Below are 53187 nucleotides of genomic sequence, written 5' to 3'. Positions count from 1 at the left end.
TGACCGGCCGGTCCGCCGGGCAGGGCGTGCGAGCTGCGGCGATACGACCGCGACCGCTTGACATACCGGACAACCGGCACATAGTGTCCCGTCAATCGGCAGGCACAGACGAAGAGATCCCTGTCAGTGGTCTTCGTCTGTGCCTTTGTCGTATCCAGACCGCTGGCAAGGGATCACACCCCCCTGAAAGGCGGCTGGGCATGAGCGACGCCCCCGTGCAGAACACCTCGGTCACGCGGATCCGCAACGCCGGAGACGCGGCCGACGTCATCAACACCCTGACGAGGCTGGCCGGCCGGGCCAACTGGATCTGGTTCCTCGCCCTGGCGGGCCTGTTCCTGGACGCCTACTCCAACGCGGCCCTGGGCGCCGGCCTGTCCCCCATGGTCAAGCAGCTCGGCCTGTCGCCGGGCCAGGTGGGCGTGCTCACCGCCATGGCGCCGGCCATCGCCATCATCTCCAACCCGTTCGGCGGCTGGCTGGCCGCCCGGATCGGCCGGGTCAAGCCGCTGCTGCTGACCAAGGTGGTGTTCGCGCTCGGCGCGCTGCTGACCGCGGCCGGCTCCGACTTCCAGACCGTCTTCGCCGGCCGCGGCCTGGTCGGCATCGCGTACGGCATCGACTTCGCGGTGGCCATGGCGCTGCTGGCCGAGTACACGCCGTCCGCGCTCAAGGGCAGGCTCAACTTCTGGCAAGGCGTCTGGTACACCGCCACCACCACGAACCTGCTGCTCACGCTGGTGTTCTACCGTTTCGACGTGGGCGCGGACATCTGGCGCTGGTCGGTGGGCTCCTCGGCCGTCTTCGCCGTCGTGCTGCTGGTCCTGCAACTCGCCTTCCTGGTGGAGAGCCCGACGTGGCTGGCCGCCAAGGGCCGGCTGCGCGACTCCGCCGCGGCCCTGCGCCGCATGTACGGCTTCGCCGTCCAGGAGGACGCCGGGCGGGACGGCGTCGCGGCCGAGCAGGGACGGCAGGTGGGGTTCGGGGACGCGGGCGTGCTGTTCCGCAGGCCATACCTGCCGCGCACGGTGTTGTCCACGGTCATCTCGCTCACCCAGGCCATGCAGTACTTCGCGGTCGGCTGGTACCTGCCGGTGATCAGCCTGGAGCTGTTCGGCAAGGAGTTCGAGAAGGCCACGATCGGGTCGATGGCGTTCAACGCGGTCGGCATCGTCGGCGGCTGCCTGGCGGCCTACACGGGCCGCCGCCTCGGCCTGCGGGTCAGCTCGATGGCCGGGTACGCGGTGGTGTTCGTGGCGCTGCTGGTGATGGGCGCGACGTTCAAGGAGCTGCCGGTCGCGCTGGCCGCGCTGCTGCCCGTGCTGTTCATCTTCTTCCACTCCGCCGGGCCCGGCCCGAACGGCAAGTCGATCGCCGCGCTGTCCTACCGCAGCGACATCCGCACCCTGGGCACCGGCGTGACCGGCATGCTCGGCAGCCTCGGCTCGGTCGCCGGCCTGTACCTGTTCCCGCAGTTGCAGGCGGGCATCGGGGTCGGCGCCAGCCTCATGGTGCTGTCGGTGGTGCCGCTGGTGGGCCTGGTCACCTGCCTGCTGATCAAGTGGGACCCCACCCGCGTGGCGGTCAACCTGGAGGAGGAGGAGATCGCGCTGCGGAAGAGGGACGAGCGCCGATGACCGGCCCTACCCGGCGGGGGATCCTCAGCGTCGACGAGGGCACCACGGGCACGCGCGCCGCGGTCGTCCTGGACGACGGCTCGGCGGCCCCGCCCGCCTACCGGCCCATCTCGGTCCACTCCCCCGACCATCTGCGGGTCGAGCAGGACGCCATGGAGATCTGGGCGAAGACCGCCGAGGTCTGCGCGCAGGCCCTGGAGTGGGCGCGGGCGCACGACGTCGAGGTCACCGGCGTGTCGATCGCCACCCAGCGCGCCACCGTGCTGCTGTGGGACACCGTCACCGGCGAGCCGCTCACCCCCGCCGTGGTCTGGCAGGACCGCCGCTACGCCGCCCGGCTGCGGGAATGGGAGCCCGGCTGGGACGCCCGCCTGGTCGAGCACACCGGCCGGCCGGTCGGCTCGCGCGCGCCGCTGCTGTGGGCCGCCGACGTGCTGCGCGACGACCCGGCCGCGCGCCGGGCGCACGAGGCGGGACGGGTGGCCTTCGGTTCGGTCGACACCTGGCTGGTGTGGCGGCTGACCGGCGGCGCGCGGCACGTCATGTCCGCCACCAACGCGGTCGCCGCCGGCGCCTACGACCTGCGCACCGGCGACTGGTACGAGCCGTGGCGGGACTTCCTCGGCTGCCCCCGCGACGTGCTGCCGCAGATCCTGGACGAGGACGGCGACTACGGCCACACCGACCCGTCCGTGCTCGGCGTGCGGCTGCCGGTGTTGTCGGTGATGGGCGACCAGCACGCCGCGATGATCGCGCTCGGCGCGCACCGGCCGGGCCAGGCGATGTGCGTGCACGGCACGGGAACGTTCCTGGACGCCGTGGCCGGCGACCGGCCGCCCGCGCATCGCCGGGCGGTGCCGGGGGTGCTGACGCTGGTCGGCTGGCGTTCGCGCGGCGCGGCGGTGTTCAGCCTGGAGGGCTACGCCGCCACGACCGGCTCGGCGGTGCGCTGGTTGTGCGAGGAGATCGGGCTGTTCGACTCCCCCGCCCAGCTGACCGCGCTGGCCCGCGAGCATCCCGGGCCGAGCCGGGTGCGGTTCCTGCCCGCGCTGGCCGGGATGCGCACCCCGGTCTGGTCGCCCGAGGCCACCGGCGTCCTGACCGGGCTCAGCCTGTCCACCACCCGGGCCGAGCTGGCCCGGGGCGTCCTTGAGGGCATCGCGCACTCGGTGTGCGACCTGCTGGACGGGGTGGAGCAGGCGCTCGGCGCGCCGGTCACCGATCTGTTCTGCGGCGGCGGCCTGGCCAGCAGCGACGTGCTGATGGCGAGCCAGGCCGACCTCGTCGGGCGGCCGGTCCGCCGCGCCCGCGCCAACGAGACGGCCAGCCTGCGCGGCGCCGCCTACCTCGGGGGCGTGCGCGCGGGGCTCTGGCCCGACCTGCCCGCCGCCCTCGCCGGGCTCGGCGACGTCCCCGTCTTCGAGCCCACGTTGCCCGACGCCGCCCGCGAGGAGGCCCGCGCCGCCTGGCGTGACCTGCTCTCCCGGCACATCTCGTACCAACAGGAGGAATCCCCCTCGTGATCCGGCTTCCAGAACGCAAGCCCAGATCGGAGACCAGGAGCGCCATCCGGCGCACCCCGCTGCGGCTGGACCGTCAGGCGCAGATCGAGCGGCTGGCCGGAAGGCCGGTGGACGTGCTCGTCGTCGGCGGCGGCGTGACCGGCTGCTACGCCGCGCTGGACGCCGCCACCCGCGGCCTCAGCGTGGCGCTGGTGGAACGCGACGACTTCGCCTCGGGCACCTCCTCCAAGTCCTCCAAGATGGTCCACGGCGGCCTGCGCTACATCGAGCAGGGCAACCTGCCGCTGGTGCGCCGCTCGCTGCTGGAGCGCCAGCGCTTCCGCCGCAACGCGCCCCACCTGGTGCGGCGGCTGCCGTTCGTGCTGCCGATCCTCTCCGAGGACGGCGTCTTCGACGCCCGCATCGCCAAGGCCTTCGAGGGCCTGCTGTGGACCTACGACCTGGCGGGCGGCTGGCGCATCGGCCGGCTGCACCAGCGGCTCAGCGTGGCCGAGGTGCTGGCCAGGGCGCCGCGGCTGCGCGCCGACCGGCTCAAGGGCGGCCTGCTCTACTACGACAGCCGCACCGACGACGCCCGCCTGACCCTGACCATCGCCAGGACCGCCGCCCACTTCGGCGCCACCGTGCTGAACGGCGCCACCTGCCGCGAGCTGGTCAAGGAGGGCGGCCGGGTGCGCGGCGCCCGCGTCGAGGTGGACGGCCGCACGGTCGAGGTGCGCGCCGGGGTCGTCGTCAACGCCACCGGCGTGTGGACCGACACCCTGGACGCGCTGTCCGACCCGGGACACCGGCCGCGGGTGCGTCCGGCCAAGGGCGTGCACATCGTGGTGCCGTGGACGCGGCTGCCGGTGGACGGCACGGTCACCGTCCCGGTGCCCGGCCGGGCCCGCCGCGCCACCTGCACCCGCTGGGGCGACGTGGTCGTGGTCGGCACCACCGACACCGACTACGACGGCTCGCCCGACGAGGTGCTGTGCACCCGCGAGGAGATGCAGTACCTGCTCGACGGCGCCAACACCGCCTTCGACGCCGACCTCACCCCGGACGACGTGATCGGCTCGATCGCCGGGCTGCGCCCGCTGGTCGGCGAGAAGGAGGGCGCCACGCTCGACATGAGCCGCGACCACCGGATCATCACCGACGGCTTCGGCCTGGTCACGGTCACCGGCGGCAAGCTGACCACCAGCAGGCACATGGGCGAGCTGGCCGTGGACGAGGCGCTGAAGGTGCTCGGCCGCAAGGCCCGCTGCCGCACCGCGCGGCTGCCGCTGCTCGGCGGCGCGGGCTACGACGCCGAGGCGACCACCGCGACCGGCGGGCTCGGCGCCCACCTGGGCGAGCGGTACGGCACCGAGGCCCGGTTCGTCGCCGACCTGATCACCGAGGACCCGTCGCTGGCCGGGCCGGTCGTGGAGGGCAGCGAGTACCTGCGGGCCGAGGTGGTCTACGCGGCCCGCTGCGAGCTGGCCAGGAACGTGGACGACGTGTTGTCGCGGCGCACCCGGATGCGGGTCTTCGCCCGCGACCTGTCGGTCGAGGCGGCTCCCGAGGTGGGCCGGCTGCTCCAGCGCGAGCTCGGCCTCTCCGACGACGAGGTGGCCCGGCAGGTCGAGGACTACGTACGCGGCGTGGACCGCGAGAAGAGCGTTCTGATGGAGGGACTTTCATGATCAGCAGGCAGACCGTCACCCACCCGTTCAACCGCGGCGACTACGTCGTGGGCGCGCCCACGCCGCCGCGCTGGGCCGCCGACTGCCCGCCGGGGAAGGGCCCGGCCAGCCTGCAGGGCCAGGTCGTGCCGGTCCCCGAGAGCGTGGTGGCGGAGCTGCGCGCGCTCGGCGCCGCCGTGCACACCGACCGGGACGAGGTGGTCCTGCGCACCCGCGACTGGTGGGCGGGCACCTCCATCGGCGAGACCGACGGCCGTCCGGCCACGCCGGAGGCGGTCGTCGTCGAGGTGGACGACGAGCAGCAGGTGGCCGCCGTGGTGCGGATCTGCCACGAGCACCGCATCCCGCTGACCGTCTCGGCCGGGCGCAGCAACGTGCTGGGCGCCGCGCTGCCCGTGCACGGCGGCGTCGTGCTGGACGTGTGCCGGCTCAACCGCATCCTGTCCTTCGACGCCGAATCCATGATCGTCGAGGTGCAGGCCGGCATGTTCGGCGACCTGTTCGAGAAGGAGCTGCAGGAGACGCACGGCGCCACCACCGGCCACTGGCCGTCGGCGTTCGCCATCTCCACCGTCGGCGGCTGGGCCGCCTGCCGCGGCGCGGGCCAGCTCTCCACCCGCTACGGCAAGATCGAGGACATGGTGGTCGGGCTGGACGTGGTGCTGCCCGACGGCACCACCGCCAGCTACGGCACCTACCCGCGCGCCGCGGTGGGCCCCGACCTGCGGCAGCTGTTCATCGGCTCGGAGGGCACGCTCGGCGTCATCACCCGGCTGCGGCTGCGTACGCACCGGCTGCCCGACTACGCGGTGGGCATCGCCTACGGCTTCGACACCTTCGCCGCCGGGCTCGACGCGTGCCGGGAGATCCTGCAGCGCGGCGCCACCCCGGCCGCGCTGCGCCTGTACGACGCGCACGAGAGCGGCACCCACTTCGGCGAGCCCGGCACCAACCTGCTGCTCGTCGCCGACGAGGGCGACCCGGTGCTGGTGGACGCCGTCATGAAGATCGCCGAGGAGGTCTGCGCCGAACGCGCGTCGGTGAAACTGGACGGCGCGGCGGTCTTCGCCCGCTGGCTGGACGAGCGCATGATCGTCGGCAAGGCCGCCGACGGCTTCGTCCGGGGGCCGGGGTTCGTCTCCGACACCTGCGAGATCGCCGGGCCGTGGGCCTCGCTGCCCGCCCTGTACGACGAGGTCGTGGCCGCCATCGAGGCCGTCCCCGGCACGCTGCGCGCCTCGGCCCACCAGTCGCACGCCTACACCGACGGCGCCTGCCTGTACTTCTCGCTGCGCGGCGACGTCGAGCGCGACCAGCGGCGCGCCTGGTACCGGGCCGCCTGGGACGCCGCCGCCGAGGTGCTCGTCAGGCACGGCGCGGCGATCAGCCACCACCACGGCGTCGGCCTGCTGCGCTCGCCGTACATGCGGGACGCGCTGGGCAGCGGCTATCCCACGCTGGTGGCGGTCAAGCAGGCGCTGGACCCGCGGGGCATCATGAACCCCGGCAAGCTGGGGCTGCCCGCGTCCTTCGAAAACACGGCGCACTAAGGTGGATGCGGTGAACGCTCGACACAAGGCCCCGCTGGATCAGCGCCTGCTCGCCGCCCTGGCCGAGCATCCCGTCGCCGCGTCGCTGGTGGGGGTGGAGATGGTCGAGCGGTTCACCTCCTCCGCCACGCCGATCGGCATCCTGGCCTCGATCCCGCTCGGCGACCTGGCGGCCACGGTCCAGCGCACGGTGGCCGCCCGGAAGATCGGGTTCGTCAACATCGACTCGACCCCCGGCCTGGGGCACGATCCCGGGGCGCTGGCGTACCTGCAGGGCATCGGCGCGGTCGGGGTCGTCTCCACGCGGCAGGCGATGATCGAGCGGGCCACCGGGCTCGGGCTGCTGACCATGCAGAAGGTGTTCGTCACCGACCGGTCGAACCTGCGGCGCAGCCTGCAGTCCATCACCCGGTCGCGGCCCGACCTGGTGCAGCTCATGCCGGCCATGGTGCTGCGGCACGTCGAGCGGCAGGTGCGGGCGGTGGGCGTGCCGTGCCTGGCCGCGGGGTTCGTGCAGAGCGCGGACGACGTGGTGGAGGCGCTGCGGCACGGGGCCGTCGGCGTGTGCACCTCCGACGAGGAGCTGTGGGGGCTGCGCCGCTCGGCCCTGCGCGCCTCCTGATCCGTCTTCATCCGGAAGGACCTTGCGATGACGCCTGCCCGCGTGCGGGAGACCGCCGCCGCCACGGCGCCCGTCCGGCGCGCCGGGAGGCGGTGGCCGGTGGCGCCCGGGGTGTTCGTCGTCCTGTGGAGCAGCGCGTTCATCGCGGGCATCCCGGGGGTCAGGGCGGCGCCGCCGCTGTTGCTGATGTTCGGCAGGTTCGCCGTCGCCGGAGTGTTGCTGGGGGCGTACGCGCTGGTCAGGCGGGTGCCGTGGCCCCGGGGTCGGGACCTGGCGCACGTGGCCGTGGCCGGGCTGCTGATCCAGGCCGTGCAGTTCGGCGCCTTCTACAGCGCGCTCGGCGCGGGCCTGCCGGCCGCGGTCGTGTCCCTGGTGCAGGGGCTGAACCCGGTGGTCATCCTGCTGGTCGGACGGGTGCTGGGCGAGCGGGTCGGCGCCGGGCAGTGGGCCGGGTTCGCGCTCGGCCTGGCCGGGGTGGTCCTGGCGGTGGCCGACCGGATCAGCCTGTCCGCGTCCGGGGTGGCGCTGTGCCTGCTGGGGCTGGCCGGGCTCAGCGCGGGCACCCTCTACCAGCAGCGGTACGCCCCCCGCATGGACGCGCTGAGCGGCACCGCGGTGCAGCTGCTGGTCAGCGCCCCCGCCGCCGGGCTGGCCTGCCTGGCGCTCGGCCCGGTCCGGGTGTCGGACTGGACGGCGTTCGGGCTGTCGGTCGGCTGGATGGCGCTGGTCAACTCCATCGCGGCGTTCATCCTGCTCAACCGGATGTTGCTGCGCTCCCCGGCCAGCCGGGTGAGCACGGTGTTCTTCCTGACCCCGGCCGTGACCGCCGTGCTGGCCTGGTCGCTGGCCGGGCAGCCGCTGCCCCCGCTCGCCGTGGCCGGGCTCGTCCTGGGCGGCTGCGGGGTGCTGCTGGCCAACCTCTCGACACGAAGAAGGGCGAACTGATGCGCATTCGCGGCGCGGTCCTGGAGGAGATCGGCCGGTCCCGGCCCTACGCGCAGTCGCGGCCCCTGACGGTCTGCGACCTCGAACTCGATCCGCCGGGGCCGGGCGAGCTGCTGGTGCGGGTGGAGGTGGCCGGCGTGTGCCACTCCGACCTGTCGGTGGTGGACGGCAACCGGGTGCGTCCCACGCCCATGCTGCTCGGCCACGAGGCGGCGGGCGTGGTGGAGCGGACCGGCCCCGGCGTGGACGACCTCGCCCCCGGGCGGCGCGTGGTGATGACCTTCCTGCCCAGGTGCGGCGGCTGCGCCGGCTGCGCCACCGAGGGTGTGACGCCCTGCCTGCCGGGCAGCGCCGCCAACAACGACGGCACCCTGCTGAGCGGCGCGGTCCGCCAGCACAGGGACGGCGTCGCGGTGCTGCACCACCTCGGGGTGTCGGCGTTCGCCACGCACGTGGTGGTCGACCGGCGCTCGGTCGTCCCGGTCGATCCCGACGTGCCGGCCGAGGTCGCCGCCCTGCTCGGCTGCGCCGTGCTGACCGGCGGCGGCGCCGTGCTCAACGCCGGCCGGCCGCGCCCCGGGCAGACGGTCACGGTCGTCGGGCTGGGCGGCGTGGGCATGGCGGCGCTGCTCACCGCGCTGGCCCTCGACGACGTCCGGGTGATCGGCGTGGACGCCAACCCGGCCAAGCTCGCCACCGCCCGCGAGCTGGGCGCGCACGAGGTGTACGGCCCGGACGAGCTGCCCGGCGAGGCGGACGTCGTGGTCGAGGCGGCGGGCAGCGCGCGGGCGTTCGAGACCGCGGTGACCGTGACGGCCCCCGGCGGCCGCACCGTCAGCGTGGGCCTGCCCGCGCCCGGCGCCCGCGCCTCGATCTCGCCACTCGCGCTGGTGGCCGGCGGGCGCAGCGTCATCGGCAGCTACCTGGGCTCGGCACTGCCGGCCCGCGACATCCCGGTGTTCGCCCGGATGTGGCGCGAGGGCCGGCTGCCGGTGGAGCGGCTGGTCTCGGCCCGGATCGGCCTGACGGCCGTCAACGAGGCGATGGACCAGCTCGCCGACGGCGCCGCCCTGCGCCAGCTGATCGTCTTCGACGGCTGACCACCGGGGCCGGGGCCGGCTGATCGCCTTCGACGGCTGACCGCCGAGGCCGGGGGCTGGGGCTACCCCGACGCGACGACCAGCGTCTGCGGGGCCGCCTGCTTCATCCGGCCGCGGGCCCAGGTCATCTGGGTGGCGGTCTCGTCCTCGCAGTCGCGGACCGCCGCCAGCAGCGGCTCGTCGCGGGCGCCCTGCGCGGCCTGGCCGATCAGCGTCCAGCAGACGTCGCACTCGGCGGCCATGAGGTAGAGGTCGTGCAGGTCGCGCAGCAGGCCGAGGCCGCCGCCGCGAGAGCCGGAGAACAGCGTCGAGTGCAGCCGCTCCGGCTCGTCGGGGGCGTCCTCGGAGTAGCGTTCCACGAACGGCCGCAGCCGCCGTACGTGCTCGTCGCACTGCTCGGCGAGCCGCCGGCAGATGTGCACCACGTCCGGCTCGTCGCCGTGGGCCGCGGCGACCTCGCGGTAGGCCGACGCCAGCTCCTCCTCCGATCGGTGCAGCAGCCCCAGGTAGTGCGCCAGCAGCACGGTCATCCTCCCGCTCTGGTCACCCGGACCGCGGTGACCTTGTAGATCGGTTGCTTGGAGACGGGGTCCCAGGTCGTGTTCGTGACCTCGTTGGCCGCCCGGGGCGCCGCTCCCGGCTCCAGGTCCCAGTAGCCGTAGTGGAAGGGCACGAACACCACGCCCCGCCGGATGCCGGTGATCCGGGCCGGGGCCTCCAGCCGGCCGCGCGGTGACTCCACCCGCACCAGGTCTCCCTCGCCGATGCCCAGCCCGGCGGCGTCGGCCGCGTTGAGCTCCACCCACGGCTCGGGGGCGGCGGCGTCGAGCCGCGGGACGCGGCCGGTCTTGGTCCGGGTGTGGAACTGGTGCACGGTGCGGCCGGTGGCCCCCATCCGCCGGGGCCCCGCAGCAGCTCCTTCGACCGGGCCACGATCCGGCCCATCGCCGTCTCCCAGTCGCTCTCCACCAGCGTGCCGCCCTCGCGGACGAGCGGGCGCAGCAGCCGGTCGGGGCTGTTGTTGGCCTGCCAGCCGTACAGGTCCTTGGGGTCGAGCCGGCCGTGGTTGACCCGGTCCACGGCACGGCCGCGCACGCCGACGATACGTCCGTCCTTGACCGCGATGTCCATCGCGTCGCCGTTGGAGTGCAGGACGGACGCCGACTGGGCCCACGACTCGACGTCCTGCTCGGTCAGCCCCTCCGCCAGGCAGGCGTCCACCCGGACCGGCCAGTCCTCGGCGCTGCCGTCCTCGCGCGGCCCGTACGGCGTGCGCGAACCCCACGGGTCGGCGATGCGGTCAGACATTCCGGCGGCTCCTTCCGGGGTGGGAGATCCGGACCGCATACCCTCACCTGGCCGCCCCATGCCATCGCCGTGGCCCGGCCGTCGGAAAACGGGATGCGGCCGGCCCGCGTCCGGGGTGAGGATGGCCGCGCACAGCCGTCGGAGCCGTCCCCCGGACGAGGAGCGTGCCATGAGCGCCGCCGGAACCGCTCACCCGCAGGTCACCGTGCGCACGGGCCGGCTGCGCGGCCGGATCGAGGGCGGCGTGGCCGTCTTCCGCGGCGTGCCGTACGCGCGCCCGCCGGTGGGCGGCCTGCGGCTGGCCGCCCCGGCGCCGCCCGAGGCGTGGGACGGCGTGCGCGAGGCCGCCGCGTTCGGCCCGCCGCCGCCGCAGTCCAGGCTGCTGGGCGCCACCGGCGACGCCGGCACCGACGGGAACTGGCTGACCGCCAACGTGTGGACCCCCGACCTGGGCGCGACCCGGCTGCCGGTGATGGTGTGGATCCACGGCGGCGGCTACATGTACGGCTGGTCCGGCGACCCGCTCTTCGACGGCGGCGTGCTCGCCCGGGACGGCGTCGTCGTGGTCACCGTCAACTACCGGGTCTCCGCCGAGGGCTTCGGGCACTTCCGCGGCGCGCCCGCCAACCGCGGCCTGCTGGACCAGGTGGCCGCCCTGCACTGGGTGCGCGAGAACGCCGCGGCCTTCGGCGGCGACCCCGACCGGGTCACCGTCTTCGGCGAGTCCGCCGGAGCCGGGAGCATCGCGGCGCTGATGACGATGCCCGGCGCGGCCGGCCTGTTCCACCGGGCGATCGCGCAGAGCGTGCCGGGCCTGTTCTTCACCCCCGAGCTGGCCGCCGATCTCGCCGCCGCGGTGGCCGCCGAGCTGGGAGCGGCCCCGCACGCGGACGAGCTGGCGCGCCTGCCGCCGGAACGGCTGATCGAGGCCGGCGACGCGGTGGCGGCCGGCATGGGCGGCAGTCCGCGCTGGGGCCTGGCCGCGCACGTCCGCACGCCGTTCGCGCCGGTCGTGGACGGCGAGGTGCTGCCCGCGACGCCCTGGCGGTCGCCGGCAGGCGGGGTGGACCTGCTCGTGGGGCACAACCGCGACGAGTACCGGCTGTTCATGGCGCTCGGCGGCGAGCTCGGCCAGGTCACCGCCGAGCAGGCGGCCGCCGCGCTGCGGGCGCTGGCCCCCGACCCGGCGGCCTACCGGGCCGCCCACCCGGAGGCCGGCGACGAGCGGCTGTACGAGCTGGTCCACTCCGACTGGCTGTTCCGGATGCCGTCCGTACGGCTGGCCGAGGCCCACGGCGGGCGCGGCCGGGCCCACCTGTACGAGCTGACCTGGCCCGCCCCCGGCATGGGCGGGATGCTCGGCGCGTGCCACGGGCTGGGCCTGCCGCTGACGTTCGGCAACCTGACCGCGGGCGCGGCCGGGCTGCTGCTCGGCCAGGAGCCGCCGCCGGAGGCCGCCGAGCTGTCGGCCCGGGTGCGGGCGGCGTGGACCACCTTCGCCGCGACCGGAGACCCGGGCTGGCCGGCGTACGAGCCGCGCGAGCGGCTGACCTGGATCATCGACACCGAGCCGGGCACGGCGGCGTACCCGGAGGAGGCGTCGCGCCGGTTGTGGGCCGGGCACGCCTTCGACCCGCTCCCGCTGGCGGCGTCCGGGCCGGCGTGAGCACCGGTCACCGCGGGCCGGCCGGGGTCAGTCGCAGGACTGGGTGCTGACGGGGTTCGTGGCCGTGGCGGCCTGGCGGGCGTCGGGCGCGACCTCGCCGGCGGTCAGCGCGTAGCCGGTCTCCACCTGGCCGGCGACGGCGGCGAAGATCACGCCCAGCACGCGGCCGTCCACGGCGAGCAGCGGGCCGCCGGAGTTGCCCTGCTGGATCTTGCCCCGGACCAGGTAGACGTCCCTGGTCACCTGCGAGGCGTGGTAGATGTCGGGGCTGCCGGCCCGCTGCCGCGCGGCGACGCGGGCGGGCTCCGGCGTGAAGCCGCCGCCGTTCGGGTAGCCGGCGACCAGCGCGTCCTGGCCCTCCCTGGCCCGGGTGTCGAAGGAGAGCGGGGGCAGCCCGAGGCCGGGGACGTACAGGACCGCGACGTCCCGCCGGGGGTTGTACCAGACGACCTGCGCCGGGTGCGGCCGCTGCTGGTGGTCGACCACCTGCAGGTCCGTGTCCACCCCGGCCACGACGTGCGCGTTGGTCATGATGTGGTCGGGCGCGTACGTGAAGCCGGTGCCGGTGATGCGCTTGCCGCAGGAGGAGGCGGTCCCCTGGACCTGCAGGATGCCCGTCCTGGCCTGCCGCAGCGCCGGGCTGCGCAGCACGGCCACGTCCGGCGGCGGCACCCGGACGGGGCTCATCCCGGCGATGGTGTCGAGCACCGGCGGGAAGTCGGACCGGTCGATGAACCGCTTGAAGGGCCGCTGCCAGTTCCGCGCCGCCTCGGGCGCCGCCGCGTCGAGCGTGGACAGCAGCGCCGAGCCGCGGATCTGCTCCACCACCGGCGTCCACGGGCTGGACACCAGCAGGCTGCCCACGAGCCAGGCGACCAGCAGCACGAACGTGGCGTTGACCAGCCCGCCGCCCAGGGAGTCCAGGATCCGGGCCGGTTCGCCGCGCAGGTACGTGCGTAACCGCACCCCCAGCGTGGACGCGGCGAACTGGCCGGCCAGCGCGATCAGGAACACGATGACGACCGCGAAAGCCGTCTGCGCGATGTCGCCGGTCACGAGCGCGTTCGTCACGGCGGGGGCGACGGCGATGCCCAGCACGCATCCGGCGACGAACCCGATCGAGCTCGTCACCCCGACGACGAACCCCTGCCGGAACCCCGCCACGCCGAACCCGACCACCAGAACGACCAGGACGACGTCGAGCAGATCACCGGACACAAGCAAAGACAATCATCTTTTCCCCTACAAGGGAGGATCAAGTCCGGTACGCCGGATTTCCTTGATCGGCGAGACTGTCAGTCGGCCATGCCGATGACCTGCCGGACCGTCTCCGGACGGTCGAGCGCGGCGAGCATGGCGTGGGCGACGTCGGCGCGGGAGACGTACCGGCCGCCGGGCACGTTCTGGCCCACCGCCGTCCGGTAGGCGCCGGTCAGGGGCTTGTCGGTGAGCTGCACCGGCCGGACCACCGTCCAGTCCAGGCCGCTGTCGCGCACGGCGTCCTCCATGACGGCCAGGTCCAGGTACTGCGGGCGCAGCGCGGCCTTGACCAGCGGATACACCACGTATCGCAGGAACGGCCCGTCGCCGGGGTCGTGCCGGGGCGGGTTGGGGCGGCCCGGCGAGGGGGTGGTGCCCACCGGGGCGGCGCTCACCACGACCAGCCGGCGGGCTCCGGCGGCCTCCATGGCCGCGAGGATGGCCTTGGTGCCCCGGGACGCCACCCCGGCCGCGGCGTTGTTCGGCGGGCCGAGCGCCGACAGGACGGCATCGGCGCCCTCGACGGCGGGCCGCAGGTCGCCCGCCTCGGCCGTGGTCAGGTCGGCGACGGGCACGACCCGGACCGGCAGCCCGTCCAGCCTGGCCGGGTCGCGCACGACCGCCGTGACGTCGTGCCCCTGGGCCAGTGACTGGACGAGCAGTTGCCGGCCGACGCCGCCGCCGGCGCCGAAGACGGTGAGTTTCACGAATCACTCCGAGGGTTCTGAAGGGGTCCGGCGCGAACAGTCACCCGTAAGACGGAGCCGGCCCGGCAAAGGTGACATCCCTGCAGAGCCCCGGCCCCGGACGCGACATGCCCACCGGCTTCCGGCCGGGCCCGCTCAGAGGTCGGCCGTGACGTCGGGGACGTACCCCCCGGGGCGGCGCGGGGGGCGCCGGTAGCCGGTGGCGGGCGGTCGCGGCGGGATCTCCAGCGGCGCCCGCTCGACCCGCCGGTAGGGGATCGTGGACAGCAGGTGCGCGATCATGTTGATCCTGGCCCGCCGCTTGTCCTCGCTCTCCACCTCGTACCAGGGCGCCTCGGGGATGTCGGTGTGCACCAGCATCTCGTCCTTGGCCCGGGAGTACTCCTCCCACCTCGTGATCGACTCCAGGTCCATCGCCGACAACTTCCACCGGCGCATCGGGTCCGCCAGCCGGTCGCGGAAGCGCCGCTCCTGCTCGGCGTCGCTCACCGAGAACCAGTACTTGCGCAGCAGGATCCCGTCCTCGACCAGCAGCCTCTCGAAGATCGGACATTGGTGCAGGAAGCGCGTGTACTCCTCCTGCGTGCAGAACCCCATCACCCGCTCGACCCCGGCCCGGTTGTACCAGCTCCGGTCGAACAGCACGATCTCCCCCGCGGCCGGCAGGTGCTCGACGTACCGCTGGAAGTACCACTGCGACCGCTGCCGGTCGGTCGGGACGGGCAGCGCGGCGATCCTGGCCACCCGCGGGTTCAGGTACTCGGTGACCCGCTTGATCGTGCTGCCCTTGCCCGCGGCGTCGCGCCCCTCGAAGATCACCACGACGCGCCGCCCCTCGGCCCGCACCCACTCCTGCAACTCCACCAGCTCTTCCTGGAGGCGGAGGAGTTCCTTCTCGTACGGCTTGCGGCGCAGCCTGTCAGTCCCCATGCCTGCGGATTCTAGAAGGGGCTCCGCGCTCACCCCAGGACGTCGGAGAGCGGACGCCGGGGCGTGCCCTTCTCCTCGAAGGTGACCCCCAGCCGCATGATCATCTGCGGGTGCTCCCCCGAGAACAGCTCCAGCCGCAGGAACTCCCGCAACAGCTCCAGCTCCAGGGCCTGCGTGTGGAAGGCGGCGCTGACCCCGTGCGCCGACGCCTGCAGCAGCACCCGCTGCAGCGCCTGGCCGGTGGCCAGCCAGTCCCGCCGGTCGTCCGCCCGCGTGGTCAGCACGGCGACCACCCCGACCGCCGTCTCGTCCTGGCCGCCCGGCGCGCCCCAGCCCTGCCGCCACGCGTAGTGACGCTGGGGGAAGACCGCCTCCGTCGGCGCGCCCTCGCGCGGGTAGCTCCCGGCCGGCACACCGTCGGCCCGCGTGCTGCCCGGCGGCCTGGCCCACCGCACGACCTCCAGGCCGAACCGCTGATCCTGCTCCTGCACGCCCTGCGCCGCCCGGGTCAGCGCGGCCAGCACCTCCACCGCCTCCGCCGACCGGACGGGCGTCAACCTGACCCCCTCGCCCATCGCCGCCCTCACCAGCGACTCCACGAACGCGTCAGGGACCGGGACGTCGGCGAAACCCGCCCGATGCGTGTGACGCCGCTCGATCTCGCCCGCGAGCACCCGCGTCACCTCGTCCGGCTCGCTCTCCCGGCCCGGCCGGACCGTCGCCAGCAACCCGGGCCGATCGGGATCCGGCAGGACCCGGACGACCGGCTCGAACCCCGCGCACCGCATCGCGACGCCCATCGTGAACAGCGCCGCGCCACAACTGATCACCAGCTCCCGCCCGGTCACGTCACCGGCCTTGAGCTGCCTGCCGGTGTCGGCCTTCAACCCGATCTCCACGTCGGAGACCGAGAAGGTCCACGGCTGGGTGTTGTGCACGGAAGGGGCCCATCGAGCGGCCTCGACCGCCGCGTCCATGGCCTGTCTCGGCGAGCACGTGCTCATGGTCCACCTCCAGAAGACGACCGCGCCGAAATGTTCGGTCTTCTCTGTCCGGCCTACCCCGCCAGGATGAGACCTCCCAGGACGCCCGGCACAGGGCCGGAGGACCCGCGCCACGAGGGTCCAAGGACACTTCCGGGGCCGGCCGCCGGAGCCGGAGGGCCACGGAGTTCAGGACGTCCGGCGGTGTCGCCCCGCGGTCGCGCGCGTCAGTCTGGGACCAGGATCGTTCACGGGAAAGAGATGATGATCATGGTCCCGATCCGTTCCCTCCTCGCCGCCGCCCTGGCGGTGACCGTCACCGGCGTGCCGGCCTCACCCGCGCGGGCCGCGCGGCCGGCCGCCGTCCCCGTCCTGGTCGGCATCCGGGCCGCGCACCTGCCCGGCCTGGACCGGCTGGTCTTCGAGTTCCGCGGCCCGGTCCCGGCCCGGCACGACGTGCGCTACGTGTCCCGGCTGGTCGCCGACGGCTCCGGACGGACGGTCGGCGCGGTCGGCGACGCCCTCCTCCAGGTCCGCTTCGACCAGGCCGACGGCCACGACCGCCGGGGCCGGATCACCTACGGCCCCACCCGCCGCACCTACGCGCTGCCCGGCGTCGTCCAGGTCGTCAACACCGGGGACTTCGAGGCCACGCTCACCTTCGGCGTCGGGCTGGCCAGGCGCGTGCCCTACCAGGTCCGCACGCTCACCCGGCCGAGCCGGGTCGTCGTCGACCTCACCACGTCCTACCGGACCGTGTCCGTACGCGACCACTTCCTCGACACCACCGCCCGGAGCCCGCGCACGGCGGCCGTGACCCGCCCGGTGGCCCCGCCGGCGACCGCCTCCGGCGCGCTGCAACGGCTGTTCGCCGGCCCGACCGAGGCCGAACGGGCGCGCGGCCTGCGCTTCGTCAGCTCCAAGGCCACCGGCTTCGGCAGGCTGACCGTCGCGGACGGGATCGCCAGGGTCCACCTGACCGGCCCGGTCGACGGCGGCGGATCGGCCTTCACCATCGCCGACCAGATCAGGCCGACGCTCAAGCAGTTCCCGGCGATCCGGTGGGTCAAGATCTATGACGCGGCGGGGCGTACCGGGCATCCCGCCGGGCCGTCGGACTCGATCCCCCGTTCGCTGGCGCCCGGCTGAGGCCGGCCGGGGTGCCTCTTGGCACGTCTTCCCAGGAGAACGGCCATGTTGATCTTCTTGGTTCGTTCATGATGGCGGGGTGACCACGCCTTGTCCTCCGTGATCCGTACGCGGGGCCGCCCCGTCCGTCCTGACGGACTCGGGACGAAGGTCCTCCCGTCAAGAGCCGCCCGCCCCTGCCGTCCCCGCCGGGGCGCCCGCACAGTGCTTCAAGGAGGTGTCCGTTGAAAGCGTTGATCGACCTTCTGGCCCGGCGCGTACGCCTGTATCGTCCCGACGGCAATCCCCTGCGCCGCCGTTCCGACCGGCTGGAGGCGCTCGCGGTGCTGGTGACCGGGCTCGTGGTGCTGGCGGGCGTCTGGCCCGCCGTCCTCGTGGGCCGGCTGGCCTACGAGGGCGCGCTCCACGAGGAGAGCGCGCACGCCGTGGGGCGGCACCAGGTCAGGGCGACGCTGCTGGCCGACGCGCCGGCCGCCCGCGTCGCCCTCACCGAGATGCCGGTGGGCGAGCAGCGGGCGATGGCGAGCTGGACGACGTCCTCGGGCGCGGCGCGCAGCGGCCCGGTGCCGGTCCCCGGGGTGGCCAGGGCCGGTTCGACGGTCCCGTTGTGGATCGACGCCGCCGGCCGGCCCGTGCCGCCGCCCACCGCCCGTACCGTCCTGCGGACGAGGGGCGTGGTGACCGGTCTCCTGCTCATGTCCGTGATCGCCCTGGCCGCCGCGGGCGGGTTCGCGGCGTTCCGGTGGTGGACGGATCAGCGGCGGTACCGGGAGTGGGAGGTCCAGTGGGCGCGGGCCGGCGAGGACTGGGGACGGCGGCGCAGCCCCTGACCGCGCCACCCTCCCGTCACCACGGCTCCCGGGTCTGATTCACCGGCTCGCGGGCCCTGATTCGCGCCGCCCGTCCTTCACCGCGGCTCGCGGCCCTCGGCCTCGTCGGCGGGACGGATCACCGCGACCGGGCAGCGCGCGTGGTGCAGCACCCCTCTGCTGACCGAGCCGAGCAGCAGCGAGCCGAACGCGCCCCGGCCGCGGGAGCCGACCACCAGCAGGTCGCAGGGCGCGCCGGTGATCGCCTCAACCGGATGGGCGCTCTGCACGTCCTCCACGACCGTCACCTCGGGACACCTCTCCCGCCATCCGGCCGTCCTGGTCCGGATCACCGCGCGCTGGGCGGCCCGGACCTCGTCCACGTCGTAGGCGATCTCCGGCGCGAAGGCGTGCACGGGGATCTGCCAGGCGTGGATCAGGCGCAGCGTGGCGCCGCGCAGCCTGGCCTGCTCGAAGGCGTAGCCGATGGCCGGCTCGCAGACGTCGGAGTCGTCGATCCCGACGCCGACCTCGCCGACCCGCTCCGGCGGGTCCGCGCGCACCACCACCACGGGACACCGCACCTGACCGGCCACCTGCGTGGTCACCGATCCGAGCAGCGCGCCGGCGAACCCGCCGAGCCCCCGGTTGCCGATGACCAGCTCGTCCGCCCGCCGCGCCTGATCCTGCAGGACGGCCGCGGGCGTCCCCTCCACGATCTCGGCGTGCACCGGCACGGACGGCTGCCGCGCCCGGACCGCCGCCTCGGCCCGCTCCAGCACCCTGGACGCCGCCAGCAGCAGGTTGTTCCACTGCCCGAAGTCGGGGAACCTGCCCACGCTGTACGGCTGCCGGTCCAGGGCGTGCACGATGTGCAGCTCCGCGCCCGTACGCGCCGCGTCGTCGGCGGCCCAGCCCAACGCGGCGTCCGACGGCGCGGACCCGTCCACGCCGACCATGATCCGTCCCGGCATGCTGCCTCCCGGCCGTGGATCTTCCTCGGTCCCCGCCTGCCCAAAGTCAGGAGCGGGCGAAGAAACCCCAAGTTCGCGGGCCGGAAGCCGTCCGGAGCCGCCCCGGATCGCCTCCGCCGCCAGATTTCTCCAAGTTTTGGGGCTGGCGATCCTGTCCGCTCACCTCCCGGACGGCTGAATGAGTAGGGGAGGTATTGAGCGATGTCTGAGCTGGTCGTGGTGGGTGTCGACGGATCGCCGTCCGGGTTCGACGCCGTGGCGTGGGCTGCCGACGACGCCTTCAGGGCGGGGGCCGCGCTGCAGATCGTGTCCGTGGTGGAGACCTGGCCGTACCAGGTTCCGCAGATCGCCGCCGTCGAGTGGGAGAGCTCGATGACCGAGCGCGCGCGGGAGATCCTGGCCAAGGCCCAGGAGATCGTCGGCGAACGCCGGCCCACGGTCGAGGTGAGCACCCGGGTCATGACCGGGAAGGCGTCGGTCGCCCTCCGGGAGCAGGCGGCCGAGGCCGCCGAGCTGGTGGTGGGGCGCAGGGGGGCGGGCGGCTTCGCCGGTGCCGTGCTCGGCTCGGTCAGCATGAGCGTGGCCGGTCAGGCGCCCGGCCCGGTGGTCGTCGTCCGCGACGGGGACGCCGCCTCCCACGACGAGGTCGTCGTCGGCGTGGACGGCTCCCCCGCCTGCGAACCGGCCCTCGACTACGCCTTCCGGCAGGCCGAGCTGCGCGGCGGCAGCCTGCGGGCGGTGCACGCCTGGCCGCTGCCGTTCGCGCTGGCGCCCGACTTCTCCTGCGACATCGAGGCGCTGCGGGAGAGCCACCTGCGCGTCACCAGGGAGCAGCTCACCCCGTGGCAGGAACGGCATCCCGACGTCAGGGTGATCGCGGACGTCCAGTGCGGCCACCCCGTCAAGACGCTCGTCGCCGCGGGCGACCGGGCCGACCTGCTGGTGCTCGGCTCGCAGGGCAGGAGCGGGCTGGGCTCGTTCGTGCTCGGCTCGGTGATGCGCGGCGTCCTGCACCACGCGCGCTGCACCGTCGCGGTGGTGCGCGAGCGATCCTGAAGCGGCGGTGGGGACTCCCGGCCCGCCGTCCAGGGACCAACGCCCCTACGGCGGGGCCGCGTCGCCGGATGGGATGGAGTCAGGACCGAGAACCCCCGAGGTGAACGATGAACCTGACCGTCGAGGACGTGATGACCCGCGAGGTCGTCTCCGTGGGCGCCGCCACTTCGTTCAAGGAGATCGCCGAGGCGCTGGCCGGCCGCGGGATCGGCGCCGTGCCGGTGCTCGACGACGACCGGCACGTCATCGGCGTCGTCTCCGAGTCCGACCTGCTGTGCAAGGAGGAGTTCCGCGAGCAGTTCCCCGGCGAGGACTACCGGCCGCCGCTGCTGTCCCGGGTGCGCCACCGGCCCGGCAGCAGGAAGGCCACCGCGGTCACGGCCGCGGACCTGATGACGAGCCCGGCGGTCACGATCACCGCCGAGAGGTCGGCGGTCACCGCCGCCCGGCTGATGAACGCCCGCGACGTGCGCCGGATCCCCGTGGTCGACCACAACGGCCGCCTGGTGGGCATCCTCAGCCGCGGCGACCTGGTCAGGATGTTCCTGCGTGGCGACGAGGAGATCGCCGTCGTCGTCCGCGACGACGTCCTGCGCCGGGCGTTGTGGATGGACACCGGGAACGTGCGGGTCTCGGTGCGGCAGGGCGTGGTCACGCTGTCGGGCCGGATGGACCACCGGTCCGAGGCCGCGCACGCCGTCCGCCGGACCCGCGGCGTCAACGGCGTCGTCGGCGTGGTGGACGAGCTGTGCTGGCGGCTGGACGACGTGCCCGCCTGACTCCCGGCGCGTCACGCCGTGCCCGGCGTCACCAGCCCCGACTCGTAGGCCAGGACCACGAGCTGGGCCCGGTCGCGCACGCGCAGCTTGGCCATCGCCCGGTTGACGTGGGTCTTGGCGGTCATCGAGCTGATCGCCATGTGGGCGGCGATCTCGTCGTTGGACATCCCCCGCGCGACCAGGGCGACGGCCTGGCGCTCGCGGTTGGTCAGTTCCCGCAGCTCCGCGCCGGCGGTGGCGGCGGGCGGCCGGGTGACGTACCGGTCGATCAGCATGCGGGTGATCGACGGCGCGAGCAGCGCGTCGCCGCGGGCCGCGACGCGCACGGCGTGCAGGAAGTCCTCGGGCACGACGTCCTTGACGAGGAACCCGGCCGCGCCGGCGCGCAGCGCGTTGAAGACGTACTCGTCCAGGCCGTAGTTGGTCAGGATGACCACGCGCACGCCGGCCAGGGCCGGGTCGGCGGCGATGCGGCGGGTCGCCTCGATGCCGTCCACGACCGGCATCTGGATGTCGATGAGCGCGACGTCCGGCAGGTGCTCCCTGGCCAGGGCCAGGCCCTGCGCGCCGTCGGCGGCCTCGGCGACCACCTCGATGTCGTCCTCCAGGTCGAGCAGCGCGCGGAACCCGCCGCGCAGCAGCGGCTGGTCGTCCACCAGCAGGACCCGGATCACGGCGTGCGGTCCATCGGCAGCTCGGCCTGGACGGTGAAGCCGCCCGCGCCGCGCGGGGCCGCCCGCAGGCTGCCGCCGAGCGCGGTGACGCGTTCACGCATGCCGATCAGGCCGACGCCGGGCACGGGAGCGGCCTCCGGCGTGGCCGTGCCGTCGTCGTCCACACGGATCGCCAGCGCGTCGGGACGGTAGTCGATGCGGACCTCCGCGGTCGCGGCGGCGGCGTGCCGGGCGATGTTGGTCAGAGACTCCTGGACGATCCGGTACGCGGTCCGGTCCACGGCGGCCGGCACGTCCCGTCGTTGTCCCTCGATCGTCAGCGTCGCGTCGAGGCCGGTGGTCCGGGCCCGTTCCAGCAGCTCGGGGACCCGGTCCAGGCCGTGCGGCGGAGTCGTGTCGTCGCGCAGCGCCTCCAGGGTCGCGCGCAGCTCCCTGGTCGCCTCGCGTCCGGCCTCCTGGATCACCAGCAGGGCCTGCGGCACCTGCTCTCCCTTCCTGCGGGCAACGTGCACGGCCACCTCGGCCTGCACCTTGATGACCGAGATCTGGTGGGTGAGCGAATCGTGCAGGTCCCGCGCGATGCGCAGCCGCTCCTCGTCGGCACGCCGCCGCGCGGTCTCCTCCCGGGTGCGCTCGGCCTCCTCCGCCCGTCCCTCCGCCTGCCGCAACGCCTCCCCGGCGGCGCCGGCCGCGACCAGCCAGGCCAGCTCCAGCGCGCCCCTGGCCTGCGCGAACGCCTCGCCCGTGTCGTGCAGGCCGGAGGCCAGCGCGGCCAGGGGCAGCAGGGCCAGCACGATCACGCTCGCGGCCACGGTGACCAGCCGCCGTCCGGCCCGCATCGCCGCGTACACCGCGAACAGGTACGCCACCGCCGGCACGTCGAACCCGGCCGCCTGGTACCCCACCGCGCACAACCCCGTCACGGCCAGGACGGGCACCGGCGCCCGGCGGCGCGCGACCAGCGCCAGTCCGCCGGCCGCCAGCAGCGCGTACCCGAGCGGCGCGAGGTAGGTGGCGGAGGGCTGCCCGGACAACCCGGTGATCACCAGCGCCGCCGCCACGCCGGCCGCGATCAGCCAGTCGATCACCCCGGCTCCGACGCCGAGCCGCCTTGTGCTCATACGCGCACCATAGCCGCATGTCCGGCCGTACGACTCCGGCAGGAGGATCATGCGCCGCCTACCGCGGACGCGGTACGCCCGCGCCTGCCTGCCGCCCGTGCGGTAGCCGGCTGCGGCGCCGGCGGCACCCCGGCAAGCCCGCTCCCGCCGGACGCCCGGCGGCGGGCCCGGCGGTCATGCTTTCCACGTCGACGTCCAGCCGAAAGGAACCCGCCATGTTCATCGACCACCTGCTCGCGGCCCAGGCCGACCCCGTCGCCGCGTACGCCATGACCACCGGCCGGATGTGGTCCCTGATCGCCGCCGGGCTGGGCCTGGCCGGCGTCGCCGTCGGCGGCCTCGGCCTGGCCCGCGCCACCGGCCGCCTCCGCCGCCGCGCCACCCCCGGCACCGGGACCGGCAGCGGGACCGGGACCGCGACCGTGGCCGCGACCGGGAAGCGCGGGGCCGTCGTCGCGCTGGCCGCGGGGGTGACCAGCATCGTCATCGGTGGCTGGGTCATCGGCGCCGCCAAGGGCGGTCCGGGCACCGGCTACGGCATCGTCGGCGGCTATCTGGACCTGATCCTCGGCCTGGCCTCCGTCGTCCTCGGCGTCCTCGTCCTGAACCGCGCCCGCCGCACGGCCTGACCGCCGAACAGCGCGAGTCCCGTGACGCGAAGGCTTCCCCGGTGGCTCCGCCCGTGAGCCGGGGGCCGCGACCGCGGCAGATGCCGAGCAGGCCGATCTTCGTTCAAGAGGTCAAGGTCAGGGCAGTTGCGGGTCATGGACGAACAGGACAAGCTGCCCGAGGACATGCCGCCCGCGGTCGGACGGGTCAACGGGGAGAGCGACACCACCGCCGCGCGGGCGGCTGTCGAGGTGCGGGACACTCCCCGGCCGATCCCCGCCGAGCCGGTCGAGCCACCGCCCGATCCGGAGGAGAAGGTCGCGCAGGAGCGGCGCGAGGTGGCCGAGGAGTCCGGCGAGGACGGCGAGCCGGACGTGAAGCCGGACGTGGAGCCGACCGACTGACCGCCTGCCCACCACCTGCCCACCATCCGCCCATCCGCCCATCCGCCCATCCGCGACGCCCACCCGTCCGTCCGTCCGTCTATCAGGACGCCGGCCCGCCGGGACGATCCGCCGGGGCGTCAGGAGGGCAGGAGGGCGTGGGAGAGCTGGTCGGCGCTCCAGTTCTCCCACTGCGCCGGCGTCCAGCCGCACTCGCGGGTCATCACCAGGAACAGGTCCGGTGACAGCAGCCCGACGGTGATGTCGGTGGCCCGCTCGGCGGTCAGGCCGGGCCGCAGGGCGTGCAGGCGGTCGAGGATGGCGACGACCTGCCCGTGGGCGGTGTGCCGCTGCTCGCTGTTGACGGCCCACTGGGCGGCCATGTCGGCGTCCGCGGCCGCCGCGTCGCGGACCACGGCCAGGACGGGGGCGACGCGGCCGAGGATGACGCCGCTCTGGTGCACCCACCCCCTCACGACCTCTCTCGGGTCCCGCGACGCCTGCAAGGCCGCGAACCACGGACGTTCCAGCAGCGGCACGGGCTCGTCGTCACCGGCCGAGGCGACGTCGACCACGTGCTTGAGCAGCCCGCTCTTGGTCCCGTAGTGGAAGTACACCGTCTGCACCGAGACCTCGGCCGCGTCGGCGACCTGCTGGAAGGTCGTGCCGGCGTAGCCCCGCACGACGAACAGCCCCTGGGCGGCGTTCACGATCCGGCTTCTGGTCTGGGCCGAGCGCCGCTTGGGGCTCTTGACGTCATCCATCGATTTAGAGTACCACTTTAGAGTAGCACTTTAGAGTGAGGCTACAAAGGGTGGTGAGGCATGACGTCCATCGCGATCCGGCTCCACACGCTGCGGAGACGGCCATGAGCGCGCTCCATCTGCCGGCCGGCGGCGGCGCCGTCCACCCGTTCCTCGGCACCACCATGACCGTGAAGGCGGGCGGGCCGGAGACCGGCGACCGGCTCACCGTCATCGAGCAGGAATGCCCGCCGGGCTTCGCCACGCCCCTGCACGTGCACCGGGACGACGACGAGGCGTTCTACGTGCTGTCGGGGACGGCGCGGATGCACTGCGGCGAGCGGTCGTGGCAGGTCGCCGCCGGGGCCTTCGTCCTGCTCCCCCGCCGGGTGCCGCACGCCTTCGCCAACGTCCAGGACGCTCCCCTGCGTCTGCTCCAGCTCACCTGGCCCGCCGGATTCGAGCACTTCGCCGCCGAGGTCGCGGCCGGGGACGTCGATCCCGGCCATCTGGCCGAGGTCGCCGCCCGTCACGGCTACCAGGTCATCGGCCCGCCCCCGGCGGCCGCCGTCCGCCCCCCGGCCCACCCCCCATGCCCTGAGGAGTCCTCATGAAAGTCGTCCGCAAGACCGCCGGCGTGCTCGTGTCCGCCGTCGTCCTGACGTCGTCCGTCACCGCGACGGCCGGCGCGTCCACCCTGGAGCAGAAGACGTACGTCTGGCGCGGCTATCTCTCGGCGGGCCAATGCACGATCGAGCCCGGCGCCACCTGGACCCTGTACTCCAACGGCACGGCGCGCCTGGACGCCACCGTCTCCAGCCTCGGCGACGACGACGCCTGGCTGATGTGGGCGCACCTGAAGGACGGCGCCGGCGCCCTGCTCGGCGACATCCGCGTGTACGGCAGCACCAGCACCAAGTTCGTCAAGAACCTGCACGACCGCCGGACCTATCGCTGGATCGCCAAGGGCCAGTTCGACCCCGACCTGTTCGACCTGGTCAAGCGCATGTCACTGAGCAAGCACTGCTGAGCTGCCCGAACGCTCCCGCACCAGGCCCCACCGCACGCGCGCCGACACCTTCGACGAGAGGACGCCCATGAGCCGCGCAGCCTCACCATCCCGAACCGGCACGGCCGCCGCCGCCCTGCTCGCGGCGACCTTCTGCCTCGCCACACCGGCGCCCGCGGCGGCGGCCGGCAGCGCGTGCGACCCCTCGCTGGTGGCGCCGTCCGGCAGTCTCATCGGCGGCCTGTGGCGCTCCAACGGCGGCGAGCGCAGCGTGTACGGCTGCCCCACCACCAAGGAGTTCGGATACCCGGACAAGAAGGGCTCCTGGCAACGCTTCACCAACGGCAAGATCGTCTGGTCGCCGAACCTCGGCGACGGCGCCCTGGTCCGCGTCTACCGGAAGGGCCAGAACCTCGTCTTCAAGTGGAGCGGCCTCGGCCGTGACTGGGACTTCTTCAACGTCCGCTGGAGCAAGGACGGCGGCAAGGCCACCCAGGTCCGGACGGGCCGGCTGACCGCCTGGAGCGGCCAGTACGTGATGGCCCCCTACGTACGGGACGGCGTCGGCACGACGACCAACGGCCACGAGGTCAACACGTTCGCCTTCGTCGTCCAGGGCTGCGACAGGGCGACCTTCGGCTCCGACTGCGGCCCCTGGAGCATCCCCACCTCCATCAGCCTCGCCCACTGACCAACCTCGCCGCGAGAACGGCCGGAGCATGGCGTCAGTGCGACAGCGGCGCATCCGTGGTGTCGACCAGTTCGCAGTCGGCCACCGGCCCCTCGGCGACGCGCGCCCAGATCCCGGCGACGTTCCTCTCCTCGCTGACACTGAACTCCAGCACGCCCGTCTGCCCCTCCTTGATCACCTTGGGGTCGATGACGAAGCCGGCCTCATGCCCCTCGGGCGGCGGGAACACCGACAGCGGCGCCTCCTCCTGGCTCAGGAAACGGGCCGCGCGCGGCTCCGGGCCGCACTTCTTGCCGTCGGGCACGTAGCTGACCACCACGTTCGCCCCCAGGCCCCGCAGCTCGGCCTGCAGCCCCTCGGGGTCCTGCGCCTCGCTGATGCTGATGTCGATCAATCCGTCGGACGCCCTGGACACCGCGTACGCCGGCCCCCCGAACAGCAGCGGGACGGCGACGGCCACGGCGGCCGCCAGCGCGCCGACGGGAGCCAGCAGCCTGACCCGGGACGGACGAGTACGGGGCGCCTTCTCGATCTCGGTCATCACGAACTCCTTGAGCAGTTGGCGACGGCCCTCGGAAAGATCATGCTCAACCGGCACGTTCATCGGATCTCCTCCTTGGTGGGGCCTCGGTCACCTGTTACCTGTCGGCTCGTCCCGGCGAGTTCCCCGAATCCTGCGATTTCTCCGCGTTCCCCGGGTTCGCCAGGTTCCCCGTGTTCCCCGTGTTCCCCGTGTTCCGTGAGTCCTTCGCGTTCCGCGAACCCGGCGAGCTTCCTGCGGGCCCGCGACAGGCGGGACCTCACGGTGCCCACCGGCACGCCCAGCGCCTCGGCGGCCTGGGCGTAGTCCAGCGCGGCCCAGACGCACAGCGCGAACACGTCCTGCTCCTGCTTGCGGAGCCTGCCGAACGCCCGTCCGACGGCGGCCAGCCGTTCGGCGTCGTCGATGCGCCCGACCACCTCCTCGGCGAAGTCCGGCACCGACTCGCCCTTGGGGATCCTGGCCAGGGCGTCGTCATGGCGGCGGGCGGCCCTGCGGACGTTACGGGAGACGTTGGTCGCGATGCCGAGCAGCCACGGCCGCAGCGAGCCGCCCTCGGGATCGATCTTCGCGCGTAATCGCCAGGCTTCCAGGAACGTCAACGCCATGACGTCCTCCGCCTCGCTCCAGTTGGCCGTCAGGCGGAAGGCATGGTTGTAGACGGCCTTGGCGTACTCGTCGAAGAGTCGCGAGAAGGCCGCCCGATCCCCAGCTCGGATCCGGGCACGCATCGACATATCCACATATCAGTACTGTCCGCCCACCACCCCGAGTTCCCGAACACCTGCCACATCCTCGGCCGCGTGGCCCTGACCGCCACCGCCGAGCCCCCGCCGGCCCGCGCCCCCCGATCGACGCCGTTCGACGGCCACCTGGAGGAACGGACCGATGCCCGCACGCCGCACGGAGAGGGCATCGGCCGATCCTGACGGTCGCCGTCGACGGCCGGCTCCACCGGTGAAGGGCTCCCGACCATGGCCGCGGGCCTTCACCGGCGTTTCGTCGTCTTCCGGGTCAGACGCGGCGCTCGTCGACGCCCACGGCGCCGACGCCCGTGCCGAGCCGGCCGCAGACGCCCTGCGACTGGCCCGAGCGACCCGGCGGGAGATCGACCCAGTCGCCGACGACGTCGGGCGCCCAGCCGCAGGTGATCACGGCCCGGAATCGCCAGGTCTGGCCCGTCGGGTTGCTGCACATCGCGATGCCGAGGTAGTTGTCGTTGTTGTGGACGAAGGTGTCGCAGTCGAGGACCGTGGCGGCCGACGCGGGCGCGGTGAACCCCAGCGACAGCAGGGCGACGGACCCGGCGACGACCGCCGCGACATGCCTTGTCTTGCGCAATGCCCCTCCTGAACGAATGCTTGCCTGTCACTTACCGTCATGCAGCGTACGCAAAGAGTGGCGGCGGCGGAAGGCGCGGTCTCGTCAGAAGTCGCTTCCCCGGGATGTCGGCGGGGCGGGGCGTTCATGCCGTGTTGGTCGGCGAGGGCCACGATCGTCCGTTCCCCTGCCACGACTGGTCGCCGAAGGCCGGGGTGAGCTCGTACAGGAGCCGCTGGGGGCCCTGGTAGAAGGCGGCCAGCAGCGGGGGCGCCGCCTCCAGTTCGGCGGCCAGGACGTCGAGCGCGGCGGGCAGGTCGACGTCCGCGGTCGCCACCGCGACGCAGGCGCAACCGGCCAGTTCGGCGGCCAGCGGCTGGATCGCCCCCGTGAACAGGCCGGCGATCGGATGCGGCACCACCTCCTGGCGCAGTGCGTCCATGACGAGGGCGGCGATGCTGTGGAGGTGCGGGAAGCGCGCCGCGGTGGCGATCATCGCCTCGTGCACCGGGCCGGCGTCGGGGCCGGGGCGGGCGACCACCCGCAGGTGCCGGGGCGTCAGGGGGAGCCAGGTCCAGTCGATGGTGTCGGCGTCGGCCACCACGACGTCGTCACGATCGTCGGTCAACGCCCGCAACGCCGGGACGTCGGCCCCGCCGCACAGCAGAAGCGTCCCCGGGGGCAACATCCGGTCGACGGACGGGAAGAGCGGCGGCGCGAGTGGCGGCGCAGGCGCGAGCCGCGGACGCGCCCCCTCCCCGAGCCCCGCCCCACCAACCGCCCCCAACCGACCCGCCTCCCGCCCCAGAGCCGCGCGACCGGCCACCGGCCAGCCTGCCTCCTGACCGAGAGCCGCACCACCGGCCGTCCCCGCTCGGCCCGTCTCCTGATCGGCGTCCCCCGGACGGGCCGGGGCGGGCACGAGCCCGGCACCGGCCTGCGGCCACGCGACCCGTTCCACCGCTTCGCCGCGCCGGCCAAGCCCTGGGAACCCGTCGCGCGGGGGCGGCGCTGCGGGTTCGTCGCGCCACGGCGGTTCTATCTGGTCGAGGAGCAGGGGAGGGCCGCCGTGCGCGGCCGGAGCCGGCGTGGGGGCGGAGCCGTTCGGTGCCGGTGCGGGGGTATTCAGGGCGGCGGCGGGGTGGAAGGGCTCGCCTGGCCGCCACGGCCCGTCGGCGGCGAGCGGGGAGACGGCGGTGGCGGCGGGGACGATGGCGCGGACCAGCGCGACCGCGTCCTCGCCCGCCCCGCACTCCAGGAAGACCTCCGCGCCACGGGCGGCCAGCCCCCGGACGGCCTGGTGGAAGTGCACGGCGACGACCATGGCGTCGGCGGCGACGGCGACGGGATCGTCGTCGGGGGTGAGCAGACGTCCCAGCGTCGGCGAGAACACCGGCCAGCGGGCCGGAGCCGTCCTGACGCCGGGCATGCGCCCTCTCAGGTCGGCGGCCGCGGCGGCGACCGCGGGCGTGTGGGCGGGGTGCGGAACCCGGAGAACGGCGCTCGTCCAGCCCAGATGTCCGGCGATCCGGGCCGCCTGCGGCATCAGCTCGCGCGGCCCCGACAGGACGCACCGCCGCGGCGTGTCGTCGCACCCGACCACGAGATGGGGATGATCGAGCAGCGCGACCAGGCGCCGGGCCTGCACGGCCGAGACGTCGAGGGACATCATCGCGCCCGGCCAGCCCAGGCCGGTCAGTGCGCGGCTGCGTGCGCAGGCCAGGCGCGCCCCGTCGCCCGCGCTCAGCACCCCGGCGGCGACCAGGGCCCACAGCTCCCCGAGGCCGTGGCCCACCAGCGCGTACGGCTGGAGCCCCTCCCGTACGAGGGTGTCGAAGGTGACTGACGACACCGCCATCAGGGCCAGGTAGTGGCTCTCGGGGCCGGGCGGGCGGGGGGCGTCCGGGGTGAGCAGGTAGGCGCTGAGCGGTGGCGAGCCGTACTCGGCGGCGACCGCGTCGATCTCCGCCAGGAGCTCCGGGACGGCCGGCGTACGGGCGGCCAGGGGCGCCAGCACCCCGGCGGCGGGCATGGCTACGCTGCCCGGGAAGACCGCGACGACTTTGCTGCGCATGTAGTCCCTTCCTGGAGGCGGGGCTTTGCGGCGCACGGGAAAGGACCGGCGAAGGGCGCGGTCTTGGCGAACTGATCGCGCCCGTCGCCGGTGTCCGCCCGGCCGAACGACTGATACCGCTCGCACACGATAAGTAGTCGTGTCATTGCGACACGTCACCCTATCGACGGAGAAACTCGCCTATAGCCGTCCGCACCTCTTGCGATCAGGCCCCCGAAGTGTGCACTCGCCTCGCCGCATCACTTTGAGTGATTGGTTAGTCACTTATGGCGGCCGGGAATCTGGGGAGCGCGTCCGTCCTGGTGATACGAACGGGTGGGTCAGTGCGACCCGGGGGGTGCGCGATGGAATTCTGCCCGGAAGAGCTCGGCGGCGGCCACGGTGACGACGGACGAGCCGGGCCCGCTGCCGGGCGCGGGGTGCTGCACGGCGCGTTCGCGGTGCTGGAGGAGCTCGCGCGGGTGGAGGAGGCCGGGCTGACGCAGCTCGCCGTGGCCACCGGCCTGCCCAAGGCGACCGCCCACCGGTTGTTGTGCCGGCTCACCGACCTCGGCCTGGTCCACCGCGAGGACGGCGGCCGCTACCGCATCGGCACGCGGATGTTCCGCTGGGGTCAGCGCTGGTCACCGGCCCAGGTGCTGAGCACGGCCGCCGTGCGGCCGCTGCGCCGGCTGGCCGCCGCCGGATGCGCGGTGACCATCGCGGTCAGGGACGGCGACGACGTCATCGTCGTCTCGGGGATCGGCGACCCGGCCGTGGACGAGGTCTTCCGCATGCGTCCCGGCCTGGTGCTTCCGGTGGCCAGCGCCGCCGAGGTCGTGCTGGCGGTGGGCAACCCGGTGTCGGGCCGCCGTCCCGATCCCGGTTGGAGCCTGCCGGAGGGGCACTCCCCGGCCGAGTGGGCGCGGCGGGTCGGCGACGCCCGCGAGCGGCGGGTGGCCTTCGACTTCGAGGCGGCCCTGCCGCCCCTGGGCTGTGTGGCCGCCCCCGTGCGCGCGCCGACGGGGGCCGTGGTGGCCGCGGCGGCCGTCGTGGTGGTCGGCACGAACCGGCTGCCCTTGCTGGCCGACGCCGTACGCGAGACCGCGGCGTGCATCAGCGCCAATCTGGCCCGGGTGCCGGGAGCGGGCCGTGCCCTGAGCCTGCTGGCCGCCCCGGAAGGCCCGCCACGCGACCGCTGAGCCCCCAGCCGCCCGTCTGAAGGGGGTACCGGCGGCCGTCGCCGCCGGTCACGGCCGGGCGGTCCGGCTAGGCGTCGAAGTCGATGACCAGCCGCCCCAGCCGGGCGCGCAGCGGGACGCTGTCCGCGTGCGCGAGCCGCTCGCCCACCGGGATCCGCTCCGGCGCACCACCCCCGGCCGCGTCGATCACGACCGTCTCATCGGCCGTGCCGGGGTCGGTGCGGTAGCGTTCGCGCTCCTCGACCAGGAGGCGGTACTGCCAGACGATGTCCAGCACCGCCGGCGGGATCACCGCCGACCACTGGTAGCCGGCCCCGGCCGGGCCGCAGGTCAGTTCGGCCTTGATCGGCGTGTCCGTCCAGTCGAGCTCCTCCGCGCTGGTGAAGGGCCGCCGCTGGACGGTCGCGGTGACGCGGTGGCTCGCCGCGACCCCGGGCAGCCCGGCACCGGCCGACGCGCCGAGCTCGGTGGCGGCGGCGGGCCCGGCGAGGACGACGCGCAGCCCCCCGCCGGACACCTCCTCGACCGTCAGCGTCCGGCGCGGCACGAGCTGCGCGAACTCGGCCTGCACCACCGGCGACAGCTCCAGCGCGGTCAGCGCGTGCGGCTGGTAGCGGGCCAGGGCCAGGCGCAGGTACGGGAAGCAGGCCGACGCCTGGCCGGCCGTGCCCAGGTCCACGTCCACGTCGGCGAACCACAGGCGTTTGGCCGCGTCGTACGACGGCTCGTACGCCACGACGGCCCCGGTCAGCTCGCGGCCCTCCCCCGACTCGGCCAGTCGCAGCCCGACGGCGGTGACGGGGCCGGGGAAGTTGCCGGGAGCGGGCGGGGGCAGCACGGTCGCGTCCGACCAGACGGGGTCGGTGCCCCACCGGGTCGCCAGCCGGCCGGGCAGCGCGTCGCCCCCGGGCGGGTCGAGGACGACCGCCAGCAACTCGTCGTCGCCGGAGGAGAACCACGGCCGGTCCAGGTGGACCCGGACGCCGGCCCCGTCGCGTACCGACACCAGACGCCGCTCGCGGCGGTCCTCCTGCCGGCTCCACCGGAAGGTGGGCAGCAGGTACGACGGCTTCGGCGGCTCCGGCCGCCTGCTCGCGGGCACCGGCCAGCCCCGCCCGGACGGTCCGGCGCTCGGCTCGCCGGCGCTGGTGACGAGGCCGGGATCGGCGGTGATCGACGGGTGGAAGTACTCGCGGAACCGGGTGGTGGCGGTCGGCCGGTAGGCGACGTTGCGGTGCAGCGTGTCGCCGAAGTCGTGGCGGACCGGGGTGGCCGAGTGCGGCAGGCGCACCTCCTCGCGGTCGGCGTGGGCCAGCTCGACCCGGCCGACGTGGGCGTGCTCCCTGATCCGGCGGGGGGCCGGTTCGGTGACGTCGTCGATCCAGCGCGTCCAGGTGGCGTCGATGTCGACGTGCCCGGTGCTGCGGGGGTGTGCGCGCAGGGTGCCCCGCAGGTCGGCGAAGGTCTGTCCGGGGTCGCGGGCGAAGTCCAGCCCGGCGAGCGCGGGCGGTGACAGCGGGCGTTCGACGGCGTGCACGAGGCGCAGCTCCGTGTACGGGGTGAGCAGCCAGTTCAGCCCGGCCACGGTCTCCTCGGCGATCAGCTCCCGTTCGTCGTCGGTCAGGTCGCGCCAGAAGTCCGAGACGAGCAGGCGCTGCCAGACGGGCAGCAGGGCGAGATCGGCCGCGGTGAGCCGGCAGCTGAGCCGTACGGTCGCCGTCTCGGCCTTGGGCAGGTGGACGGTGAGCCGGCGCGGGACGTCCTGCCATCGCGGCGGCCCGTCCCCCTCCTCGATCCGCAGGGTGAACGGCGCCGCGTCCGGCCAGACGTCGTGGAAGCCGTCGTAGAAGGAGACGGGGTACATGGGCGGCGCGCCCGGCAGGCCGTACAGCGTGATGCCCCTGGCCAGGACGTCGGGCAGGTACGGCAGGATCAGCTCGGCGGCGGTGTGCACGACGAACTCGCCGCGCTTCAGCCCGGCGCCGCGCGTCACGGGCAGCTGGGTGACCGGCTCGGGGTCTGCGGCGTCGTGCTTGGCGACCGCGATCTCGCCGAAGAGCAGCAGGTCGCGGGTGCGGCGCGGGTCGTCGGCGTAGCTGACCACGGTGTCTAGGAACGTGCCGGCCTCGCGGGCGGCGGCCGTGAAGAACCGTCTGCGCACCTCCTGCGGCCGGTCGCCGCCGATGGCGTCGTCGAACCGGCCGTGCCGCTCGGCCATCTGCAGCGACGTCTTGGGCGGGGCGACGAACCGCTCGTCGTAGTAGACGTACCGGCGGCTCAGCCCGTCGGCGGCGGGCGGGTGGTCGGTGTGGCCGGGGACGTCCTGGCGGTCGAGGGCCCACTCCCAGGCGGGCACGTCCCGTCCGGCGGCCGTGACGGTGCTCCGGATGACCAGGCACTGGCTCGACTCGCCCTCGTTGAACGGCCTGCGCTCGACGATCACGGGCGGCGGCACCGGCTCCCACCGCGAGTACGTGATCGCCCGCGACAGCGCGGACGCGGGCGCCTGCGCCTCCGGGTCCAGGGCGTTGCCCGCCAGGTCCACGACGCGGGCCCGCAGCCGGTAGGTGCGCCCGTACCGGAGCGCCGGCAGCGAGCCGGGCACCGGCGTGAACTTGGTGTCGAGCGGGAAGTTCGCGTCCACCTCCGGATCGGCGACGACGGGCCGGCCCAACCTGTCCAGCGTGCGGCCGGGCAGCGGGGCGGCCAGGCTCCAGCCGTCCCAGCCGAACAGCGCCTGGTGCACGTACAGCTCGTCGGTCCTGGTGGCGTCGCGGGTGACGGCGCTCGCCCGGACCGCGCCCTCGTCGTCGGCGATCCCCTCGATCCAGTACGGCGGCTGCCCGCCGCGGCGGATGAGGTAGGAGCCCCGGCGGCGGCACAGGGAGAGCCAGCGGGTGACGGCCCCGCCCGGGCCGACGATCCCGGCGTCCACGCGGAACCCGCGGACCAGGTGCCCGGCGTGCAGCTCGGGCACCGCGTCGTCCGGTCCCCGCTGGTGGGCGGCGTCGTCGCCGATCTGGGCGGCCAGCCAGGCGTCCCGTCCGCGGTGGAAGACGGTGAGCCCGGCGCCCTGGAGCGCCGTCGTGCCGGTGCCCAGGTGCTGGGCGCTCGGCTGGCCGCTCGGCCCGCTCAGGCCGTGCATGCGCTCGATCAGCGCGGTGAAGTCGGCGGCCTTGATGGCCGCGCCGTCGACGTCGGCGTCGGTGACCGTCCAGTCGTCGCCGCCGAGGCCGAGCCAGCCGCCCTGGACGGGGTGCCCGGGCGGCGACGCGGCGGTGAAGCGCTCCCCCGGCGCGAAGTCGTAGAGCGTCCACGGCCGCAGCCGGTCGGTGTCGAACGGCGGGGGCACGTCCTCGAACGCCACCCGGAGCCGTCCGGCGGCGGCGAGCCCAGGCGGCACGGGGACGAGGAGGTCGAGGACGAGCCCGAGCCGGCGGCACAGCTCCGGATAGTCGGCCAGGAAGCCGCAGACGCCGTGGAACTCCACGTCGGGCGGCTCCGGCCGGGGCCGCCCGGTCTCCGCGCCCGCCGGGCCGCCGCCGTTGCCGGGAGGCTTGGGCCGGTCGTAGAACCTGACGGCCTCGGCCAGCGCGAACCTCGTCTCGTCGCCCCGGTAGGCCGCGCTCGTCCGGTCGAGGGTGGCCGGGCCGAGCTCGGCGGCGGAGCTCGGGCTCCCGCCGATCATGCCGTCGATGGCCCGGTAGGCGGCCTGGGGGTCGCCGCTGAACCTGCTCATCTCACCGGCCACCGGAAGTTCGCGGACCAGACCGGTGTAGGGCTGACGCCAGGGCCGTCGCGGGCGGCCGTCCCCGAGGGCGGCCTCGCCGTTTCCCGGAGGCGTGAGGCGGTCGCTGATCACGGCCTGGCCGATCTGGTCGTACAGCGTGGCGATGCGCTCATGGACCAGCGCCGCGGGGAACGACCGCAACACCCGCACGCCCGGCGACCCGCCCGTGACCGCCGCGCCGAGGGCGCCGACGGCGGCCAGGGAGCGCGACCGCACCGGCGAGGCGGCCGGGAAGAGCCTGCCCCACAGGTCGGAGTCGGGGGCGGGGGATCTCGGGTCGGGGTGTGGGACGACCGGGGCCGCGTGGCCGTCCCACACGATCCGCAGGGCCGGCAGCACCGTCTCGCGCAGCGTCCTCGGCCAGTCGGTGAACTCCCCGACGTCGTCGAGCCGGCCGCGCGGTGCCTCCAGCCGGGGCCCGACGGCGACCGACAGCCGCACCTCGCCCGGCCCGGCCGGCCCGGCCGGCAACGCCGTCCACAGAACCTTGAACGTGCCCATGCGCTCCCCCGTACTCGGTCCGGTCCGTTCGCTCATGTCAGGCCACCGCCGCGAAGGCGCCGCAGTACTCGGCGACCGGGTCCCGTCGCGCGCCGGTGACCGGATCCCGGTACGGCGCCATCATCTGGGCGAAGGTCGCGGCGGAACCGCCCGCCTGGCCGCCGTCCACGACCGCGCCCTCGGCGAGCTCCGCGGCGGCGGTCGGTGACCGGGCGCCGCCGAACCGCTTCTCGCAGCTGATCTCGACGGACTCCTCGAAGAACCCGATCTCGATGGTGATCGTGATCCGCGCCCGGCCGACCGCGTCGCCGCCCTCGTACCCCAGCTCCAGGTAGAGCTCGATGGAGGCGGAGACCAGGCCGAGGACGTCCACCTCGCCGCGGGCGCGGAAGTAGCCGAACAGGACGGCCTGCCCGGTCGCGGCGTCGAGGTGGAAGTAGATCCCGGCCATCACCGACACGCTGCCGCTGGCCACCCCGAAGTCGACGGACGCCGCGGCCCCGAACTCCAGGCCGGCGTCCAGCGCGCGGACCCCGTCGGGCGACAGCACGATCCCGAACCAGCCGCCGCCGCCGAACAGCGAGACGGTGAGCCGGAACGGCGCGTCCCTGCGGCAGAACGCGAACCCGATCTCCAGCGGCCGGGTGCCCGCGAACGGCAGGTCCAGGTAGGCGTTCAGGGAGATGTTCTCCAGGCTGAAGACGCCGATCGCCAGGTTCGGCAGCGGCATCCCGTACCTCGCCAGCACGCCGCGCGGGGAGACGTCGAGCGTCGGCGGGTCGCTGAACCCGTCGAGCGGGATGATCCGGCGCAGCGTCTCGACGAACGACAGCGCCCCGATGAACTCGACGTTCCGGAACGCCACCTCGACGTCGGGCTTCTCGCCGGCCCGCATGGTGAACCTGATCCGCCGGAAGTCCAGCCGCATCGCCTCCAGCACGCCCGGCAGCAGCACCAGGTCGAACTCCTCCAGCGTGCAGGTCACGTCGGCGGCCGGGCGGGTGTCGGGCCGCAGCCCGGCGCGCAGGTCGACGACCACGGAGAAGCGGCCCTCGCGCGCCGGGTCGCCGTGGCCGTCGTGCGGGACGAAGACCGGCGGCTCGCCCTCGCGCAACGACCAGGGCTGGATGTCGGGCGTCCACTCCAGCCGGGCGGCGACGGACTCCGGCAGCCGCAGTCCCGCCCTGGCGCTCTCGATCGCCTGCCGCAGGGGCAGTACCCCGGCGGGGGCGTCGTCCCAGATGGCGAGGGCCTGTCGCAGGTGGCCGAGCAGCGTGACGACGGCGTGGTCCACGTCGGCGGGAAGGCCGGCGCCGAGCGCGTCGAGGGCGGCACTGAAGTCGCGGAAGGCCGCGTCCACCTGGCCGAGGTCGGCCGTTCCCGCGATGAACGCCTCGACGGTGGCGGCGAGGGTGAGCGCGGTGGTCCGCACCCGCCCGGCCGCGGCGGCCACCGCCGGGAAGCGCTCGGCCACGCCGGTGAGCTGGCGTTCGGCGCGGCGCAGGTCTGAGAGGAAGGAGGTGGCGGCGTTGACGGTCTGCGTGACGAACCGCGGCGCCTTCAGCTCCTCGTCCAGGCCGGCGGCCTTGACCAGGGCGGACAGCGGGATGACGCCGAACAGGTTCGCGCCGATCGCGTCGAAGAAGTCCGAGGGCCGGAAGGCGCCGTCGGCGACCGTCCCGAGCGGGTCGGCCGCTGCGGCGGCGGGTGTTCTGGCGGCGCTGACGGGCCCGGTCAGGCGGGACAGGCCCGCGACGGTGAACGTGGGCGCGGCCAGGCCGCCGGCGCGGTCCCGCTGGTCGTCGAAGTCCATGACCAGCGGGGACGTGCCGGTGACCAGTTCCAGGAAGACCTCGCCGGGGTTGACGGGGTCGCCGGGCCTGTCGGGCGTCCGGTCGAAGGCGGCCAGCCGGTAGCGCCGGGCGTACCGGACCGGGCGGGGCCCGGCCGCGCCGGTGAGCCTGCTCACGGCCGGGACCACCGCCGAGGCCCAGCGCAGCACCGGGAGGAAGCCGGGGATCCGCTGGTGGAGCCGGTCGTCGCGGTCCGTCGGCAGGGCGGCCCCCCAGACGAGGGTCGCGGCCTCGACGGTGGTGTCGCCGGGCGCGGCGGGCGCGGCGACGGCGACCCGGGCGCCGTGCAGGGCGGCGCTCAGCCGGTCCGGCGGGGCCTCCGCCGGACCCGGGTCCAGAGCGTTGTACGCCGCTGCCGCCGCCACCAGGTCGGCGCCCTTGTTGAAGTTCTCGGTGAGGAACAGCAGCGGGGTGCTGAACTCGGTCTCCCGCCCGGCCAGGTCGGTCGCGCGCACCTTGAACAGGTACGGGTCCTGGTCGCGGACGGCGGGGAAGAAGGCGTGCTGCCCTTCGCCCACCGGCAGGACATCGGCGGGCGGGGAGAGGTCGGGGGTGACCAGGGTCAGCAGCTCGACCCGCCGGAACGGGAACAGGGCGTCGAGTCGTTCGCCGTCGTCGTCGCGGCGGGCCGTGCCGGGCGGGAAGTCCCGGACCGGTTCGCGGCAGGTGATGAAGATGCGCTGGGCCAGGTAGGCGGGATGTTCCGGGCGATCTGGATCGAACTTCCGCTCGGTCACCTTCACCAGGTCCGCGCGGTGCCCGAAGGGGCACAGGTAGCCCGAGTAGAGCACCCGCACGTAGTGGTCGCGGCCCATGGCCGCGCGGTGCCGCCACTGGCTGACGTTGGTGATCGCCGGGCGGGAGTCCCAGCTGCCCAGGGCGTCGAGCCAGCCGCCCAGGGCGGACAGGATCAGGTGGCCGACCTCGACGGGCACGGGCACGTACGGCTGGTGCCCCGGCTCGGTGAACAGCCCGCGGTCGCTGGTGAGGTGGACGAGCGCGGCCCGGTCGGCGGGCGTCAGCGACGTGGGAAGCGGGTCGGGCGGCGGATCGACCGGCGTGTCGCCGGGGAAGTCCCTGGTCCACACGGCCCTGACCCGTGTGTCACGCACCCGCGTGTGCCACAGCTCCACCCGGTCCGCGCCGTCGGCGGGGGCCGTGCGGTGGGTCCAGCGCACGTCGGGGGGCGGTGACAGCAGCAGCCGGTACGGCAGCTCGATCGCGGTCCGCGGATCCCCCGCCGGGTCGCGCAGCGGGTCGGCCGGGCCCTCGTCGCCCACCATGCGCAGCGGCAGCCGTCTCATGGCCCCCAGCAGGCCCTCGGCGGTGTACGGCACCTCGTCCTCGGGCCCCACGACGAAGACCAGCGTGGTGCGCCCGCTGATCCGGGAGACGACGGGAGGCGCCGGATGGGGCCGCACCGGGACGGGGCCGGGCAGCCCGGCCCCGGCCGATTCGAAGAACGCCTGCTCCACGATGTGCTGCGCGGCGAACGTGACGACGATCAGCCCCTCGCGCTCCGGCACGGTCCTGACCAGGATCCGGCCGGCCGCCGGGCGCTTGAACGACAGGCCGGGAAAACCGAAGCGCAGATCCGCCAGATCGGCGGCGCGGACCAGGCGGACCTGCTCCGGCTCCTCCACGGGACCGGTCAAGGCTTCACCACCCTTTCCCGCTCAGCCGACGAAGGGGGACGCGAAGGCGAACTGCTCCCGGTGGACCAGGTCGGTGACCTGGACGGAGCCCACGGCCCGGTCGAACTGGAAGGGGTTGTTGTCGGGGACGCTCCGCGTGCCGCAGAACGCGGTCTGCCCGTTCTGGAGGTGGATGGCGGTGCACCGGGCGTTGCCGGGGAGCGGGTCGAGCGTGGCGGTCAGGGTCTCGACCTCCACCGCGAAACCCGTGCCGTTGAAGACCTCGGTCTGGGCCTGCTTCCAGGAGGCGCCGGTGCCCCAGATGCAGGCCCGGGCCGACAGGCCGGGGAAGACGGCGCTGGAGACCCAGCTCCCGCACGTCGGTTCGGCCGCGGCCCGGACGCCGGCCGCATGGGCCGCGCCGGGGGCCGTCACCGCCGTCACCGCCGCCCCCGCCACCACCGTCGCGATGAGGGCCCGGGACAGGGCTCTCGCTGTTCTGCCGTTCATCGTGCTCGTCCTTCCGTGGGACGGTCTGATCGCCCGAGCGTTCGTCGCCCTGCGTGAGCGATCACTTACATCGCGTCCATGCTGTTGGGGCGGAAGGGCGGCGGGCAACGTTCGGTCCACTCAGTGGACCGGCCGCGCGCGGCGCGTCGGCGCAGCTCACGGGGGTATGGGCCCGAGCATGCCCGAAGGACATCTCATCCACCGGCACGCCGCCGGGCAGCACGCGGACCTGGCCGGGCGGACGGTGCTCGCCGCCGGGCCGCAGGGGCGGTTCGACGCGCGGCCGTGGGACGGGCGGGTGCTGACGGAGGTGGAGGCGGTCGGCAAGCACCTGCTGTACCACTTCGTGGACGCGCCGACCGTGCACGTCCACCTGGGCATGCGGGGCGTCTTCCTGCGGTACGACGATCCGGGGACGTCGCCGCGGCCCGGCACCCGGTTGCGGCTGGCGACCGGCGAGGTGGCCTACGACCTGATCGCGCCTTCGCGGTGCGAGGCGCTGACCCGCGGGCAGGTGACGGCGTTGCGGGACTCGCTCGGGCCCGATCCGCTGCGCGCGGACGCCGTGCCGGAGCAGGCCGTGGCCCGGCTGACCGCGTTCGGCGGGCCGGTGGGCGCTGCCGTGCTGGACCAGAAGGTGTGGTCGGGCATCGGGAACGCGTGGCGGGCCGAGCTGCTGTTCCTCGTCGGCCTGCATCCGAACGCCCGCGACGTCTGCGCCGAGGCCGCCGGGCGGCTGTGGGACACGGCGGTCCGGTATCTCGCTCTCGGCCGGGACGCCGGGCAGGTGGTGAGCGACCCGGACGCCCCCTCCGAGCGCTGGGTGTACCGGCGCGAGCACTGCCGAAGCTGCGGCGCACCCGTGCTGACCTGGCAACTCGCGTCGCGGACCGCATACTCTTGCCCCATGGAACAGCCGGAGCGGCCGTGACCGGCCTCCTCGACGTCCGGCGGATCTACGCCGAGCCCGCGGCCGCCGCGCTGCCGCGCGGGCGCGAGATCCTCGCCAGGTTCCCCGGCGCCGAGATCGTCGAGGTCGAGAGCCACCACCGCATCCCCGAGCTGTACGGCGACGAGGCGAACGTGGCCCGCTGGGTGCGGATCAAGACCGAGGCGCTCGTGCTCGGCGTCAAGAAGTCGCTGACCGCCCGGCCCAACGGCCGCTCGGCCGACTTCATCGCGCCCTCCACGGCCAACGGCTGCGCGATGGCGTGCGCCTACTGCTACGTGCCCCGCCGCAAGGGTTACAGCAACCCGATCACGGTGTTCGCCAACATCGACCAGATCACCGGCTACCTGCGGCGGCACGCCTCCCGCCAAGGCGTCAAACCCCGGCCCGACCAGGTCGATCCGCGCCTGTGGGTGTACGACATCGGCGAGAACTCCGACTGCTCGCTCGACGCCACGATCTGCGACAACGTCCGGGACCTGGTCGAGCTCTTCCGCGACCTGCCCAACGCCAAGGCCAGCTTCGCCACCAAGTACGTCAACCGCGACCTGCTCGGCTGGGACCCGCGCGGGCGTACGCGGGTGCGGTTCAGCCTCATGCCCGCCGCCGACTCCAAGCTCCTGGACATCCGCACCTCGCCGGTCGCCGAGCGCATCGACGCGATCGACGACTTCGTCGCGGCCGGTTACGAAGTGCACGTCAACCTGAGCCCGGTGGTGGTCCGGGACGGCTGGCTGGAGGACTGGGCCGAGTTGCTGGAGCGGCTCGACGACGCGCTGTCGCCCGAGGCCCGCGCCCAGCTCGCCGCCGAGGTGATCTTCCTGACCCACAACGACCGGCTCCACCAGGTCAACCTGGGCTGGCATCCGAAGGCCGAGGAGGTGTTGTGGCGGCCCGAGCTGCAGCAGGCCAAACGGTCGGAGACGGGCGGCTGGAACGTCCGCTACCGCAACGGACACAAGGGCCGCTACGTCGCCGCCCTGACCGGGCTGATCGCCGCCAGGCTCCCCTACTGCCGCATCCGCTACGCCTTCTGACGACTACGCCTTGTGACGGGCTGACCCGGCCTCGGGTCCGGGGAACCACGCTCCGTCCGGGACGCCGAGCCAGTCGTGGGCGGCGGCCAGCTCGTCCACGGCCTGGTGGAGGGCGCGCAGGCCGGGATGGTCGTCGTCGGCGCGCCAGATCATCGTCCAGGGGAACATGGCGACCGGGTCCACGAGCGGGCGCAGGACCGCCCCCGGGATGTCGGGTTGCGTGGTGAGCGTGAGGATGGGCGCGTCGCGGTCGCGGAGGTGCTGGGCCAGCTCGTCGCCGCCGCGCACGTGCGGGTGGGCCAGGGCGGCGTCGACGCCGAAGGGGGCCAGCAACTGCAGGACGGCGTGCTCCCAGCCGGGCGTGGCGTGGTCGCCGGCGCGGATGCACGGGCTCGCGCCGCGCAACGACTCCAGGGGGATCGCGGGCAGCCGGGCCAGCGGGTGACGCTCGGGCAGCAGCACCGCGATGCGCTCGTGACGTACCGGCCGCCACCGCACGCGGCCGGACGCCCCCAGGCCCGGCACTCTGACGCCGGACGCTCCGGGGCCGGACACTCCGAGGCCGGACGCTCCTGAGCCGAGCGCTCCGGGGCCGGGCGTTCCGAGGCCGGGGGGTTCGGGGCTGCGGCCGAAGGTGACGTCCAGGCGGCCGTCGGCCAGCAGGGGCGGAGCCGCTTCGGTGCCGCTGTGGAAGCGGGCGAAGAACTCCACCCCCGGCGCGTGGGCGCGGGCCGCGGCCAGCACCAGGGCAGGGGTCAGACCGGCGCCGACGACGTCGACCGTCAGCGACCTGGGCCGGCCGCGCAGGTCCAGCATGGTGGCGTCGTACAGGGCGAGGATCTCCCGTGCCCGGGTCAGCAGCAGGCGTCCCTCCGGGGTGAGGGCGACCTTGCGGGTGGTGCGCTCCAGGAGCCGGCGGCCCACCCGGTCCTCCAGCTTGCGGACGTCGCGGCTGAGCGCCTGCTGCGCGACGTACAGGCGCTGGGCGGCCCTGCTGAAGTGCAACTCCTCGGCGACGGCCACGTAGTGGCGCAGCAGGCGGATCTCGACGTCGTCCGGCATGCCACCTTCCTACCTGATTCACACAGCAGGCGCGTGAATCGCGTTCGAACAGGTGTTGGACCCGGACGCCGCGCCACCGCAAGGATCAGGACATGGCCGGACGAGGAACGATCACGCTCTGCTACGGGCTGACGGGCGTCACGAACGCGGTGTGGGCCGCCACGCTGCCCGCCACCGACGCGCGCCTCGGGCTCGGGCCCGGCGGGCTCGGCACGCTGCTCATGGTGCTGGCCGCCGGCTCCCTCGTGGCCATGCCGGTGGCCGGACGGCTGTGCGACCGGTGGTCCGGGGGCGGGCTGCTGCGGGTCTGCGCACCGGCGGCGGCGCTGGCGCTGGCCGGCCCGGCGCTGGCGGCCGGTTCCGGGCCGCTGATGGTCTCGGCCGCTCTGCTCGGGGTGCTCTTCGGCCTGCTGAACGTGGCCCTGAGCGTCCAGGCGGTGGCCGTCGAGCGGGGGCTCGGGCGGCCGATCATGGCCACGGTGCACGGCACGTGGACGCTCGGCGCGGTGGCGGGCGGCGCGCTCGTCACGGCGGCCCTGCGTGCGGGGGCCGACGTGCGGGTGCTGATGCTGGTGGGCGCGACAGCGCTGACCGCCGCCATGGCCGCCGTCGGGGGCGCCGCCATGGCCACCACCCGGGCCACGGCCGGAACCACCACCGGGACCACGGGTGGGACCACCGTCGGGACCACCGTCGGAGGCGCTGCCAGGACCACTGTCGGGGCCGCCCGCGGGGGTGCGGGCGGGGCCGTCGGCGACGGTGCGGGCGGGGTGGGCGGAGCGGAGGGGCGGGGGGCGGAGGGGCGGGGGGTGGCTCGGCTCAGGCCGGGGGTGCTGGCCATGCTGGGCGTGATCGGCGCCGCCGCGTTCGTCGCCGAGGGCGCCGCCACCGACTGGGCCGGGGTGCACGCGACCCGCGTCCTGGGCGCCGACCCGGCCACCGGGTCGCTCGTCTACACCGTCTTCTTCGTGGCGATGACGCTCGTCCGGTTCGCCGGCGACGCCGTCAGGACGCGGCTCGGCGTCCGCGTCACGATCCGGCTGGCCGGCGCGACCGCCACCGCCGGTTACGGGCTCGTCCTGCTCGCGGGCGTCCTGCCCGTGGGGGCGGCCGCCCGTCTGGGCTGCGCCATGGCCGGTTGGGCGCTGTCCGGCGCGGGCGTGGCCGTGGTCTGGCCGGTCGTGGCCAGCCTGCTCGGAACCGTGGGCGGAGCCGCGCGTGGCCTGTCCGCGGTGACCACCGTCAGCTACGGCGGCGGCCTCGTCGGCCCCGCCCTCATCGGGTACGTCGCCACGACGGCGTCGCTGCCCCTCGCCCTGGTGATCCCGGCAGCCCTGGCGCTGCTCGTGGCCGTCGCCGCACCACCGCTGCTGGACGCGGTCGTCACGACCGCGGCCGCGGCCGACCATCCGGCGGCCCACGTCAGGGCCGTCGCTTCCAGGAGGACATCATGACCGCGACCGTCTCCACGACCGTCTCCACGCTCGACGTCCCGGGCGCCCGCCTGCACTTCGAGGTACGCGGCCAGGGCCCGCTCGTCGCACTCGTCGGCGCGCCGATGGACGCCGGCTCCTTCGCCGCGCTGGCCGACCTGATCGCGGGCGACCACACGGTGCTGACCACCGACTCGCGCGGCATCAGGCACAGCCCGCTGGACGACCCCGCCCAGGACTCCACGCCGCGACTGCGCGCCGACGACCTGTCCCGCCTGCTGGCGCACGTGGACGCCGGTCCGGCCGTCGTCTTCGGCTCCAGCGGCGGGGCCGTCACCGCGCTGACCCTGGCGCAGGCCCGTCCCGAGCAGGTGCGCGGCGTCGTCGCCCACGAACCGCCGCTGATCGAGCTGCTGCCGGACCGCGACGAGCTGCACCGCCAGACCGACGAGCTCATCGCCGCCTACCTGAGCGGCGACGTCGTCGGGGCCTGGGCGGGGGTCATGGGCCAGGCCGGCATCACGGTGCCGGACGGCGCGCTGGAGATGATGTTCGGCGGCCCGCGCGACCCGCGGGACGTCGCCGACGAGCGCCGCTGGTTCGCCCACGAGCTGCACGCCACCACGCACTGGGCGCCCGACCTGGACCGGCTGCGCGCGACGCCCGGTCTGGTGATCGGCATCGGCGAGGAGTCGGCCGGGCAGCTGTGCGACCGCGCCTCCCGGGCCCTCGGGCAGGCGCTCGGGCTCGACCCCGTCCTGTTCCCCGGCGACCACACGGGCTTCGCCGACGACCCCGACGCGTTCGCCCCCGTGCTGCGGGCGGTGCTGGACCGGCTGCGCTGAATCCCGGCGACGACACGGCAGCCCGACCGCCCCCGGCCCGCCGCCGTCACGCCCGCACGCCGACCGCCTCCCGGCCCGGCGGCGCCGTCACGCCGGCGAACCGACCTGGGGCGCGTGGCCGGTCCTCGACCGGCCGCGCGCCTCGCGGACGAAGCACAGCGCCACCGCGCCCGCCACGGGCCCGGCGGCCAGGGTGGCGAACGCGGCGGAGAAGGAGCCGCCGGCCTGGTAGACCGCCCCCACGACGACCGGCACGGTCACGCTGCCCAGTTGCGCCACCGCGTTCGTCGCGCCCGCCGCCGAGCCGGCCAGCGCCGTCCCCGACAGGCCGGGCACCATGGCGATCAGCAACGGCGAGTACAGGTACGCGCCCAGCCCCGCGAACCCGGCCGTCACCAGGAACGCCGTCTCCGTCTCCATGCGGCCGAACAGCAGCAGGCAGGCGGCGAAGGCCACCAGCACGGCGACCGCCGGGCGTTTGCGCCCCCGTCCGGCCAGGTCGGTGGCCAGGCCGATGACCGGTTTGCCCACCGCGCCCGCCGCCGCGAACACCACGACGACCGTCCCGGCCGCCACCGGGTCGAGCCCGTGCCCCTTCACCATGAGGGTGTTGGACCAGGTCACGAAGCCGTACGTGCCCCACAGCCCGCCGAAGCCGGCCAGGCCGATCAGCAGCAGGTCGCGGTCGCGGGCCAGGCCGCGCAGCGACGGGCGCGCGGCCGTCGGCTCGCGCCGGTCCCGCAGCAGTGTCAGGCACACCAGCGCGAGCCCCATCGACACGATCCCGAACAGGTGGTACGAGGCCCGCCAGTCGTACCACTGGATCAGCCGGGGCACGAGCACGTTGGCGATCATCGTGCCGAGCGACGAGGCCATGGTGAACACGCCCATCGCCAGCCCGCGCTCCCGCTCGCCGAACCAGGACGCGATGAGCTTGACGCCCGCCGCGAAGTCGGCCCCCGCGCAGAGCCCGATCAGCGCCTGCACCGCGATCCCGGCCCCGGCGGACGGCACGGAGCCGAAGGCGATCATGAAGCCGCCCGCCGTGAACAGCGACCCCGACAACACGACCCGGCTGCCGATCCGGTCGCCGAGCAGCCCGCCACCGATGTTGGACAGCACGTAACCGACGTAGTACGCCGTCGCGAACGCCCCCAGCCCCGCCAGCGACACCCCCAGCGCCTCGCCCGCCTGCAGCGACGCGGGCCCCCAGGTGGAACGGTCGACGGAGGTCATGGTGAGCGAGGCCCAGCAGAGCAGCAGCACGCCCCACCGCCGCAGGGACCGAGGCTCGACCGATGGTGACAGCGCGTAATCGCTCACGTGCGATGACGCTACTGCCTCACCCCGCGCCTTGTGACTCTCTGTACTTGAGCCATGACAATCTGCTACTCTCGGCGGTCCTTCCAGACCACGTCGAGGGGACCTCGAAATGTTCAAGAGAAGACGCGGATCAGCCGGCCTCGCGATCGCCGCCGCCGTGGCCGGTGTGCTGGCCTCCACCGTGCCGGCCGGGCCGGCCCGCGCGGCCGCCCCCGTCCCGCTGCCCCACCCCTACCCCGGTTTCGGCCCCGCCTGGCCGGCCCCGGCGGGCACGGCCCACGTCCACAACCCCGCCCAGGCCGCCCACGGCGGTCAGGGCCCGCTGAACAAGATCGCCTCCGGGGTGTCGTGACCCCCCGCACCGGCGCAGGCGCCGGGCGTCGGCGTACGGCGACGCCCGGCCCGTCCACTCCGCCGGGAACCCTCCGCCTGATCACCCGTAGGGCCGGCGCGGCACGGAGATCAGGCGCCGGGCGCTCCCCCGGGCCCGTCGGCGAAGTGCCGTAGCACCATTTCGATCAGCGCGTCGACGTCGGACTCGACCATCGGCTCGCCGGTCATGCCCATCCGGTGCAGCAAGGTGCCGACGACGACGTCGATGTAGAGCAGGACGCGCTGCTCCGGCTCGCCGAGCGCCTCCTGGAGCGCCAGCCGGTACGGGTCCTGGAACCGGGTGGACAGGACCTCGCGCAGGGCCGGATCGCTGACGGCGTCGCTGAACACGCCCGCGAACGCGTCGCCCGTGCCCGGCTCGCTGATCTTCCCGGCGATCCAGCGGATGATCGAGGACATGATCTCGGCCCGGTCGGCGCCCTCCAGCGGCGCCGGGCCGAACGCGTCGAGCAGGCAGTCGACGATCAGCTCGCCCTTCGTCGGCCAGCGCCGGTAGACCGTCGTCTTCGCCACACCGGCCGCGGCGGCGATGCGCTCGACGGTGGCCCGCGCGTAGCCGAGCTCGTGGACGGTGCGCAACGTGGCGGCGAACACCTCGGCGTTGACGCCGGTGCGCGGGCGACCGGGCGGTCTGGCGGAAGTGCTCGCTCGGGACATGCCTGAACGATATCCGATTGCGCTACCTTAAGTATCGATACTTCAGGTAGCGGAATTGGAGGATCCATGACCGGCAGCCGCGAAACGAGCCGGGGACACCGGCCGGCCCCCGAACCGCCCGAGGGCGTCCCCGAGCCGCCCGAGGCCGTCCCGCCGCCGGAACCGGGCGCGGGCGGGCTGCTGCGTCCGCACGTCCCGGCGTTCGTCGCCGTCGTCGTGTCGCAGGTGATCGGCGCGGGCGGCGGCGACCGCGGCCCGGCTGGACGAGGTGGTCGAGCGGCTGCCCGGCGGCTGGGCGGCCGTCCACGAGGGCGTCGAGCGCCTGATGGCGGGGCGCACGGTGGTCATGGTCGCCCACCGCATGCGGACCGTCCGGCGCGCCGACCGCGTCGTCTTCCTCGACGGCGGCCGGATCGTGGAGGCGGGCGGCCACGACGAGCTGCTGCGCCGCGGCGGCCGGTACGCCGGATTCTGGCACGTCTCGACGGCCGTCCCGGACTCGATAATGGAGTGAACCTTCTGGATCATGTGCGTACTGTGACGAAGGTGGATCCAGCTGACTTCTACACCGGCCTCGTCGCGGAGCTCTACGGACCGCTGAAATCCGTCTCCCAGGACCCGGAGCCCTATGCCGCCTTCGTCGAGCGCACCGGCGTCCCGGCGCTGGAGCTGGGCTGCGGGGACGGCGATCCCCTGCTGGAGCTGCGCCGGCGCGGCCTGGAGGTCGACGGCGTCGACTCCTCGGCGGACATGCTGGCCCGGCTCCGGCGCCGGGCCGGCGAGCTGGACGTGTCCGTGACGCTGTTCCACCAGCGCATGGAGAGCCTGAGCCTGCCCCGCCGGTACCGGGCGATCTTCCTCGCCGGGCCGACCTTCACCCTGCTCCCCGACGACGCCACGGCCCTGGCCGCCCTGCGCGGCATCCGCGCCCACCTGGCGGAGGGCGGCGTCGCGCTGGTGCCGCTGTTCACTCCCGACCCGGCCCCGGCCGACCAGATCGGCCGGGCGCGCACGGCCGTCGCCCCCGACGGCGCCGACTTGCGGGTGTCCGTCGTCTCCCAGCGACGCGACGAGACCGCCCGGACGCAGACGACCCTGCTGCGCTACGAACGCCACCACGGCCCGGACGTCACCGTCGCCGAACGCCCGTGGGTCCTGCACTGGTACACCCGCGAGGTGTTCGGGGAGCTGGCCGCGGCCGCCGGTCTGGCCGTGACCGCCGTCACCGACCCGGACGGCCACCCCGCCCCCGCCCACGCCACCGACCTGCACGTCCACCTCGCAGCCAGCACCTGACGCGGCGGCGGGCCCGCGCGATGTCGTCGTGCGTCTTCGCGCGTTCGCGGCACGTCCGCCGCGCCGCCCGGGGCATCATGCCCCATGCCGAACACGCAGGCCAGGAGCCTGTTTCCGATCGAACCGGGACGTAACGGGCTGCTGGTCGTCGCGGCACGGGCGCCCGCCGGCCCGGAACGGCGTCGCGGGCGGGTGCCCGGCCAGATCCGGCTGCTGGCCGCTCTGTCCGCCCTGGACGCCCTGGCCGGCGGGCTGGCCACGATGCTCCTCCCCCACACCGTGGCCAACCTGCTGCTGGCCTGCGTCCCGTTCGCCCCGGACCTGGCCACCGCCGTCGTCCTGCTGCTGCTCCGCCAGACGGTGTCCAAGATCGACGTACCGGCGCGGCAGGCGTTCACGGCCGCGGTCGTCCCGCCGGGGCAGCGTACGGCCGCCGCCAGCATGACCAACCTGGCCCGCAGCGTCGCCGTCTCGGTCGGTCAGCGCCGCAGCCTCGGGTCGCGGGTGGGGTCGGCGTACATGCGCGGGCAGCCGCGGCCGGCGGCTTCCGGACGCAGTTCGTAGTGCCAGGGCTCGTTCCGGTAGATCTGGCACAGCCCGTACGCGGCGCCGTGCGCCGACAACCATCCGGCGGCGGCCGCCCCCAGGTCCACCGCGTCCCCCGACACGTGCAGCGACGTGTCCGGGGAGGCGACCCATCGGGCGGCCTCCCGCTCCGAGCCGTACCGGGCGACCGCCTCCCGGCGCAGCCGTTCCTGGTAGGCCGGGGAACGCCGGCCGCTGTTGACGACGAACTCGACGCCGTCGCCCGCGGCCTCGGCCGCCGCCCGACGCAGGGCCCGGAGCAGGTCGGCGTCGAGGCCGGCGACGGCCGGGACCCCGTCGTCGAAGACCGTCACGCCCTCGGGCACGGCCCCCTCGGCCTCGTCGTACGCCGAGACGGTCAGGGACGTCACCGCCCGGTGGACGACGACGCCGGCCGCGAGCGTCACGCCGAGGACGACGAGCGCGGCCACCAGGGCCGACCGGGTCCGGCGGGCTGCCGTTCGTGCTGGTCCGCTGGGTGTCATGCCGCCAGTCAAGGCAGCGGGCCGTTGCCGGCCCGTATGGGATTTTTCATATGCCGGCGATAGGCCCCGGGCCGTACGGTCAGGGGTATGCGGGTACTGATCGTCGAGGACGAGCCCTATCTGGCCGAAGCCGTCCGCGACGGCCTGCGCCTGGAAGCCATCGCCGCCGACATCGCCGGCGACGGGAACACCGCCCTGGAGCTGCTGAGCGTCAACGCCTACGACATCGCCGTCCTCGACCGCGACATCCCGGGCCCCTCGGGCGACGAGATCGCCGGGCACATCGTCGCCTCCGGCAGCGGCATGCCCATCCTCATGCTCACCGCCGCCGACCGGCTCGACGACAAGGCCAGCGGGTTCGAACTGGGCGCCGACGACTACCTCACCAAGCCCTTCGAGCTGCGCGAACTCGTGCTCCGCCTCAGAGCGCTCGACCGCAGGCGGGGCCACAGCAGGCCGCCGGTGCGCGAGATCGCGGGCCTGCGCCTGGACCCGTTCCGCCGCGAGGTCTTCCGCGACGGCCGCTACGTCGCGCTCACCCGCAAGCAGTTCGCCGTGCTCGAAGTCCTCGTCGCCGCCGAGGGCGGGGTCGTCAGCGCCGAGGAGCTCCTGGAGCGGGCGTGGGACGAGAACGCCGACCCCTTCACCAACGCCGTCCGCATCACGGTCTCGTCCCTGCGCAAGCGCCTCGGCGAGCCCTGGGTGATCGCCACCGTGGCGGGGGTCGGCTACCGCATCGACACGGCGCCCGCCGCCGGGCGCGAGGGGAAGGATCGTGGGTAGGGCTCCGGGCCTGAGCGTGCGGCTCAAGCTCACCCTGAGCTACGCCGGGTTCCTCGTGGTCGCGGGCCTCGTGCCGCTCGGCGCGGTGGGGGTCTACTACATGCGCGGCCTGCCCGATGACGCCATCTACTCCACCGGCGACTTCCTGGTCAACCGATCGGCCATCGTGCGGTCGTTCGCCCCGTTCGCGGCTCTCGTGCTGGCGTTCCTGCTGGTGTTCGGGCTCGTGGGCGGGTGGCTGCTGGCCGGCCGGATGCTCGCGCCCCTGACCCGCATCACCGACGCCGCCCGCAGGGCCACCGGCGGCTCGCTCTCGCACCGCATCCGGCTGCCGGGCCGCGCGGACGAGCTGCGCGAGCTCGCCGACGCCTTCGACACCATGCTCGTACGGCTCGAAGCGCACGTCGCCGAGCAGCGGAGATTCGCCGCCAACGCCTCCCACGAGCTGCGCACCCCGCTCGCCGTCGCCCGGACGCTGCTCGACGTCGCCCGCACCGACCCCACCCGCGACCCCGCCGAGCTGGTCGACCGCCTCCACCTGGTCAACACCCGGGCGATCGACCTCACCGAGGCGTTGCTCCTGCTCAGCCGGGCCGACCAGCGGTCCTTCCCGCGCGAGCGCGTCGATCTGTCGCTGATCGCGGAGGAGGCCGTCGAGACGCTGCTGCCCCTGGCCGAGCGGCGCGGACTCGCCGTCGAGACCGCCGGAGACCTGGCCCCCGCCACCGGCTCGCCCGCGCTGCTGCTCCAGATGACGACGAACCTCGTGCACAACGCGATCGTGCACAACCTCGCCGGACAGGGCACGGTGTGGGTCACGACCGCCGTGCACGCCGGGACGGTGACCCTCACCGTCGAGAACACCGGCGACGAGCTGCCCCCTGACGTGGTCCCCACGCTGGTGGAGCCGTTCCGGCGGGGCACCGACCGCGTCCGCGCCGACCACGCGGGGGTCGGGCTGGGCCTGGCGATCGTCGGCAGCATCGTGCGGGCGCACGACGGGACGCTCGACCTCGTCCCCCGCCCGTCCGGGGGGCTCCGCGTCACCGTGCGCCTCCCGGCGGGCGTCACGGAGGGCACCCTCCGTCGGCGATCGCCCGCCGCCTGAACTCCGTGGGCGTCAGGCCGGTCGACTCGCCGAAGGCCCGGTAGAAGCTCGACCTCGTCTGGAAGCCGCTGGCGTGCGCGACCCTGTCGACGCCCCAGCCGGTGACCAGCAGCAACCGGCAGGCGTGGGCGACCCGCAGCCGGGTGACGTACTGCCAGACGGGCATGCCGAGGGCCCGTTTGAAGGCCAGGGCCGCGTAGGTGGGGTGCACCCCGGCGGCTTCGGCGATCTCCTCGACCGTCAGCCGCTCGGTGTAGCGGCGGGCGACGACGGCCAGCATGCGCTCGGCCGATCCGGCCGCCGCGGCCTCGGCGGGCGCCGTCTCGCGCGGCCCGCCGGTCAGGCGGGCCAGCCGGGCGTGCATCTCCAGCAGGCAGACCTCGGCCACGGCGGGGGCCGGCTCGTGGCGCAGCTCCCGGTCCCAGCGGCTCATGAGGAATCGGTCGTGCTCGCCCTCTGCGGCGGTGCCGTACAGGAACTCTCCCGACAGCGCCCGCTCGACCGCGCCGCGCAGCGGGTCGTGGCCGATGACGGCGCTCAGCGGGACGGTGGCCCAGAGGAAGTCCACGCCCTCGGCCGTGAGCAGCCGGTGCGGGTAGCCGCCCCAGAAGACGGCGAGCCGGCCGGGCGGCAGGTCCACCTCGCCGCCGACGGTCGCGTACCTGGCGGTGCCCGACAGGACGAGGTTGAACTCGACCTCGGGGTGGATGTGGGAGCGGGGCATGGGGCCCGACGTCACGTGGAACGCCTGCAGGCCGATGACCTGGGCGAGAGACTGCACACCTTGAGGATATGCGACATCTCGGATCTTCCGGGTGGATGACCGGAATGAGGTCGTCGCGGCAGAGTGGCGGCATCTCACCACACCCCGGAGGTTCCACCATGTCCGAGCTGGACGACTTCATGTTCGACCTCAACGGCTACCTGATCCTCAGGAACGCCGTGGACGCGGATCTGCTGCGGCGGCTCAACGAGGAGTTCGACGCCTTCCCCCGCCACCTGGCCAGGGGCGAGTGGTACCGGGGCGCCCAGCGCCGCGACTACACCCCCGAGACCGGCTTCGAGCTGCACCAGGCGGTGACGGCGGGCCGGCCGTTCGAGGAGCTGGTCGACCACCCGAGCTGGTTCGACCTGGTCAGGCACTACGCGGGCGAGGAGGACAGCTACATCCCCGGCGTCTTCGTCGACGAGACGATCGCCTCGATCCGCGAGTCGGGCGGGCACCACCCCGTGCACTCCGGCGGCTACCGCACCGCGCTGCGCTGCGGCTACCGCTACGACCACGGCGTCTTCCGCTGCGGCCAGGTCAACATCATCCTCGCGCTGACCGACATCGGCGAGGGCGACGGCGCGACGATGGTGGTGCCGGGCTCGCACAAGTCGAACTTCCGGCACCCGCTGGGCGGCGACTACGCCAGGGGCGACCGCATGGACACCCTGCCGGGCGCGATCCCCGTCCACCTGGAGAAGGGCGACGCGCTGCTCTTCGTGGACGGGCTCATGCACGGCGGCTCCACCCGGACCAACCCCGGCGAGCGCCGCGTGGTCATCTACCGCTACGGCCCGGTATGGGCGGGCAGCAGGTACGGCTACGTCTACGACGAGTCCTGGCTCGGCGGCCTGACCGAGCAGCGTCGCAAGGTGCTCTACCCGGTCCCGCACGTCCACGTCGGCGACCCCTGCCCCGCGGAGCCCGGCGACAGGTGAGCGACGGTCCCCCCGGGGGCGGCGGCGGGGTCGGCGGTCAGCGGCGGGGGCAGGCGAACTCGCCGTGCGGGCCCCAGGTCGTCCTCACGTCGCCGCCGTCGCGGCGGCCGCACTCCATGGCCACCACCGGCCCTTGGGGCGTGTCCCGGAGGATGAGGAACCTCTTGTCGGACGGCACGACGGTCACCGCGCCCGACGCGTTGCGGGGATCGCTCGGGTAGA

At 74.4% G+C, this 53187-nt stretch carries 54 protein-coding genes (2 of these 54 cut by a window edge); 31 read left to right on the top strand and 23 right to left on the bottom strand.

The features are described 5' to 3' along the window. The 8 genes from ACIBQ6_RS02775 to ACIBQ6_RS02740 all read left to right on the top strand — a co-directional run. Positions 1 to 3 carry the final stretch of a hypothetical protein gene (locus ACIBQ6_RS02775; RefSeq protein WP_397209854.1) on the top strand. The gene continues 492 nt to the left of window position 1, outside the view, so only the last 3 of its 495 coding nucleotides appear in the window; its start codon lies off the left edge, out of view; the stop codon is at positions 1 to 3. A gap of 197 nt (positions 4 to 200) precedes the next feature. Beyond that, on the top strand, positions 201 to 1637 hold the full coding sequence (locus ACIBQ6_RS02770) for an MFS transporter (protein ID WP_358293592.1): 1437 nt from the start codon (positions 201 to 203) through the stop codon (positions 1635 to 1637). After that, entirely contained in the window at positions 1634 to 3160 is a 1527-nt protein-coding gene (locus ACIBQ6_RS02765; protein ID WP_397209853.1) for an FGGY family carbohydrate kinase, read from the top strand. Before ACIBQ6_RS02770 ends, ACIBQ6_RS02765 begins: the two co-directional genes overlap by 4 nt. Then, entirely contained in the window at positions 3157 to 4830 is a 1674-nt protein-coding gene (locus ACIBQ6_RS02760) for a glycerol-3-phosphate dehydrogenase/oxidase (RefSeq protein WP_397209852.1), read from the top strand. The genes ACIBQ6_RS02765 and ACIBQ6_RS02760 overlap by 4 nt, the downstream gene beginning before the upstream one ends. Next, positions 4827 to 6380, top strand: a complete 1554-nt coding sequence (locus ACIBQ6_RS02755; protein WP_397209851.1) for an FAD-binding oxidoreductase — start codon at positions 4827 to 4829, stop codon at positions 6378 to 6380. The genes ACIBQ6_RS02760 and ACIBQ6_RS02755 overlap by 4 nt, the downstream gene beginning before the upstream one ends. A gap of 10 nt (positions 6381 to 6390) precedes the next feature. Beyond that, positions 6391 to 7002 (top strand): glycerol-3-phosphate responsive antiterminator, encoded by a 612-nt coding sequence (locus tag ACIBQ6_RS02750; RefSeq protein WP_358293597.1) that lies wholly within the window; start codon positions 6391 to 6393, stop codon positions 7000 to 7002. Positions 7003 to 7029: 27 nt separating this feature from the next. Further along, on the top strand, positions 7030 to 7947 hold the full coding sequence (locus ACIBQ6_RS02745) for a DMT family transporter (protein WP_358293598.1): 918 nt from the start codon (positions 7030 to 7032) through the stop codon (positions 7945 to 7947). After that, entirely contained in the window at positions 7947 to 9047 is a 1101-nt protein-coding gene (locus ACIBQ6_RS02740) for an alcohol dehydrogenase catalytic domain-containing protein (protein WP_397209850.1), read from the top strand. The genes ACIBQ6_RS02745 and ACIBQ6_RS02740 overlap by 1 nt, the downstream gene beginning before the upstream one ends. A gap of 62 nt (positions 9048 to 9109) precedes the next feature. Here the strand turns inward: ACIBQ6_RS02740 and ACIBQ6_RS02735 are convergent, their stop codons facing one another. After that, complete coding sequence (locus tag ACIBQ6_RS02735; protein ID WP_397209849.1) at positions 9110 to 9577, bottom strand: hypothetical protein; 468 nt, start codon at positions 9575 to 9577, stop codon at positions 9110 to 9112. After that, positions 9574 to 9942, bottom strand: a complete 369-nt coding sequence (locus tag ACIBQ6_RS02730; RefSeq protein ID WP_397209848.1) for a molybdopterin dinucleotide binding domain-containing protein — start codon at positions 9940 to 9942, stop codon at positions 9574 to 9576. Before ACIBQ6_RS02730 ends, ACIBQ6_RS02735 begins: the two co-directional genes overlap by 4 nt. A 582-nt stretch (positions 9943 to 10524) precedes the next feature. Between ACIBQ6_RS02730 and ACIBQ6_RS02725 the strand changes: the two genes are divergently transcribed. Next, positions 10525 to 12021, top strand: a complete 1497-nt coding sequence (locus tag ACIBQ6_RS02725) for a carboxylesterase/lipase family protein (RefSeq protein ID WP_397209847.1) — start codon at positions 10525 to 10527, stop codon at positions 12019 to 12021. 27 nt (positions 12022 to 12048) lie between these two features. On the opposite strand, the gene ACIBQ6_RS02720 is transcribed toward ACIBQ6_RS02725, so the two are convergent. The 4 genes from ACIBQ6_RS02720 to ACIBQ6_RS02705 form a co-directional block, all read right to left on the bottom strand. Next, complete coding sequence (locus tag ACIBQ6_RS02720) at positions 12049 to 13239, bottom strand: MarP family serine protease (RefSeq protein WP_397209846.1); 1191 nt, start codon at positions 13237 to 13239, stop codon at positions 12049 to 12051. Positions 13240 to 13316: 77 nt separating this feature from the next. After that, entirely contained in the window at positions 13317 to 13988 is a 672-nt protein-coding gene (locus tag ACIBQ6_RS02715) for an NAD(P)-dependent oxidoreductase (RefSeq protein ID WP_397209844.1), read from the bottom strand. A gap of 135 nt (positions 13989 to 14123) precedes the next feature. Further along, positions 14124 to 14918 carry a polyphosphate kinase 2 gene (ppk2, locus tag ACIBQ6_RS02710; RefSeq protein ID WP_358293609.1) on the bottom strand — a complete coding sequence of 265 codons (795 nt, stop codon included), beginning with the start codon at positions 14916 to 14918 and terminating at the stop codon, positions 14124 to 14126. 29 nt (positions 14919 to 14947) lie between these two features. Then, positions 14948 to 15922, bottom strand: a complete 975-nt coding sequence (locus tag ACIBQ6_RS02705) for an Acg family FMN-binding oxidoreductase (RefSeq protein WP_358293611.1) — start codon at positions 15920 to 15922, stop codon at positions 14948 to 14950. 249 nt (positions 15923 to 16171) lie between these two features. On the opposite strand from ACIBQ6_RS02705, the gene ACIBQ6_RS02700 reads away from it, so the two are divergent. After that, positions 16172 to 17050, top strand: a complete 879-nt coding sequence (locus ACIBQ6_RS02700; protein ID WP_397209843.1) for a GerMN domain-containing protein — start codon at positions 16172 to 16174, stop codon at positions 17048 to 17050. A 224-nt stretch (positions 17051 to 17274) separates the two neighbouring features. Further along, positions 17275 to 17880, top strand: a complete 606-nt coding sequence (locus tag ACIBQ6_RS02695) for a hypothetical protein (RefSeq protein WP_397209842.1) — start codon at positions 17275 to 17277, stop codon at positions 17878 to 17880. A 77-nt stretch (positions 17881 to 17957) separates the two neighbouring features. Here ACIBQ6_RS02695 and ACIBQ6_RS02690 read toward each other — a convergent pair whose 3' ends face one another. After that, positions 17958 to 18833, bottom strand: coding sequence for a universal stress protein (locus tag ACIBQ6_RS02690; RefSeq protein WP_397209841.1), 876 nt, complete (start codon positions 18831 to 18833; stop codon positions 17958 to 17960). A gap of 201 nt (positions 18834 to 19034) precedes the next feature. Between ACIBQ6_RS02690 and ACIBQ6_RS02685 the strand changes: the two genes are divergently transcribed. Then, positions 19035 to 19889 carry a universal stress protein gene (locus ACIBQ6_RS02685; protein ID WP_397209840.1) on the top strand — a complete coding sequence of 285 codons (855 nt, stop codon included), beginning with the start codon at positions 19035 to 19037 and terminating at the stop codon, positions 19887 to 19889. A 107-nt stretch (positions 19890 to 19996) separates the two neighbouring features. Then, entirely contained in the window at positions 19997 to 20668 is a 672-nt protein-coding gene (locus tag ACIBQ6_RS02680; protein ID WP_397209839.1) for a CBS domain-containing protein, read from the top strand. 11 nt (positions 20669 to 20679) lie between these two features. Here the strand turns inward: ACIBQ6_RS02680 and ACIBQ6_RS02675 are convergent, their stop codons facing one another. Continuing rightward, positions 20680 to 21342: a response regulator gene (locus ACIBQ6_RS02675; protein WP_397209838.1), complete on the bottom strand. Its 663-nt coding sequence runs from the start codon at positions 21340 to 21342 to the stop codon at positions 20680 to 20682. Continuing rightward, positions 21339 to 22463: a sensor histidine kinase gene (locus ACIBQ6_RS02670; RefSeq protein WP_397209837.1), complete on the bottom strand. Its 1125-nt coding sequence runs from the start codon at positions 22461 to 22463 to the stop codon at positions 21339 to 21341. The genes ACIBQ6_RS02675 and ACIBQ6_RS02670 overlap by 4 nt, the downstream gene beginning before the upstream one ends. Before the next feature lie 215 nt (positions 22464 to 22678). Here ACIBQ6_RS02670 and ACIBQ6_RS02665 point away from each other — a divergent pair, with 215 nt between their 5' ends. Both ACIBQ6_RS02665 and ACIBQ6_RS02660 read left to right on the top strand, forming a co-directional pair. Next, positions 22679 to 23092, top strand: coding sequence for a DUF6223 family protein (locus tag ACIBQ6_RS02665; protein ID WP_358293626.1), 414 nt, complete (start codon positions 22679 to 22681; stop codon positions 23090 to 23092). 135 nt (positions 23093 to 23227) lie between these two features. Beyond that, complete coding sequence (locus tag ACIBQ6_RS02660; protein WP_397209836.1) at positions 23228 to 23476, top strand: hypothetical protein; 249 nt, start codon at positions 23228 to 23230, stop codon at positions 23474 to 23476. A gap of 119 nt (positions 23477 to 23595) precedes the next feature. Here the strand turns inward: ACIBQ6_RS02660 and ACIBQ6_RS02655 are convergent, their stop codons facing one another. Next, a complete protein-coding gene (locus ACIBQ6_RS02655) occupies positions 23596 to 24219 on the bottom strand; it encodes a TetR/AcrR family transcriptional regulator (protein ID WP_397209835.1) in 624 nt (207 codons plus the stop codon). A gap of 104 nt (positions 24220 to 24323) precedes the next feature. On the opposite strand from ACIBQ6_RS02655, the gene ACIBQ6_RS02650 reads away from it, so the two are divergent. The 3 genes from ACIBQ6_RS02650 (at position 24324) to ACIBQ6_RS02640 (ending at position 25898) form a co-directional block, all read left to right on the top strand. Continuing rightward, positions 24324 to 24812, top strand: coding sequence for a cupin domain-containing protein (locus ACIBQ6_RS02650; protein ID WP_397209834.1), 489 nt, complete (start codon positions 24324 to 24326; stop codon positions 24810 to 24812). Next, complete coding sequence (locus ACIBQ6_RS02645) at positions 24809 to 25228, top strand: DUF6294 family protein (protein WP_397209833.1); 420 nt, start codon at positions 24809 to 24811, stop codon at positions 25226 to 25228. Before ACIBQ6_RS02650 ends, ACIBQ6_RS02645 begins: the two co-directional genes overlap by 4 nt. 67 nt (positions 25229 to 25295) lie before the next feature. Further along, the gene (locus tag ACIBQ6_RS02640) at positions 25296 to 25898 is read left to right on the top strand and encodes an LGFP repeat-containing protein (protein WP_397209832.1); all 603 of its coding nucleotides are present in this window, start codon (positions 25296 to 25298) and stop codon (positions 25896 to 25898) included. A 34-nt stretch (positions 25899 to 25932) separates the two neighbouring features. Here ACIBQ6_RS02640 and ACIBQ6_RS02635 read toward each other — a convergent pair whose 3' ends face one another. Then, a complete protein-coding gene (locus ACIBQ6_RS02635; protein ID WP_397209831.1) occupies positions 25933 to 26502 on the bottom strand; it encodes a hypothetical protein in 570 nt (189 codons plus the stop codon). After that, a complete protein-coding gene (locus ACIBQ6_RS02630; RefSeq protein WP_397209830.1) occupies positions 26499 to 27170 on the bottom strand; it encodes an RNA polymerase sigma factor in 672 nt (223 codons plus the stop codon). Before ACIBQ6_RS02630 ends, ACIBQ6_RS02635 begins: the two co-directional genes overlap by 4 nt. 72 nt (positions 27171 to 27242) lie before the next feature. Here ACIBQ6_RS02630 and ACIBQ6_RS02625 point away from each other — a divergent pair, with 72 nt between their 5' ends. After that, entirely contained in the window at positions 27243 to 27368 is a 126-nt protein-coding gene (locus ACIBQ6_RS02625) for a hypothetical protein (protein WP_397209829.1), read from the top strand. Between the two features lie 85 nt (positions 27369 to 27453). On the opposite strand, the gene ACIBQ6_RS02620 is transcribed toward ACIBQ6_RS02625, so the two are convergent. After that, positions 27454 to 27780 carry a hypothetical protein gene (locus ACIBQ6_RS02620; RefSeq protein WP_352327231.1) on the bottom strand — a complete coding sequence of 109 codons (327 nt, stop codon included), beginning with the start codon at positions 27778 to 27780 and terminating at the stop codon, positions 27454 to 27456. A 124-nt stretch (positions 27781 to 27904) separates the two neighbouring features. Then, positions 27905 to 29833: an acyltransferase domain-containing protein gene (locus ACIBQ6_RS02615; protein WP_397209828.1), complete on the bottom strand. Its 1929-nt coding sequence runs from the start codon at positions 29831 to 29833 to the stop codon at positions 27905 to 27907. A gap of 344 nt (positions 29834 to 30177) precedes the next feature. On the opposite strand from ACIBQ6_RS02615, the gene ACIBQ6_RS02610 reads away from it, so the two are divergent. Further along, positions 30178 to 31014: an IclR family transcriptional regulator gene (locus ACIBQ6_RS02610; RefSeq protein WP_397209827.1), complete on the top strand. Its 837-nt coding sequence runs from the start codon at positions 30178 to 30180 to the stop codon at positions 31012 to 31014. A 67-nt stretch (positions 31015 to 31081) separates the two neighbouring features. Here the strand turns inward: ACIBQ6_RS02610 and ACIBQ6_RS02605 are convergent, their stop codons facing one another. The 3 genes from ACIBQ6_RS02605 to ACIBQ6_RS02595 are packed head-to-tail and all read right to left on the bottom strand — an operon-like array spanning position 31082 to position 39302. Next, complete coding sequence (locus ACIBQ6_RS02605) at positions 31082 to 35341, bottom strand: hypothetical protein (RefSeq protein ID WP_397209826.1); 4260 nt, start codon at positions 35339 to 35341, stop codon at positions 31082 to 31084. 1 nt (position 35342) lies between these two features. Next, on the bottom strand, positions 35343 to 38813 hold the full coding sequence (locus tag ACIBQ6_RS02600) for a hypothetical protein (protein ID WP_397209825.1): 3471 nt from the start codon (positions 38811 to 38813) through the stop codon (positions 35343 to 35345). Positions 38814 to 38834: 21 nt separating this feature from the next. Then, entirely contained in the window at positions 38835 to 39302 is a 468-nt protein-coding gene (locus ACIBQ6_RS02595; protein ID WP_397209824.1) for a hypothetical protein, read from the bottom strand. Between the two features lie 178 nt (positions 39303 to 39480). Between ACIBQ6_RS02595 and ACIBQ6_RS02590 the strand changes: the two genes are divergently transcribed. After that, positions 39481 to 40233: a DNA-formamidopyrimidine glycosylase family protein gene (locus ACIBQ6_RS02590; protein ID WP_397209823.1), complete on the top strand. Its 753-nt coding sequence runs from the start codon at positions 39481 to 39483 to the stop codon at positions 40231 to 40233. Next, a complete protein-coding gene (locus ACIBQ6_RS02585) occupies positions 40230 to 41288 on the top strand; it encodes a spore photoproduct lyase family protein (RefSeq protein WP_397160050.1) in 1059 nt (352 codons plus the stop codon). Before ACIBQ6_RS02590 ends, ACIBQ6_RS02585 begins: the two co-directional genes overlap by 4 nt. Positions 41289 to 41291: 3 nt before the next feature. Here the strand turns inward: ACIBQ6_RS02585 and ACIBQ6_RS02580 are convergent, their stop codons facing one another. Then, on the bottom strand, positions 41292 to 42350 hold the full coding sequence (locus ACIBQ6_RS02580) for a LysR family transcriptional regulator (protein ID WP_397209821.1): 1059 nt from the start codon (positions 42348 to 42350) through the stop codon (positions 41292 to 41294). Positions 42351 to 42442: 92 nt separating this feature from the next. Here ACIBQ6_RS02580 and ACIBQ6_RS02575 point away from each other — a divergent pair, with 92 nt between their 5' ends. Together ACIBQ6_RS02575 and ACIBQ6_RS02570 are read left to right on the top strand one after the other, a co-directional pair. Beyond that, complete coding sequence (locus tag ACIBQ6_RS02575; protein WP_397209820.1) at positions 42443 to 43804, top strand: MFS transporter; 1362 nt, start codon at positions 42443 to 42445, stop codon at positions 43802 to 43804. Continuing rightward, positions 43801 to 44628 carry an alpha/beta fold hydrolase gene (locus ACIBQ6_RS02570; protein WP_397209819.1) on the top strand — a complete coding sequence of 276 codons (828 nt, stop codon included), beginning with the start codon at positions 43801 to 43803 and terminating at the stop codon, positions 44626 to 44628. The genes ACIBQ6_RS02575 and ACIBQ6_RS02570 overlap by 4 nt, the downstream gene beginning before the upstream one ends. Positions 44629 to 44715: 87 nt before the next feature. Here the strand turns inward: ACIBQ6_RS02570 and ACIBQ6_RS02565 are convergent, their stop codons facing one another. Beyond that, positions 44716 to 45951: an MFS transporter gene (locus ACIBQ6_RS02565; RefSeq protein WP_397209818.1), complete on the bottom strand. Its 1236-nt coding sequence runs from the start codon at positions 45949 to 45951 to the stop codon at positions 44716 to 44718. A 109-nt stretch (positions 45952 to 46060) separates the two neighbouring features. Between ACIBQ6_RS02565 and ACIBQ6_RS02560 the strand changes: the two genes are divergently transcribed. After that, the gene (locus ACIBQ6_RS02560; protein WP_397209816.1) at positions 46061 to 46303 is read left to right on the top strand and encodes a hypothetical protein; all 243 of its coding nucleotides are present in this window, start codon (positions 46061 to 46063) and stop codon (positions 46301 to 46303) included. Between the two features lie 110 nt (positions 46304 to 46413). Here ACIBQ6_RS02560 and ACIBQ6_RS02555 read toward each other — a convergent pair whose 3' ends face one another. Then, positions 46414 to 47001 (bottom strand): TetR/AcrR family transcriptional regulator, encoded by a 588-nt coding sequence (locus ACIBQ6_RS02555; protein ID WP_397209815.1) that lies wholly within the window; start codon positions 46999 to 47001, stop codon positions 46414 to 46416. A 268-nt stretch (positions 47002 to 47269) separates the two neighbouring features. On the opposite strand from ACIBQ6_RS02555, the gene ACIBQ6_RS02550 reads away from it, so the two are divergent. The 3 genes from ACIBQ6_RS02550 (at position 47270) to ACIBQ6_RS02540 (ending at position 48861) form a co-directional block, all read left to right on the top strand. Beyond that, positions 47270 to 47515 (top strand): hypothetical protein, encoded by a 246-nt coding sequence (locus ACIBQ6_RS02550; RefSeq protein WP_358301543.1) that lies wholly within the window; start codon positions 47270 to 47272, stop codon positions 47513 to 47515. A gap of 32 nt (positions 47516 to 47547) precedes the next feature. Next, positions 47548 to 48297, top strand: a complete 750-nt coding sequence (locus ACIBQ6_RS02545) for a class I SAM-dependent methyltransferase (RefSeq protein WP_397209814.1) — start codon at positions 47548 to 47550, stop codon at positions 48295 to 48297. A gap of 84 nt (positions 48298 to 48381) precedes the next feature. Further along, positions 48382 to 48861 carry a hypothetical protein gene (locus ACIBQ6_RS02540; protein ID WP_397209813.1) on the top strand — a complete coding sequence of 160 codons (480 nt, stop codon included), beginning with the start codon at positions 48382 to 48384 and terminating at the stop codon, positions 48859 to 48861. On the opposite strand, the gene ACIBQ6_RS02535 is transcribed toward ACIBQ6_RS02540, so the two are convergent. Next, complete coding sequence (locus ACIBQ6_RS02535; RefSeq protein WP_397209812.1) at positions 48777 to 49367, bottom strand: D-alanyl-D-alanine carboxypeptidase family protein; 591 nt, start codon at positions 49365 to 49367, stop codon at positions 48777 to 48779. The two genes, ACIBQ6_RS02540 and ACIBQ6_RS02535, sit on opposite strands and share 85 nt — an antisense overlap. An 87-nt stretch (positions 49368 to 49454) precedes the next feature. Here ACIBQ6_RS02535 and ACIBQ6_RS02530 point away from each other — a divergent pair, with 87 nt between their 5' ends. Further along, positions 49455 to 50150: a response regulator transcription factor gene (locus ACIBQ6_RS02530; RefSeq protein WP_358301554.1), complete on the top strand. Its 696-nt coding sequence runs from the start codon at positions 49455 to 49457 to the stop codon at positions 50148 to 50150. After that, the gene (locus tag ACIBQ6_RS02525; RefSeq protein WP_358301557.1) at positions 50143 to 51258 is read left to right on the top strand and encodes a HAMP domain-containing sensor histidine kinase; all 1116 of its coding nucleotides are present in this window, start codon (positions 50143 to 50145) and stop codon (positions 51256 to 51258) included. The genes ACIBQ6_RS02530 and ACIBQ6_RS02525 overlap by 8 nt, the downstream gene beginning before the upstream one ends. On the opposite strand, the gene ACIBQ6_RS02520 is transcribed toward ACIBQ6_RS02525, so the two are convergent. Further along, positions 51218 to 52039 (bottom strand): helix-turn-helix domain-containing protein, encoded by an 822-nt coding sequence (locus ACIBQ6_RS02520; protein ID WP_358301560.1) that lies wholly within the window; start codon positions 52037 to 52039, stop codon positions 51218 to 51220. The genes ACIBQ6_RS02525 and ACIBQ6_RS02520 overlap by 41 nt on opposite strands. A 101-nt stretch (positions 52040 to 52140) precedes the next feature. Between ACIBQ6_RS02520 and ACIBQ6_RS02515 the strand changes: the two genes are divergently transcribed. After that, positions 52141 to 52965, top strand: a complete 825-nt coding sequence (locus ACIBQ6_RS02515) for a phytanoyl-CoA dioxygenase family protein (RefSeq protein ID WP_397209811.1) — start codon at positions 52141 to 52143, stop codon at positions 52963 to 52965. Between the two features lie 37 nt (positions 52966 to 53002). Here the strand turns inward: ACIBQ6_RS02515 and ACIBQ6_RS02510 are convergent, their stop codons facing one another. Further along, positions 53003 to 53187 carry the 3' end of a hypothetical protein gene (locus tag ACIBQ6_RS02510; protein WP_397209810.1) on the bottom strand. The gene runs 2308 nt beyond the window's last position, so only the last 185 of its 2493 coding nucleotides appear in the window; its start codon lies beyond the right edge, outside the window; its stop codon occupies positions 53003 to 53005.

The organism is Nonomuraea sp. NPDC049655 (assembly GCF_044465465.1).
Classification (GTDB): domain Bacteria; phylum Actinomycetota; class Actinomycetes; order Streptosporangiales; family Streptosporangiaceae; genus Nonomuraea.
The sequence above is the reverse complement of the archived record's forward strand: the minus strand, read 5'-3'. Positions and strand labels throughout refer to the sequence as shown.

What these genes read in the sequence shown, in the direction of transcription:
- ACIBQ6_RS02770 (WP_358293592.1), top strand. Translation starts at nt 201, where the DNA reads ATGAGCGACGCCCCCGTGCAGAACACCTCGGTCACGCGGATCCGCAAC.
- ACIBQ6_RS02765 (WP_397209853.1), top strand. Translation starts at nt 1,634, where the DNA reads ATGACCGGCCCTACCCGGCGGGGGATCCTCAGCGTCGACGAGGGCACC.
- ACIBQ6_RS02755 (WP_397209851.1), top strand. Translation starts at nt 4,827, where the DNA reads ATGATCAGCAGGCAGACCGTCACCCACCCGTTCAACCGCGGCGACTAC.
- ACIBQ6_RS02745 (WP_358293598.1), top strand. Translation starts at nt 7,030, where the DNA reads ATGACGCCTGCCCGCGTGCGGGAGACCGCCGCCGCCACGGCGCCCGTC.
- ACIBQ6_RS02740 (WP_397209850.1), top strand. Translation starts at nt 7,947, where the DNA reads ATGCGCATTCGCGGCGCGGTCCTGGAGGAGATCGGCCGGTCCCGGCCC.
- ACIBQ6_RS02735 (WP_397209849.1), bottom strand. Translation starts at nt 9,577, where the DNA reads ATGACCGTGCTGCTGGCGCACTACCTGGGGCTGCTGCACCGATCGGAG.
- ACIBQ6_RS02730 (WP_397209848.1), bottom strand. Translation starts at nt 9,942, where the DNA reads ATGGGGGCCACCGGCCGCACCGTGCACCAGTTCCACACCCGGACCAAG.
- ACIBQ6_RS02725 (WP_397209847.1), top strand. Translation starts at nt 10,525, where the DNA reads ATGAGCGCCGCCGGAACCGCTCACCCGCAGGTCACCGTGCGCACGGGC.
- ppk2 (WP_358293609.1), bottom strand. Translation starts at nt 14,918, where the DNA reads ATGGGGACTGACAGGCTGCGCCGCAAGCCGTACGAGAAGGAACTCCTC.
- ACIBQ6_RS02705 (WP_358293611.1), bottom strand. Translation starts at nt 15,922, where the DNA reads ATGAGCACGTGCTCGCCGAGACAGGCCATGGACGCGGCGGTCGAGGCC.
- ACIBQ6_RS02700 (WP_397209843.1), top strand. Translation starts at nt 16,172, where the DNA reads ATGGTCCCGATCCGTTCCCTCCTCGCCGCCGCCCTGGCGGTGACCGTC.
- ACIBQ6_RS02690 (WP_397209841.1), bottom strand. Translation starts at nt 18,833, where the DNA reads ATGCCGGGACGGATCATGGTCGGCGTGGACGGGTCCGCGCCGTCGGAC.
- ACIBQ6_RS02685 (WP_397209840.1), top strand. Translation starts at nt 19,035, where the DNA reads ATGTCTGAGCTGGTCGTGGTGGGTGTCGACGGATCGCCGTCCGGGTTC.
- ACIBQ6_RS02680 (WP_397209839.1), top strand. Translation starts at nt 19,997, where the DNA reads ATGAACCTGACCGTCGAGGACGTGATGACCCGCGAGGTCGTCTCCGTG.
- ACIBQ6_RS02670 (WP_397209837.1), bottom strand. Translation starts at nt 22,463, where the DNA reads ATGAGCACAAGGCGGCTCGGCGTCGGAGCCGGGGTGATCGACTGGCTG.
- ACIBQ6_RS02665 (WP_358293626.1), top strand. Translation starts at nt 22,679, where the DNA reads ATGTTCATCGACCACCTGCTCGCGGCCCAGGCCGACCCCGTCGCCGCG.
- ACIBQ6_RS02660 (WP_397209836.1), top strand. Translation starts at nt 23,228, where the DNA reads ATGGACGAACAGGACAAGCTGCCCGAGGACATGCCGCCCGCGGTCGGA.
- ACIBQ6_RS02655 (WP_397209835.1), bottom strand. Translation starts at nt 24,219, where the DNA reads ATGGATGACGTCAAGAGCCCCAAGCGGCGCTCGGCCCAGACCAGAAGC.
- ACIBQ6_RS02650 (WP_397209834.1), top strand. Translation starts at nt 24,324, where the DNA reads ATGAGCGCGCTCCATCTGCCGGCCGGCGGCGGCGCCGTCCACCCGTTC.
- ACIBQ6_RS02645 (WP_397209833.1), top strand. Translation starts at nt 24,809, where the DNA reads ATGAAAGTCGTCCGCAAGACCGCCGGCGTGCTCGTGTCCGCCGTCGTC.
- ACIBQ6_RS02640 (WP_397209832.1), top strand. Translation starts at nt 25,296, where the DNA reads ATGAGCCGCGCAGCCTCACCATCCCGAACCGGCACGGCCGCCGCCGCC.
- ACIBQ6_RS02635 (WP_397209831.1), bottom strand. Translation starts at nt 26,502, where the DNA reads ATGAACGTGCCGGTTGAGCATGATCTTTCCGAGGGCCGTCGCCAACTG.
- ACIBQ6_RS02630 (WP_397209830.1), bottom strand. Translation starts at nt 27,170, where the DNA reads ATGCGTGCCCGGATCCGAGCTGGGGATCGGGCGGCCTTCTCGCGACTC.
- ACIBQ6_RS02615 (WP_397209828.1), bottom strand. Translation starts at nt 29,833, where the DNA reads ATGCGCAGCAAAGTCGTCGCGGTCTTCCCGGGCAGCGTAGCCATGCCC.
- ACIBQ6_RS02610 (WP_397209827.1), top strand. Translation starts at nt 30,178, where the DNA reads ATGGAATTCTGCCCGGAAGAGCTCGGCGGCGGCCACGGTGACGACGGA.
- ACIBQ6_RS02605 (WP_397209826.1), bottom strand. Translation starts at nt 35,341, where the DNA reads ATGAGCGAACGGACCGGACCGAGTACGGGGGAGCGCATGGGCACGTTC.
- ACIBQ6_RS02595 (WP_397209824.1), bottom strand. Translation starts at nt 39,302, where the DNA reads ATGAACGGCAGAACAGCGAGAGCCCTGTCCCGGGCCCTCATCGCGACG.
- ACIBQ6_RS02590 (WP_397209823.1), top strand. Translation starts at nt 39,481, where the DNA reads ATGCCCGAAGGACATCTCATCCACCGGCACGCCGCCGGGCAGCACGCG.
- ACIBQ6_RS02580 (WP_397209821.1), bottom strand. Translation starts at nt 42,350, where the DNA reads ATGCCGGACGACGTCGAGATCCGCCTGCTGCGCCACTACGTGGCCGTC.
- ACIBQ6_RS02575 (WP_397209820.1), top strand. Translation starts at nt 42,443, where the DNA reads ATGGCCGGACGAGGAACGATCACGCTCTGCTACGGGCTGACGGGCGTC.
- ACIBQ6_RS02570 (WP_397209819.1), top strand. Translation starts at nt 43,801, where the DNA reads ATGACCGCGACCGTCTCCACGACCGTCTCCACGCTCGACGTCCCGGGC.
- ACIBQ6_RS02560 (WP_397209816.1), top strand. Translation starts at nt 46,061, where the DNA reads ATGTTCAAGAGAAGACGCGGATCAGCCGGCCTCGCGATCGCCGCCGCC.
- ACIBQ6_RS02555 (WP_397209815.1), bottom strand. Translation starts at nt 47,001, where the DNA reads ATGTCCCGAGCGAGCACTTCCGCCAGACCGCCCGGTCGCCCGCGCACC.
- ACIBQ6_RS02540 (WP_397209813.1), top strand. Translation starts at nt 48,382, where the DNA reads ATGCCGAACACGCAGGCCAGGAGCCTGTTTCCGATCGAACCGGGACGT.
- ACIBQ6_RS02535 (WP_397209812.1), bottom strand. Translation starts at nt 49,367, where the DNA reads ATGACACCCAGCGGACCAGCACGAACGGCAGCCCGCCGGACCCGGTCG.
- ACIBQ6_RS02530 (WP_358301554.1), top strand. Translation starts at nt 49,455, where the DNA reads ATGCGGGTACTGATCGTCGAGGACGAGCCCTATCTGGCCGAAGCCGTC.
- ACIBQ6_RS02515 (WP_397209811.1), top strand. Translation starts at nt 52,141, where the DNA reads ATGTCCGAGCTGGACGACTTCATGTTCGACCTCAACGGCTACCTGATC.